A 56,794-nucleotide genomic window follows, 5' to 3' on the forward strand; every position below is an offset into this window, starting at 1 on the left:
GCGATGCCCGCGATCAGGCCGTTGGCCTCCCGCAGGCCCTCGATGAACCGGGCCACCACGATGACCTTGCCGCCGTGGCGGGTGAAGAAGCCCTCGGCCTTCGCCACGCGGCGCGGCGGCAGGAAGACGTAGCGGCCGTAGCGCGCGACCAGCCTGCGGCCGGCGGTCCGGCCGATCAGATACCCGATGTTGTCGCCCACGACGGCGGCGAGCCAGGCCACGGCCGCCACACCGAAGACGTTCAGCCGTCCCGCCCCGGCGTAGACGGCCGCGACGATCATGACCGTCTCGCCCGGCAGCGGAATGCCGAAGTCCTCCACGCCCACCAGCGCGCCGACCGCCAGGTAGCCCCAGTGGTCCAGAAGCGGTGCGAGATCGGCCAGGACACCAGGGAGGGGCGGCATCCCCGCCATGGCCATCTCCTCGAAGAAAGGGGTCAGTGCGTGCACCGGCCGGTCCGCACGGCCGTCGCCGGCCGGGCCCGGCCGAATCGGCCGGTCCGCGCACCCGCAGCCGGCGCGGCCCGCCCACGGCGGTGCCGCGCGCCAGGGCATCGCGGCCGACCTATTACGGTACCTCGCTCCGCACCGGACACCCGGTCCGGCAGACCCCGGCGCCACCCGCTGCCACTCCGAGGGGTCCAGCTCCGGGCCCCAGGTCCGGGGCCGGGCGGTCGGTCCCGCGCCGGACGCGGTTGTCGCACCAGGCGCGCCACGTGACACTGGGTCCGGGGCGGACGTCCGGTCCGCCGTCACCGCGCCGACCGGTGCCCGAGGGCGGCCGTGCCGTCCGTGGCCTCCCCGGCCGCGCGGCGGGCGTCGCGCAGGGGAGGACGACGAGATGGTGACGATCACCGACGCCAGGTCGGGCAGACGGCGCCCGGTGGGTTCGGCCCGGCACGGACTGATCCGGATCTGCGAGCACCTGGCACTGCCCGACGGTGCCCCCGGGATCGCGGACATGCGCGTCATCGTCGTCGGCGACGTGCTGCTGCGCGCCGTCGAGCGCGGCGGCAGGCAGGCCGCCCTGGTGTGGAGTGTGCCGGAGGGCGCCCCGGCCGCCGCCCCTGCGGGGTTCCACCGTCTGGTGGCCGCCCTGGGCGCCCATCCGCCCTCCGACATCGTCCCGGAGCCGGGTGTCGAGGCGGCTCTCGGCGGCGCGCCGGACGTCCGGGTGGGACCGGCCCCCCGGCCGGACGGCGCGCCGGACGCCTGGCTCAGGACCGGTCCCGTGACGGCCCCGGCCCTTGCACCGCCGGAGGAGGAGGGCAAGGACCTGCTGGCGCTGAGGCTGGCCCTGCTCGCGCTGCCGCACGCCGACCCCGCCTCGCTCCCGCCCGACTCGCTGGCGGCCGCCGACCGGCAACTGCGCCGGTGGCGGGCGCTGACGGCCCGCTGGGCGGACAGTCCGTCCCGCCCCGTCCCCGCCGGCCTCCGGCGGCAGGCGGACGCCTGCGTCGCCGACGGCCTGGACACGCCCGCGGTGCTGGACCTGATGGGCGCCGTCGCGCGCGGCGACGAGCTGCCCGACGGCGCGAAGTTCGAGGCGTTCGCCCTCCTCGACGGCGTCCTCGGGCTGGAACTGGCCCGGGACGTCGGCCGCGGGGTGCCGACCGGGGACCCGGCGGACTGAGGGGCCGCGGGAGGGGGCCGGAGGTCCGGGGAGACGGTGTCCGCGGGCCCCGGCTGACGGGCCGCGCCGTGGGCGGTGGCCGAGGGGCTCGACCTGGCAGGAGCCGGCCCGCCCCCGTCCCCGGGACGGCCGGCGCGGCACCCGGTCACAGGGCGCACTGCCGTGGAAACCGGTGGATCCCGCTTACGTATCGTGTGCCGATGTCGCATGGTGTTGTCCATGCCGCCGAGGGGCTGCCGAGGGAGTGGTGGGGCGTGGGCGAGCCGTCGGACGCGGCCGGAGGGCCGGGGGAACTGCGGCGCCGGCTCGGGGTGCCGGACGCGGTGGTGATCGGCCTCGGGTCGATGATCGGCGCGGGGATCTTCGCGGCGCTCGGCCCAGCGGCACGCGCGGCCGGCTCCGCGCTGCTGCCCGGCCTCGCCCTGGCCGCCGTCGTCGCCTACTGCAACGCCACCTCCTCGGCCCGGCTCGCCGTCCGCCATCCGGCCTCCGGCGGCACCTATGTCTACGGCGGTGAACGGCTCGGCCCGTTCTGGGGCTACCTCGCCGGGTGGGCCTTCGTGACGGGCAAGACCGCCTCCTGCGCGGCGATGGCGCTCACCGCGGGTGCCTACGTGTGGCCGGGCCAGGCGCACGCGGTCGCGGTGGCCGCGGTGGTGGCGCTCACCGCGGTGAACTACACCGGCGTCCAGAAGTCGGCGTTGCTCACCCGTGCCCTGGTGGCCGCGGTGCTGGCCGTGCTCGGCGCGGTCGTGGTCGCCGCGCTGAACTCCGGCGCCGCGGACGCCGCGCGGCTGGACATCGGTCCTGACGGCGACTTCCCCGGCGTGCTCCGAGCGGCGGCGCTGCTCTTCTTCGCGTTCGCCGGCTACGCGCGCATCGCCACCCTGGGCGAGGAGGTGCGCGATCCGGGGCGCACCATCCCCAGGGCCATCCCGCTCGCGCTCGGCATCACCCTCTTCGTCTACGCGGCCGTGGCCGTCGCCGCCCTGGCGGTGCTCGGCCCGGGGGGCCTCGCGGGCTCCGGGGCGCCGCTGTCGGACACCGTCAGGGCCGCGGGCGCCGGCGAGCTGACGCCGGTGGTGCGCGCCGGAGCCGCCGTGGCCGCGCTCGGCTCGCTGCTGGCCCTGATCCTGGGCGTCTCGCGGACCACCCTGGCCATGGCGCGGGACCGGCATCTGCCGCACGCACTGGCCGCGGTCCATCCGCGCTTCGGGGTGCCGCACCGCGCCGAGCTGGTGGTGGGGGCGGCGGTGGCGGTGCTCACCGCTGTCGCCGACGTGCGCGGGGCGATCGGCTTCTCCTCGTTCGGGGTGCTGGCCTACTACGCCATCGCGAACGCGTCCGCGTGGACCCTGCCGGCTGCCGGACGCCGAGGCGCCCGTCTCGTACCGGTGGTCGGACTGGCGGGCTGCCTGGCCCTGGCCTTCGCCCTGCCGCTTTCCTCGGTGCTCCAGGGCGCCGCGGTGCTCGCCGCGGGGGTCGCGGTCTACGCCGCGCGCCGCAGGGCAGCCGCCCGCCGGGCCCCGTAGCGGAGTACGGCGTCGCCGCTCGCGCAGAAGGGTGCGGCGCACCCGCTCACCGCGGCCCTGTGCCGTGCGCCCGCTTCCCGCAGGCCGGCCCCGCGGACGGATCAGCGGACGGAACCGCGCGGCGCCTCACGCCGAGGAGCGGCCGAGGATCTCGCGGGCCAGCTCGGCCAGTGCCCTGCGGTCCGCCGCCAAGGCGCGCCGGCCCTCCTCGGTCGCGCGGTACAGGCGCCGGATCCTGCCGTCCACCGTGCGCTGCTCGGACACCAGCAGCCCGTCGGCCTCCAGCCGGTGCAGTGTCGGATACAGCGTGCCGGGGCTGATGCGATGGCCGTGCCGGGCCAGTTCCCCGGTGATCCACGCACCGTGGATCTCCCCTTCGGCCGCGTGGTGCAGGATGTGCGACCGCACCGCACCCCGCTGGAACTCCCGCACCCCTGTACCTCCGTGCCCGGCAACCAGTGACGGAACCGATATCGGGTGCCGATCCTACGCCGCTCCGGCCGGACGCCTCCGCACACCGCTCGGGCCGCCCCGCCTCCACCGGCCCCGGCGGCCCGCCCGGAGGCAGGGCCGGCGCCTCGGTGGGAGGTGCGGCCGCCGTCCACCAACGGCGTCGTGCCGTGGTCGTCGGCCGCGCCGTCCCCAGTCAGGAACACCACCCGCCGCGGCCACCTCCGCCGGTGTGGAGGCACGGCGCGAGGGAACGGCGGGAACCAACCGCTCCACCGTGCCGCCGTTCGCCGCGACGTGCTCGGTGAGGGTCGGGCCGGGGGCGACCGGCCTGACCCGCACCCCCGCCGGACCGTCTTCGGCCGCCCAGGACCGGGTCACCGAGTGGACGGTGGGCTTCCTGGCGCCGTAGAGGACCGAGCCGGCGATGCCCACCTCCCCGTTGATCGACCCGATGTCCACTTGATCGACCCGATGTGCGCTGCCGCGCCGCCACCCGCTGCGGCCATCGCGTGCGCGCGGTTCCGCCGGCCGGGTGGGGGGACCGTCCGCGGGCGCGGTGCCGTCAGCCGAGCGCGGTGGTCCGCCGGCGCGCCCCGGCATCGTGGGCGTGTTTGGCTGAGGGGATGAGTGTTCACGTCGGCACCTCGGGATGGCAGTACAAGGACTGGCGGGGCGTCCTGTACCCCGCGGGGACGCCCCAGCGGCTCTGGCTGGAGGAGTACGCGGAACGGTTCGCCACGGTCGAGCTGAACAACGCCTTCTACCGGCTGCCTGACCACCGAACGTTCGCCGACTGGCGGGACCGTACGCCCGAGGGCTTCGTCATGGCCGTCAAGGCGAGCCGCTACCTCACCCACATCAAGCGGCTGCGCGAGCCACAGGAGCCGGTGCACAGGCTGATGAGCCGAGCCGAGGGCCTCGGTGACCGGCTCGGTCCCGTGCTCCTGCAACTCCCGCCGAACCTGACCGAGGACGCCGCACTGCTCGACGCGTGCCTGCGCTGCTTCCCGGCCACCGCCAGGGTGGCGGTCGAGACACGGCACCCGTCCTGGGACACCTCCCGTGTCCGCGCAGTCCTGGAGGCCCGCGGTGCCGCACTGTGCTGGGCCGACGCCCGTTCGCGGCCGGTCACCCCGCTGTGGCGGACCGCGGACTGGGGCTATCTGCGCCTGCACGAGGGCCGTGCCCGGACCTGGCCGCGCTACGGCCGCCAGGCGCTGGGCTCCTGGGTCCGGCGGATCGCCGACACCTGGCCGGACGGCGCCGATGTGTACGTGTACTTCAACAACGACCCGGGTGGCGCCGCGGTCCACGACGCGAGGGCCTTCGCCCGTGCCGCCGCGGCACGTGGCAGCACGGTGAGCCGCGTCCCCTGACGCCCCGTCCCCCTGCTTCGGACCCGGAGAGCCGGAGAGCCGGAGAGCCGGAGAGCCCGGGATCCCGAGAGCCCGAGTGTCGGAAAAGTCAGAAAGTCGGAAAGTCGTGGAGAGTCCCCCCGCGGAGAAACCGTGAGGACACCGGCGCCCTGACGATGCTCGCCGTCGTCGCCGCCGCACTCGGGCTGCCGCTGCACCGCATCGAACGCGGTGGCGGCACGCCGCACGTCGGCCCCCGCTCCGGGCGGCGTCGCGCCGGCGCCGCCCGCCGGGGCGGACGCGGGTGCGGCGGGCCGGTGGCGAAGGACTAGAGTGACGGCGTGTCGGTTCCTGGGTTGATTCGTATTGTCTCGCGTGATTCGCCGATGGCGTTGGCGCAGGTGGAGCGGGTGCGTGCGGAGCTCACGGCCCGCCATCCCGGTCTGGTGACGCAGGTCGTCCCGGTCAAGACGACCGGGGACAAGTGGATGGGCGCCCTGTCGCAGGTCGAGGGGAAGGGCGCCTTCACCAAGGAGGTCGACGCCGCCCTGCTGGCCGGGCAGGCGGACCTCGCCGTGCACTGCGTCAAGGACGTCCCGGCCGACCGCCCCCTGCCGGCAGGCACCGTCTTCGCCGCGTTCCTCAAGCGCGACGACATCAGGGACGCGCTCATCGACCCCGAGGGCCGCACCCTCGACCAGCTCCCGGCCGGCACCCGCATCGGCACCTCCTCGGTGCGCCGCCGCGCCCAACTGGCCGTGCTGCGGCCCGATCTGCAGTACGTGCCGATGCGGGGCAACGTCGGCCGCCGTCTGGAGCGCCTCAGGGCCGGCGACGCGGACGCCCTGATCCTGGCCGCCTGCGGCCTGGACCGCCTGGGCCACCGCGCGTTGGCCAGCGATGTGCTCTCGCCGGAGCTGATGATGCCACCGGTCGGCGCCGGTGTCCTCGCGTTGCAGTGCCGCGAGGACGACACCACGCTGATCGACACCGTCAGCGAACTCAACGACTCGGCGACCCACCGCGAGACGACGGCGGAACGCATGCTCCTGCACGTCCTGCAAGGACACTGCAACAGCCCCATCGCCGGCTACGCCCGCACCGGCCCCGACGGCAACCTCTCCCTGCGCGCGTGCGTCTTCAGCCCGGACGGCAAGACGGTCCTGCCCGCCCACGAGTGGGCCGGCCGGCTCGACCCGGCCACCCTGGGCACCTCCGTGGCCGTCGCCCTGCTGCGCCAGGGCGCCCGCGACCTGATCGACTCCATCGATCACTGACCCGCGCAGCCGGAACCCGCCCGGCGCCCCGTGCCGCCCCGTCCGGCTGAAAGCGCCGTGACCGGCCCGTTCGAGGTTTCCCGGAAGGCATCCGCCGGGGGACGGGGCACAGTGTTCTGGTCAGGGCGGGTCCCCGGCCGGTCCCGGCGGCACCGCGTCCGCCCGGGCCCGCCCGCCGAGACATCCCCGTGCGGTTCCCGGGAGGATGCCGACCGGCCCGCCGGCCGTGGTGGACCGGCTCGCGGCGGTCCGCCTTCAGCGCCCGCCGAGGGGGGCCCGCGTCTGCCCGGGTGCGCGGGACGGCCAGGCCGGCCACGGCGCTTGCCGCCCGGCCCGCGGACGGATTCCTTGCCGATTCGGCAAGGTGCTGTGTGCCGACGACTCCGGCCTGCATGATCGTTCCAGCGGGTCGTACCCGTGGCCGTGCGCGGCGCAGGGCCGTGCGGCTGCCTCGCGGCCGGACGGTTGCAGCTTGACCGTGCGCCGCGCCCCCGAACCGGACGCACTGCCCAGGGAGGACGTATGCGTCAGAACCCCGTAGCCGAGCCCGTCCACCGTCTGGTGCCCTCGCCTGCCGGGCGCCTCCACCTGGTGGAGCAGGGCGAGGGGCCGCTGGTCCTGCTCCTGCACGGGTTCCCGGAGTCCTGGTACGCGTGGCGGCACCAACTGCCGGTGCTGGCGGCGGCCGGTTACCGGGCGGCCGCCGTCGACGTGCGCGGCTACGGACGCTCGTCCAGGCCGGACGCGGTCGGCGCCTACCGGATGCTCGAACTGGTGGAGGACAACGCCGCCGTGGTGCACGCCCTCGGCGAGCGCTCCGCGGTGCTCGTCGGGCACGACTGGGGTGCCACCATCGCGGCGACCTCGGCCCTGGTCCGGCCCGAGGTCTTCCGTGCGGTGGCCCTGCTGAGCGTGCCGTACACACCGCCGGGCGGCCCGAGGCCCAGCGAGGTCTTCTCGCTGATGGGCGGCCAGGACGAGTTCTACGTCTCCTACTTCCAGTCGCCCGGCCGGGCCGAGGCGGAGATCGAGCCCGATGTGCGCGGCTGGCTGGCCGGCTTCTACGCCGCCCTGTCCGCGGACACCATGCCAGGCCCCGAGGCGCCGGACCCGCACTTCGTCAGCCCCGGCGGAAGGCTGTGCGACCGGTTCCCGGCGGGCCCGCCGCCCGCCTGGCTCGGCGAGCACGATCTCGACGTCCAGGCCGGCGAGTTCGAACGCACCGGGTTCACCGGCGCCCTGAACCGCTACCGGAACATGGACCGGGACTGGGACGACCTGGCCGGCCTCGCGGGTGCCCCGCTCACCCAGCCGTCCCTGTTCGCGGGCGGTGCCCTCGATGCCTCCACCACCTGGCTCACGGCCGCCATCGAGGCCTACGGCACCACACTGCCCGGCCTCATGGGTGCGCACCTCCTCGACGGCTGCGGCCACTGGATCCAGCAGGAGCGTCCTGAGGAGGTCAACCGTTTGCTGGTCGACTGGCTCGCCGCACTGCCCACCTGACGGCAGATCCCTCGCCTACCCCGGTCCGCGGCCCCGGCCCGGGGGCACGGCGCGGGGGCACGGCGCGTGCCGGATTCCTCTCCGCTCCGGGGGCCCGGGCCGCGTCCGCGTGCGTCCCGCGGGAATGCGCGGACGCCTGTCCGGCGCACCGCCAATGGTCTCAGCCAATGAACGGCGCATGAACCGACCCGTTTTCATTTCGCGAATTTGCTGAAGGTGAGGACGTGGTCGATTCACGGCCAGGATGTCTTGTGCATGCCAATAGCATCAAGTAACCTTCGGGACGCCTGGTACGGGAGATGGGGGCGTTCCTGCAGAGCCGTTCGTGCTCCGGGGAACGACATCGCGGGTGGTCACTGCGTTGACGGTGCAGCCGCTTTGTGTCCGTTGACAGCGAGGGGGGATCGCGATGGGGCCGACGGCGCGTGGTGAGAGCGCTCGGCGACGATAGCTCTGCACGGTTCATGACCTGAGCACCCTCTGCGCGAGCAGGGGCATCGTGCTGGGCGTACACGGGCCTTCTTCTTGTGCCGGCAGCCTCCGCTGCCCGGTCGCCCTTGCCGTGGACCCGGCCGGCACCCCTTCTTGGCAGGGCATGCCGCCCGCCCCCGTACCCGAGTGAAATGCGCTCTCGGCACACCGCGACCAAAAGCGGATCGGGAGAGGTGCCGAAGTGAGCGCCGGAATTGAAAAAAGGAGAGAAGTTGAGACGCGGTAGAGCGAGATATATCCGTGTTTCGGTTGCCGGAGCCGTCGCGTGTGCGTTGGCTCTCGGTGTCGGTACCACCCAAGCCTATTCGAAGCCATTACCTCCCGGCGCCGCCAACGGATGGTCGACCCCGAAGGCGTCCGAGAAATCCGACGGAGCGGGGTCCGAGGCCAGACCGCATTCGGTTCCCGTGAAGAAGCGCGCCGAGATACTGGGCGACGACTACCGTTCCTCGTCCGACCGGGCGTTCACCACGTCGGGCGACGGCACGGGGTTCCATCTGCTGGTGGCCGACGAGAAGGACGGCTACCGGTGGAGGACGGCCGCGTCGCTGTCCGAGCCGGGCTTCGAGACGGACACCTGGATCGGCAACGCCTGCGTGACCGAATCCGGATCGTACGCCGCCGTGGCATACGCACCGCGTACGTTCACCAACAAGCCGGACCTGATGAGTCGCGGCGCGTTCACCGCGATCGTGAACCTCACCAGCGGTGCGGTGCGCAAGCTGCCCTTCCAGGCCACGCTCGGATACTTCTCGCCGGGCTGCGGCACCGGTGACGACGCGGTCTTCTCCCAGTTCTCCGACGAGAGCACGTCGAAGCGGAGCGAGACCCGGCTGGTGACCGCCGACGCCCGCACGGGCAAGGCGACGCACGCGACCGTGCCCGGCGAGGTCACCTCGGCGGTCCCGGTGGGCGACTCTATCGTCGCGGCGCGCGGCAAGCAGCTCGTGCGCATCGACGGGTCGGCCGTGAAGACGGTGGCCCCCACCCACGCCGTACCGTTCCAGCTCCAGCCGGACAGCAACGGCGGTGTCACCTTCATCGACCGCCTGCCCGTCGGGAAGAAGAACGCCAAGACCCCCGACCAGGCCGCCGTCTCCCACGTCGACGCGGGCGCGCTGCGCACCGCCGACGGCAGGGCGAGGGCGGCCCGGCTCGCCCAGGGCGCGCTCACCCGGTTCGACCTGGCCCGCACCCCCGGGGGGTCGGTGTACGTCACCGGCCAGGCCGGCACCACAGGAAAGCTGCCGGGCACGGTCCACAACCCGGGCGGGATCGACAAGGACGCCCGGATCTCCAGCCGCGGTGCCGCCGCGGTGTCGGTGGCGTGGGCGGACGGCAAGGACTCGCGGATCTCACAAGAGGAAGCCGTCTCCGCGCGCGCCGCCCGCATCACCCTGAAGGCCCTGGACACCGGCAAGACGACCGTGCTGGACGCCGAGCCGGGCGACCGCATCGGCAGCGCCGCCGTCCAGCGGTCCGCCACCGCGCTCAGCCCGTCCCTGGCCGGGTCGGCCTCGGGTGCCACCATCATGGCCGCGTCACCGGTCGACGAGGACCGCACGTGCTCGGTGCCGCGCAACGACCCGAAGAAGCAGGCGTTCCAGCCCACCCCGCGCCAGATCGAGTGGGCCGTGGACCAGGCCGTCGTCGGTACGCTCAACAAGGGCGCGACCCGCGCGGCGAACTGGAAGAACACCGGCATGTCCGGCTACGCGCCGCAGACCCTCTTCCCGCTCCAGTCGCTGAGCGGCGGCAGCGGCGCCGACTGGCACATCCCGGCCCAGGTGATGCTCGGCGTCACCGCGCAGGAGTCGAACATGTGGCAGGCGACCCGGTACGCCGTACCTGGCGTCACGGCGAACCCGCTGATCGGCAACTTCTACGGCACCGTGTACTCCTCCGACGGCACCCAGACGGACCCGTGGGCCATCGACTGGTCCAAGTCGGACTGCGGTTACGGCGTCACGCAGGTCACCGACGGCATGCGGCTGCCCGGCAAGGGCCAGCCGACGATGTCGACGACGCAGCAGGAGGCCGTCGCGCTCGACTACGCGGCGAACATCGCGGCCGGTGTGAACATCCTCGTCGAGAAGTGGAACCAGACCCGCGCCGACGGGATCATCATCAACGACGGCAACCCCAAGTACATCGAGAACTGGTTCGCCGCCCTGTGGTCGTACAACACGGGCTACCACCTGAAGGCGGACGCGGGCAGCAACTCCGGCAAGTGGGGTCTGGGGTGGACGAACAACCCGGCGAACCCGCTGTGGAAGGAGAACCGCACCCCGTTCCTGGAGAACGCCGCCGGCGGCGACGACTACAGCCACGCCGCACACCCGCAGGACTGGCCGTACGAGGAGAAGGTCGTCGGCTGGGCGGCACGGCCCATCTCGGCGATGTTCGGGCCCGGTGACTTCCAGCCCGGCTACCGCGCCGCGTGGTGGACCACCAACCTCGACCGCACCAACGCCAAGCCGCCCATCGGCCTGTTCTGCGACAGCAGCAACGACTGCGACCCGTCGAAGATCAGCACCGATGCCACCAACAACACCGGCGGCGGCCCCTGCCTGCTGCCCGGTGACCCGGACGAGTCGAACCCCTTGTACCTGAAGTGCTGGTTCACCAAGGCGGCCACCTGGAAGAACTGCACGTCCGGCGCACAGTGCGGCAACCCGATCCACCGGTTCGACGACACCTATCCCGAGCAGCCGGACGCGAACTCCTACCCGCCGCGGTGCTCGGCGGGCCTGCCTTCCGGCACGAAGATCGTCGACGACATCACCAGCGGCGTCACACCGGCCGGGTCCGCGAGCCGCTCCTGCGGCGCGATCTCGTCCTCGGGGACGTTCGGCTTCGACTTCGGCAGCGCCTCGTCCCGGATCGACCTGCACCAGATCGGCGCTGCCTACGGCAACCACTTCTGGTTCTCGCACACCAACAAGAGCGGATCGACCGACGCGAGCCGTCTGAAGGCCACCGGCACATGGACGCTCGGCACCTCGGACCGCGGCTGGATGCGGGTCTGGGTGCACCTGCCCGACCACGGAGCACACACCCGCCAGGCCATGTACACGGTCGGCGGTACGGACTCCACCAGCCCGCAGCGCGCCAAACCGCAGCGGGTGATGGAGAACAAGTGGGTCTCGCTCGGTGCGTTCGACTTCACCGGAACACCCACCGTCGCGCTGTCGAACGTGACGCAGGACGGCAAGGGCACGGAGGACGTCGCATGGGACGCCGTCGGCTTCCAGCCGCTGGGCGGCAAGCCCGCCAATGCGATCGTGGCCATGGGCGACTCCTACTCCTCGGGTGAGGGCGCCTCGGACAACGGCGGTGAGGACTACTACCCGGAGTCGGACTACTACGACTCCACGCAGCCCGACACCGAGGACAAGTGCCACCGCTCGAAGTACGCGTGGTCGCGCCAGGCCACCCTGCCGGGCAACACATCCTCGATCGGAGCGCAGGCGGACAGCGGCAACGCCAACCTGGACTACCAGTTCATCGCCTGCTCCGGCGCCCGCCACTACAACATCCTCCGCGAGGGCCAGAGCAGCGAACTGCCGCAGATCCAGCAGGGCTACCTCGACCAGAACACCACGCTGGTCACCCTGTCCATCGGCGGCAACGACGCCCGGTTCGCGGACATCATCCAGGAGTGCATCACGGCACTGACCGTGTGCAACGACAACTCCATCGACGCCGTCGACCCGGACACCGGGCAGAAGATCGACGGCCAGACGACCGGGTCGCTGGAGGACTGGGCGCCCACCTGGCTCCACGACCAGATCAGGCCGCGGCTTGCCACCACGCTCAACGAGCTCCACAAGCGTGCGCCGAACGCCAGGATCGTCCTCATGGGCTACCCCAAGCTCCTGGAGAACGACGGCCAGTGCATCATCGGCATCGGCACCGAGGAGGCGCCGTGGCTGAACGGCATGGCGGACACGCTGGCCACCGAGATGAAGGGAGCGGTCAGCGACGCCAACGCCCAGTACAACGCCAACGCCGTCTTCTCCGACCCGCGTGACGAGTTCGCCGGCAAGGCGATCTGCGGCGACCCGGAGGACGTCAACGGCATCGTGCTGTCCGGCCACTCGCAGGCGGACAACCGTGACTGGGACTGGCTGCCGGGCAACGTGGCGCCGTCCATGAAGTCCTTCCACCCGAAGATCCCGGGTGCGCGGCTGTACGCCGACAGCCTGGAGCACACCCTCCAGGGCAACTGATCCGCACGGCGGGCCCGCCGGCGCTCCACCGGGCGAGGTGCCGACCGGTGGCCGGCGGGCCCGCCACCGTGGGCGGGGGGCATGAGTACCCGTACTCATGCCCCCCGCCCACGCACCGTGAAAGGGTGACGGCATGACGAAGAGCAGGACGCTCCGCTCGGTGAAGGGCGTGGCCGTGTCCGCGGCCGCGGCGTTCGTCTGCTACTGGATCTGGTCCTCGGCCCGGGAGTGGGCGCAGGGCGTGGCGGCGGGTTCCGACGCCTTCCTCGCCGGCTCCCTGGAGTCCCTGCTCGCGGGGATCGCCGGTGTGGTGTCGATGCCGGTGCTGCTGTGGGCGGGGATGCGGGCCACCGGCGAGCGGGGCAACCACCTGCTGGTGGTGGCCGGTGCCGTGGTGTGGCCGTTCCTCGGCGGCCATCTGGTCGAGGACGGCGTCAACGGGGCGGGCACCACCGTGTTCCTGGTCCTGTTCGCGGTCCTCTGCGGCGCCCTGTCCCTGGTGGAGGTGCCCCGGCGGTGAGCACCGCCCCGGCGGCGCAGGCGCCCGGTGGGGCGCACCCGCCGGGCACCGCCCGCCACCCGGGCCGGGGCCGGCTCCGTCAGGCGGGCACGGTGATGGTCTTCAGCTCGACGTACTCGCCGAGGCCCACCGCGCCGTACTCGCGGCCCGTACCGCTGTGCTTGAACCCGCCGAAGGGCCCGTCGAAGCTGATCGGTGCGCCGTTCACGGTGAACGTGCCGGTGCGCACCCGCCGGGCGACGGACAGGCCGCGGGCGGCGTCGGCCGTCCACACACCACCGCTGAGGCCGTACTCGGAATCGTTCGCGATCCGCACGGCGTCGTCCTCGTCGTCGTAGGGGATCACGACGAGGACCGGCCCGAAGATCTCCTCCTGGGCGATCCGCATGGAGTTGTCGACATCGGCGAACAGCGTCGGTTTGACGTAGTTGCCCTGCTCCAGCCCCTCGGGAGACTCGGGACCGCCCGTGACGAGGCGGGCGCCTTCCTCGACGCCGAGGCGGATGTACGCGCGTACCCGCTCCTGCTGGTCGGCCCGTACGAGCGGACCGATGAAGGTGTCCTCCTGCGAGGGATCGCCCACCTTCAGACCCTCCAGGAGGTCCTTGAGCGCCGTGACGACCTCCTCGTAACGACTGCGCGGGGCGAGGACGCGGGTCTGGGCGATGCACGCCTCGCCGTTGTTCGCCAGGGACGAGTACTTCAGCGCGGGCACGGCCGTTTCGAGGTCGGCGTCGGGCAGGATGATCACCGCGGACTTCCCGCCCAGTTCCAGGCTGACCCGTTTGAGCTGTCCTCCCGCGACGGATGCGATGGAGCGGCCCGCGCGGGTGGAGCCGGTGAAGGCGATCTTGTCGATGCCGGGGTGCGCGACGAGGTACTCACTCGTCTCCCGGTCGGCGGGAAGGATGCTCAGCACACCTTCGGGCAGGCCCACCTCGTCGAAGAGGTCGGCGAGCAGCATCATGCTCAACGAGTTCTCGGGCGACACCTTCAGCACGACGGTGCACCCGGCGAGGAGGGCGGGGATCACCTTGGCCAGGGCCGCGGAGAACGGTGAGTTCCAGGGGATGACGGCCGCCACGACACCGGCCGGCTCCCGCCGGAGCACGCTCTGGAACGGGACGTCTGCGACGGACGGTTCGAGGACCTCTTCCCAGCCGAACTCGCGCGCCGCCTTGAGGTAGGCGAGCGCCTGCCGCCTGAGGCCCTGCTGTCCGGCCGTGTTGAACCAGCGCGGGTTGCCGCGCTCCTGTGTGATGAGCCGGGCGATGTCGTCGGCGTGTGCCTCGCGCAGCTCGTTGAACCGTGCGATCACGTCCTGCCGCTCCTTCGGGTCCGTGCGGGGCCACGGGCCGTCGTCGAAGGCCGCGCGGGCGGCCGCCACGGCACGGTCCACGTCTGCGGGCAGTGCCTGGGCGGCGCGGCCGATCAGCCGCTGGTCATGGGGGGAGTGGAGGTCGAGCAACGCGTCGCCGCTCGGGGCGGTCCACGTGCCGCCCAGGTAGAGCCGGTCACGAACGATCATGGTCATGGTCTGGTCTTTCCGGTACGGGGCGGACACCGAGCCGGCCGGTGAGCGGACGGCCCGGGTGTCCTGTGGTCAGGGCCCCGAGCGAGGCCCGGGGGCGGGGGAGGGCGGCCGCACCAGTGCGGCCACCTCGGTGTCCGCGAAGTCGGGGAGCCCCTCGCGGTCGGTGGACAGGCTGACGTCGCGCCACGCGGCGTCCTCGGCTGCGCGCGCCTCGGCGATACGCGGGGCGAGCCACACGGCGTCCGAACCCAGGAGCAGCCGGGCCGGCGGGTGCGGTTCCCCGGTCAGCCGCAACACGGCCCGGGCGATCCCGGCGGGGTCACCGCGCTGTACGTCGGGGTTGCGCTGGTAGGTGCGGGCGAAGCGGCCCACGGTCGGCTCGTAGTCCTCGTGCCAGCCGCCGGTCGGGATCGGCTCGTCGGCGAACGGCGTTCGGATGCCGCCGGGCTCCACAACGGTCGCGTGGATGCCGAGCGGCGCGACCTCGCGGCTGAGGATCTCGGAGAAGCCGCCCAGCGCCCATGCGGCGGTCTGGTACGCGCCGAGGCCGGGCTGCGCACGGCGGCCGCCGATCGTGGAGACCTGGACGAGGTGTCCCGAGCGGCGGGGCCGCATCACGGGCAGCGCGGCACGGACCATGTTGACCGCGCCGAAGAGATTGGTCTCGACGGTGCGGCGGAAGTCGTCCTCCGGCATGTCCTCGATGGAGCCGACGTCGCGACGGCCCGCGTTGTTGACCACCACGTCGAGCCCGCCGAAGGCGTCGACGGCGTACCGCACCGCCTCGCGTGCCGCCACCGGGTCGGTGACGTCCGACGGCATGGTGCGCAGCCGGTCGTCGTCGGCCGCGGCGCCGAGGTCCGCCAGCGCGTCCTCGCGCAGGTCCGTCGCCAGGACGCGGCAGCCGGCCCCGAGCGCGGTCCGGACCAGGTGGCGGCCCAGCCCGCCGGCCGCGCCCGTGATGAGCCAGATCTTCGTCATACGGAAATGCTATTGCTCTGTGGTCATGGAGGCAAGTAAGTGTCACGTCGATGTAGCAAATAGAGGAGTGGATCCGACTCACGAGCGACATCTCCGGGTGCAAACGCCCTGGTGAGCCCTGGACGGCGGTGTCTTCCGCCACATGAATGGTGCAGGTGCCAAGTAGACTCGGGCTCCATGAGAGCTGATGCCGCGCGCAACCTCGACGCCGTACTGCACACGGGCGCGCGTCTGCTGGCCGAGGACTCCGGGACGAGCATCGCCCGGATCGCCGCCGAGGCGGGCGTCGACCGGCGTACCGTCTACCGGCGCTTCACCACGAGGGAATCCCTGCTCGCCGCGGTCTACCAGGCCAAGCTGGACGCCTCGGAGGAAGCCCTTGACCAGGCCCGCCTCACCGAGGCGCCGGTCGCCGTGGCGCTGCACCGCTATGTGGAGTCGATCATCCCGGTCAGCCGCAGGTGGCCGCTGGACATCCGGCGCCTGATGCAACAGGACCCCGAGGCCCATGAGCGGGCGGAGGCGCAGCGGGCGCGCCTGGCCGCCTTCGTCCGCCGCGCGGCCGACGAGGGCCTCGTCCGCTCCGACCTGCCGGACGGCTGGGCCATGGCCCTGCTCGGCCGCCTGGTCGACAACGCGGCCCACGACTTCCTCGACCTCGCGCCCGGCCCCGCCGCCGATCTGGTCGTGGCCACCTTCCTCGAAGGGGTCGGCGGGCCGTCGTGAGGGTGTGCCCCGCGGTGGGCGCCTGCCGGGGGAAGGACCGCCCCTTGTGTCCCGCCCCGCGGGCGGGTCGCGCCGCCGGTGCCGGCCGAGCCGCCGTGAGGGCCTGTCCGTACGCGGGAGCACCGGGTGGTGGGATGCGCAGCCCGGCCGCCTCGGCCCGCACCGCCCCGGGGCCGCCGCGCCCGGCGGGGGCATCGCTCGGCCCTGGTCACGGCCGGCAGCGCATCGGGCTCCCTGCGCGGCTGTCCACAGCGGCCGACCGCGACGTGCGGGCGGTGTGCGGAGCGGGGTGTACGCGCTGCTTGTGTGAGGGTTGGTCGCCGCCTCCGATGGGTGTGGAGGCTGTGTGAACGCTCACATGTTCGAGCATAGCCTCCGTTGCCGGGGTCACAAGATCAGTGCGTCGCGGGGACCTCTCGCGGATCGCCCAACTCCCTGCAGTAAAGGGGGAGTTGGAATGACACGATCTTTCAGGAGCAGGACATGGACTTCGGTGTCGGCGTCAGCGTTTTTGTGGCTATTGCAGCTTGCATAGGTATCTTCTGATCGGATGAGTCGCTCTGTGTGATGCGGACTGTGAGGGCCCGGCCGTCCGGCCGGGCCCTCACCGTTGTGCCGGCGAGGCCCGCAGCGGTGTCGAAGGGCGGACCGCCTCGGACCGGCTCCTGACCGGCGCCACTGCCACGAGCTGCCGACGAATGTCCCGGCACCGTGTGCGTTCTGTCCCTGGCGTGTAACACGCGCTTACCTGCGCCGGTGTGCGCCGTCTTCCTGGGTAACCGCACCACCATCCCCCCAGTGAAAGAGAGACGCCATGTTCCCCAGGACCGCTCGCCGTGGACTTCCGGCTGTCGCGCTCGTCGCCGTCGGGCTCGCGCTGACGGCCTGCGGGCCCGACGGCTCCTCCTCGTCCTCGTCCTCATCGCCCGCCTCGTCGTCCGACGGTTCCTCCGGCGGCTCGTCGAGCGGTTCCTCCGGCGGCTCGTCCGCGGCGGCCGGGGGGAGCGACTCGGCGAACGGCAAGGCCGGCGGCTCGGCGGTCTCCGGGGCGTCCGGCGCCCAGAACACCTCCGCGGCGTCGAAGTCGGTCCCGGCCTGCGCGACGAGCAAGCTGAAGACCACGGCGGAGAACTTCTCGGCCGGCGCCGGGCACACCACCTTCCAGATCGTCTTCCAGAACATCGGCACCGCGTCCTGCACCCTGAGCGGCTATCCCGGTGTCTCCTTCGTCAAGGCCCACAACGTCCAGCTCGGCAAGGCGGCCAGCCGGACCTCCACCCCGTCCGGACCCGTCACCCTGATCCCGAACGCCCATGCCTACGCCGACGTGCGCACCGTCGACGGCCCGGGCGGGTACACGGACGAGGAGTGCGACCTGACCACCGTGCCCACCCTGCGTGTCTACCCCCCGAACCAGAAGGAGTCGGCGAACATCCCCTGGAACAAGCAGGAGTGTGTCGGCTCCGGCATCCAGAACCTGATGGTCGGGCCGGTGCACGGCAACAAGTAGCGGGCCGCAGGCAACGGGCCGCACCTACAGCGGCCGCACGCACGGCGGGCCCAGCGGCCGAGCGGGGCCGCTGGGCCGGGACGACGCCCCCGCCCCGGCGCGGCCCCGCCTGTGCGTGCCCCGGGCCGCCCCACCGCGTGCCCGCCGGCATCCGTGCGGGGCCCGGCCGCCCACCCGTTCGAAGGGTGTGCGGCTCTCGCCGAGGACGGAGCCTCTTCGCGGCACATGCCGCGAAGAGGCTCCCTGCGGTCTAGGCGGCGTGACGCGCGGCGCCGCTGCGGGCGAACGACTTCGCACGTGCCCGCCGGCCGGGGTCGAAGGCGTCGGTGGCGCCCGCGCCCTCGTCGCCCGGTCCGGTGTTCCAGCCGGTGATCTTCTGTGCGACGCCCTTCACCTTGGGGTGGCCGGGCTCGTAGGCGATCTCGAAGTGCGACTCCTTCGGCGTCTTGAAGTCGCCGCCCCATGCCACGACCCCGTCCAACTCGGCGAGGATGTCCCGGACGACGACCATCTCCGGCGCGTAGAAGCCGCCCTTGGCCCCCAGCGGGTAGGCCCGGGGTCTTATCTCGATGGCCGTGCCGGACAGGTAGTTCGACTCGAAGCGCTGGTGCACGCGGCGAGAGGTGCGGTGGCCCTGGACGTCGCCGGCGCGGAGCTGGTCGATCTCGTAGTTGAAGCGGCGCGCGATGTGCAGCAGGATCGTCGCGGCGTCCCCCGCGGCGAGGCGCACGCTCTGGTTGCTGCCTTCGACGGTGAAGCCCTTCGCCTCGCCCAGCACCTCCCAGCCGTTGGCGGTGCGGTCCCCGGCCCAGTTCGTGGTCCGGTCGGCCGCTGAGGCGGGGGCCGCGCCGAGGGACCCGATGGCCACGGCTCCGGCGACGGCGGCGGTGGCGGTCACGAAGTGCCGCCTGGTCAGCTCGTTCATGCTGTGCCCTTCCTGTTTCGTCGGTGTGCAACGGCCAGCCGGACGGCTGCGCCCAGGCAGGTGAGGGCCAGCAGGGGCAGGAGCACCAGGGCCGGATTGACCCATGCCGGGACCAGATCGTCGGTGGCGTTGCACTTGTCGTGCAGGGGGAACCATCGCGAGGCCTCCCGCCAGTGGGCGGAGCGGTAGGCGCTGTCATAGGAGAAGCCGGCCGCGGTGCAGGACTCCGCCGCATCCAGGGAGGTGCCGGCCAGGGCACCGATGAACCATGTGGCGACGGTGGCGACGACGCAGAGCAGGGCCGTTGAGACGAACCAGCCGGGGGTTCTCCAGCGGCCGGTGAACAACGGCCTGCCCCACAGCCACAGCACGGGCAGGGCGGGTACGGCGAGGAAGAGGGAGTTCGCGATGGTGTCCATGCTTGAGTTGTTCGCTCGGCCTTACCGGTTGGCTCGTGCGGCTGCCCGCTGCCGGGCGGCCTTGAGGTACGTGTTGAGGTTGTTCCTGTAGGTGGCGGCCAGGCTGTTCTCCAGGCCGAGAAGGGCGAGCATGCGGTCGCTGAAGCCCAGGCAGAACGAGTCGAGCTTGTCACTGCCGCCGGGGAGATTGATCATCAGGGACGGGAGCATGGCTCCGGACGCCGCGATGAGTTTCTTGCGGGCGAGGTCGACGGTGATGTCGTCCGCGGCCGTGAGGATGTTCCAGCAGGACTGCTTGCAGTTCTCCGCGGTCTGCCAGCGGCGGTCGAAGTTGTCGCGGAAGCGGTGCAGACCGCCGCCGCCGTCGTACTGCGACGTGACCCAGTCGACGATGGTCCGGCCGCCGGCGACGGCCTTCGCCATCAGGTATCCGTCGGCGTCCTCGACCATGTCGGTGAAGCCGAAGCTGGAGACGATGGCCGGTTTGGCGAGCTTGGCGTCGCAGAACGCGTGACCGGACGCGTACTGGTCCTCGGAGTTGCGCCAGTCGGCGTAGAAGGTCATGATGTCGCCGCCCCAGCCCGCGATGTCGCCGCCGGTGGCGGACTTCTTGTCACTGGGGTCGGAGCTGACCAGGAAACCGTTGGCGGTGGCCATGAGGTGCGGGAGATCGAGGTCGTAGCCGGAGATGGGGTCCTTGAACGAGCCCATCGGCGACATGCCGCGGCTGTTGCAGTAGTCGACGAAGCCCGAGTCGAAGCTTCCGGCCAGCCACCACCACTGCAGGCCCTGGTACTTGTCGTGGCGGATGTACTCCATGACGAGCTGGCTGGGGTTCTTGCCGCCGCCGTAGGCGACCGCCATGCCGTAGAGCTTCTGCACGTAGGCGATGAGGGCGTCGGCGGGGCCCGCGGTGTCGTTGACGGATCCGGACCCGGGGTCCCCGAACCTGTCGCTGCGCCAGACGTCCCGGTCGAGGTCGAAGGCGTCGGAGCCGTTGGTGACCCGGAACTCCTTGATCTGGTTCATGGCCCAGTTGTCGGGCAGCGGGAAGCCGAGGTTCCCGGAGAAACCGTAGGACATGCCGGAGACGAAGGAGTAGCGCGCCAGCGTCCTGCGGGTGACGTTGATGCAGACGTTGCGGGAGCCGTAGACGCCGTGGAAGTACTTCTTGCCCTGGCTGGCCAGGCCCGCCACCACACCGTTGAAGTACGCGACGATGCCCTGCGGGGAGCCGTCGATCTCCTCCTGGGTGGCGTCGTAGTCGCACGCGAAGTAGATGGTGGTGCCCCGGTTGAAGCCGTAGTCGGAGGCCAGCTTGTGGGCGTTGAGGGCGTGCTGGTAGCCGTTGGAGTAGGTGAAGTCGGCCAGTTCGCGTGCGTTGTCCTGGTAGATCGGGAAGACCTTCAGGCCGGCGCCGAAGATGGTCTGGAGCTCGCCGGGCTTGATCTCCTTGTCGAGGGTGGAGCCCGGCGGGTCGTACAGGTAGCGGCCGACGATGCGGTAGCCGTTGTCGTGCAGCCACTTGGCGCGGGAGGCGGTGATCTCGTAACGGGTGTCGCTGCCGGTGGCCTCGCGGTCGGGATCGCCCATGGAGACCAGGAGCTGGGCCCAGGTCGGGTAGTCGCCCGCGCCGGAGGCGGGTAACTGCGAGAACTGCTGGAAGATCGTGACGTACTCGGTGGTCTTGTCGTCGTAGGTGTCCTTGAAGGTGGTGCGGACCTCCTCGTCGTTGCCGTCCGCGCGGTGGACGATGACCGGCTCGTTGAAGACGCAGGCGGCCGTGAAGAGCTGGACGAAGATGCCCGAGTTGCCCTCCCGGACGGGATGCGCCTTCAGACCGGCCTGGGTGCCGGTGCCGAAGTTGCCGGTGGGTTCGAGACCCAGCTCGTACTGGAGGGCGATCATGAGGGACTTCTGCACGTCGCGCGAGTAGATGCCGTCGCAGGGACCGATGCTGTAGGCGGGCCGCTGCCAGTAGCGGCCGTTCAGCCACTGCTGGATGCTGCGGATCTTGTCGGTGCCGCCGGCCACGACCACGTACGCGTCCATGTTGAGGATGCACTTGGCGATCTGGGCGTTGATGGTGCCCTCGCCCTCCGGGATGCCCATGTTGGAGCGCAGGCTCTTGACGGCCTCGCGGGTGACACCGGTGAACCACCCGTAGCTGTCGGGCTCGACGGCCCAGTAGCCCTTGCAGAACAGGCCGTGTTCGAGGATGGCGACGATGTTGCGGTTGGCGTCCCACTCGAAGCCGATCTCGCCGAGCGCGGCGAACTTGGCCAGGGTGGTCGGACCGAAGGAGGCGACGACCGGATCGATGCCCAGCTCGTGCTGGAGTCCCATCACGAGGGAGTACATGGTGGACCAGCCGGTGCGGCCGTCCTCGGGACAGCGGACGTAGCCGTTCACGTTGCCGTAGGTGGCGTTGACCCATTGCTGGGCTTCCAGAACTTTGGCATCTGCCATGGACGGAGCCTTTCTCCTCACGGGAAAACGGCATCAACCACCGCCCGCCGTACGGGAGTACGGCGGTTCGGCACGGTGACATGACGCCTCGTCACCGATCCTATGCATGTTTCTCTTCTGCCGGTCTTTTCAGGTGAAGGACGGACTTGCTCCGTTTCCGCGGGCGCGCTCGCCCGTCGGGGACCGGGCCCCGGCCGCCGGCGCCACCGTGCCGCGCCCCCTGGCCGGTCCATGTCCCACACGTTCTCGTACGCAACTCAGGTCCATGTACTTGTTGCTCATGACTGATATCGCTACGTTCTTTCTCGGTTGCGGAACATGTTCAGTCATGTGAACACTCCGGCACACGTGAGGAAGGCACTTCTCGAATGAAGAAGCCCTTGAGCCGCCGTACGTTCCACCGATTGGCCACCACGCCGCTGCTCGCCGCGCCGGCCGTGTCACTGTCGGCCCCCTCCGCCCAGGCGTCGGTGGCCCGCGCCCCGGTGCCGCCGACGCGTTCCGCCCACGTGCGCGCGATGCGCCGCGCCGCGATCCACATGGACCGGGTGGTCTCCTACCGGGGTGCCTACGTGTGGAACTACCTGCCGGACCTCTCGGTGACCTGGGGGGAGATGGAGGCCCGGCGGACCATGTGCTGGGTGCAGCCGCCCGGCACCCCCTCCATGGGCCACAGCATGCTCGACGCCTACCACGCCACGGGTGAGGAGGTCTTCCTGCGGGCGGCAGAACGCACCGGTCTCGCGCTCGTGGAGGCGCAACTCCCGGTCGGCGGGTGGAACTACATCCATGACTTCGCGGGGGAGGACTCCCTGCGCGACTGGTACGCCACCATCGGCGCCAACGGGTGGCGCCTCGAGGAGTTCCAGCACTACTACGGCAACGCGACCTTCGACGACGCGGGCACCTCGACCGCCGCGCAACTGATCCTGCGGCTCTACCTGGAGCGCCGCGACCCGCGCTTCGAGCGGTCGCTGCACAAGGCGATCGACTTCGTCCTCGCGGCGCAGTTCGCCGGCGGGGCGGCGGACGGGGGCTGGCCGCAGCGCTTTCCCGCGTACGCTGGTTCCGTGAGCCGGATGCCGTGGCCGCGGGCGCGCCCGCCGTGGCTGCCCAAGGACGCGCAGCACGGCATGGAGGACGGCGACTACACCCACCACGTGACGTTCAACGACGACGTGCTGGGCGAGAACATCAAGTTCCTCATCATGTGCGTCTCCGCACTGGGGCGGCGTGACCTCGTGGCCCCGGTGCGGCGCGCGATGGAGTGCCTGCGCCGTATGCAGCAGCCGGCACCGCAGGCCGGCTGGGGCCTGCAACACCTCTCCCGTGCGCAGGGCGGCAGGCCGGCCGGGGCGCCGGCGGGGGCCAGGTCGTACGAGCCGCGGGCGCTCGCCACGCACACCACGCAGACCAACGTCCAGCAGTTGTTCCACTACTTCCGGCTGACGGGAGACCGCGCCTTCCTCGAGCGGGTCCCCGAGGCACTCGACTGGCTGGAGACCTGCCGGCTGACGGACGAGCAGATCGCCGAGAACCCGCTGCTCGCCGGCCACACCCACCCCACCTTCGTGGAGCTGGGCACCAACCGTGCGAAGTTCACCCACCGCTTCGGCTCCAACATCCGCAACGGCTCCTACTACTACGACCACGACCACCACGACACGCTCAGCCACTACTCGTCGGGTCGCTCCGTGGACGTCGACGGCATGCGCGCCACCCATGCGGAGCTGGCCGCGATGAGCGACGCGGAGGTCGCGGCGCTGCGCGCCCGCTCCCCGCTCACGCCGGGCGTGAGCGCCCCGCTGCCGCGGTACTACTCGGTGCGGGACATCCAACTCTCCGACCTCCTGCGCGACAGTCCCTTCGACCTGCCGCCGGTGAGCGACGCCCAGGCCGCGGACCTGGTGGCGCAGCTCGGCACCCGCGACTACTGGCTCACCCCGCTCGAAGCCGTCACCAACCCCTACCGCGGCCCCGGCTCGACCGAGCCGTACGACGGCAGGGCGTACATGAGCAGGAACGTCGGCGATCTGCGCGACACCTCTCCCTACGATCCGCAGAAGCCGCCGGAGGAGCCTCCGTACGAGCCGCGTGACAGGCCGCTCGGGATCAGCACGTCCGCGTACGCGTCGAACATGGCCAAACTGATCGCCTATGTGGACGGGCACTAGGGTCCGCGTGCGGCGGTGACCCCCGCTCCTGCGCGCTCCCGTGTCCCCGGACCCGGTGCGGACGGGGGAGTGGGGGGATCGACGAGCGGCCACCGGACCGGGCCTGAGCCCCTGGCACCGCCTGGCGCCAGGGGCTCAGGCAGGCGCGTGCCCCGCGGCGGTTGCCACGACCGTGGCGACCGCGCGGCACGTCCGGGCCCTGGACGTATCAGCCGAGGACGAACGGCAATCTCGCGGCCAGTTCGCCGAGTTCGGCCCTCTCCGCGTCGGTCGGCGCCCGGCGCCCGGTGCCGACCAGAAGCGCGTCCTTGTCGGTGAACGACGCGGGGAACGCGGCGTCGGCGATGTCCTCCAGCATCGCGCGGGACCGCGCCAGGCACTCGGCGGGCGGTTGGGCCGCGTCCGGGAGGTGCGCGATCAGATCGAGGTGGTGCAGGGTCCACTCCAGGACGTACACGGTGAGGTAGTCGCCCACGGTGAGGACCTCGTCGCGGGTGCTCACCCGGCCGCCGGGGTCGGCGAGCCCGGCGGCGCGTCCGGCGGCGGAGCCGAGGTCGTCGAAATGGAATGTGAGCAGGCGCGGTTCCTGGTACGCGGCGGCCAGCCGGACGATCAGCGCGTCGAGCGGGTCCTCGCCGGTCGGCGGGTGGTCCTCGACACTCCAGTAGGTCACCGCGTCGACGGTCGGTTCCGTGTCCGCGGGGGTGACGAGGGTGATCAGGACGTCCTGCGCGTCGATGATCAGGTGGCACACGAGGTCGCGCACGAGCCAGCCCGCGCAGCCGGACGGCTGCGCGAAGTCGCGGTCCGGCAGTTCGGCGACCGCCGTGCGCAGCGCTGTCCAGGAGCATGAGAAGAGGTCCACGTCGGCAAGGTAGTGCGCTGCGGGAACGGCGGACAAGCGCATTCGCGGGGGCGGGTCGTGCACCTGGCGGACCGGGCGTCCGGCGGCCCCGGACGGGACCGCAGCACCGGCTCCGCCGCCGGGGCGTGGCTCAGTCGGCCGGCAGGTGGTAGCGCAGTTTCTCCCTCGCCCGGGCCCCCAGCCGGTCGTAGAACCTGATGGCGTCCGTGTTCCTGGCCGGCGTGCGCCACTGGACCTGCCCGAGGCGAAGCTCCCGGGCGGTGTCCACCACGGCCTCCATCAGCAGGGGGCCGACTCCGAGGCCACGATGGCCGTCGCGCAGGAAGAGGCGGTCCATGTGGAGGTACTCCGACCCGTCCCATGTGGACACCTCCGGCGCGCACGAGGCGTACCCGATGATCTCACCGCCGTCCGCCTCGGCGACGAAGCACCGCAGCCGCACCGGCCCGGCACCGAACAGCAGCGCCTCCAGCCGGCGGGCCAGGTCCTCCGGCGGTGGCGCCGCCCTCTCGTAGGCCGCGTGCTCGGCGGCCAGCCGGGCGACCTGTGCCAGGTCCTCGGCGCGTGCGCGGCGCACCCGGGCCACTTCGGCACAGGTCACCGGACCTCGCCCTCCAGCACGTCCCCGCGCCAGGTCGCGAGCCGCTCGTCGAGTGCGCCGCCGCCGTCCAGGACACGGCGGGTGAACGCGTCCCGTTCGTGTCCCAGCACCGCCGCCTCCCACACGCACGGGGCGAGGCCCGTCCGTCCCGGCCTGAGCCGGTCGGCATCGCCTGCCGGACCGGTGAAGATGGCGAGGTCGGACATGTACCCCTCGATCCAGGTGTGGACCAGGACGTAGTCACCGTCCCCGCCGGCGTGCACGAGCAGCACGGCGAGCCCGAGGGAACCCCGCAGGTGGGCCGACGCCAGGTGATCAGCGGCGATCCGCAGCGCGGTCCGCAGGTCCTCGTCCGCCACGGTCCGCCCCGGTGCCTCGATCGCGTACGGCTTCACCACGTGCCCGGCAACCGTGCAACTCCCCAGCGGGCGGACCGTGCGGGCGTGGTAACCCTCGGCGAGCGCCGACAGGGCACCCGAACCGGCGGCGGTCGACGACTGGTTGGGCGGTTCCCCGAGAACGGTCACGGGACCATCATGCACGCCCGCGCTACGCCGAAACGGTGTTGCGGTCCGCCGGCCGCGCTCCCCGGCGCCCATGGTCCCGAGGGCGCTCCGGGCGCCCCCGTCCGCCCGCACCGCCCCCTCCGTTCCCCGTCCGCCGTTCCCCCGTCCGCGCCGTCCGCGCTGTCCGAGTGGCCGTACGGCATGTGGACCCGGGATGCGGGCGGCTTGCCCCGGCCCGGGCGGGAGCCCCCGTGGTAGCTTCCGTATACAAGGTGTATGCGATCTCAGGGGGTAGCAGTGGCGTCCGGTCGGGAGAAGGCCTACGGGTACCTCAAGGACACGGTGCTGACCGACCCCGGGATGCAGGGGGCCTTCCTGTCGGAGCAGGAGATCGCCGACCGGATGGGGGTGTCGCGCACCCCCGTCCGCGAGGCGCTGCTGCTGCTCGCGGCCGAGGGACTGGTGGAACTGGTGCCCAAGAGGGGAGCGCGGGTGTCGCCCCTGACCGGCCGTGAGATCGCCGAGCTGATGGAGCTGCGCGGGATCGTCGAGCGCTACGCCGCCCGGCAACTGGTGGCCACGGGCCGGGCCCCGGTGGACCACATGGCCGAGCTGCTGGCCCGCCAGCGCGGCCTGACCGGCCCGGACCAGGCACGGGAGTTCATCGCGGTGGACCACCAGTTCCACTCGACACTGGTGTCGACGGTGGGCAACACCCTGCTGGACCGGCACTACGAGGGCCTGCGCAGCCGCCAGGTCAGAGCCGGTGTGGTGGCGCTGTACAACCGGCGGGGGCGCCAGGAGTCGGTGCTGGAGGAGCACGAGGCGATCCTGGACGCCCTCGCCGCGGGAGACGCCGGGGCCGCGTGCGCGGCGATCGACGAGCACCTTGACTCGACGCTCAAGGTACTGCTCGCGGGCTAGCTAGGACGGGCCGCCCCCGGCGGGCGGGGGCGGCCCGACCGCCGGAGCGCTGGGATAGGTGAGCACCAGCATCGTCACCCCGTCCTCGGAGGTCCACGGCCCGTGCGGCATGCCGGGCGGGCGGCAGGCGTACATGCCGGCGGTGAAGGCCGTGCCCAGGGACAGGTCGTGCAGCCCGCCCTCCAGGAGGTAGACCTCCTCCCAGAAGCCGTGGCGCGAGACCCCCTGCGCCGAGGTGTCCGTGCCGGGGGCCCAGCGGACGAGCACCGTACGGCTGCCGTTCGCCGGGTCCTCGGCCAGCACCTGCTCCGACACTCCGGGGACGGCACCGGCGGGCGCGGTCCACGGGCCGTCGGGCAGCCGGAACTCCCGCTCGGGCTTGCTCATCGCCACATCTGCGGCCGCCGGTTGGCCAGCACGGACGTCTTCTCGCGGACCGCCGCCACCTCGTCCACGTCCAGCTCCGCAACGAGCAGTCCCGGCCCGGCACCCAACCGGTGCCGCACGCCCCCGTCGGGGCCGACGATCCGGCTGTGCCCGATGCCGGTCGGTGCGGGGCCGGCCGGGGCCTCGGGCTCTGCCTGGTCCACGGCGGCGACCCAGAGGGTGGCGTCGAGGGCCCGTGCGCGGACCAGCAGCTCCCACTGGTCCAGCTTGCCGGGGCCGGCGCCCCAGGAGGCCGGGAGCAGCGTCCCGACGGCGCCGGCGTCGGCGTGCGCGCGGAACAGCTCGGGAAAGCGCACGTCGTAGCAGGTGGCGAGGCCCAGCCGTACGCCCTCGACGTCGATGGTGACGACGCGGGCGCCGGGAGCGACGGTGCGGGACTCCCGGAAGCCGAACGCGTCGTACAGGTGGATCTTGTCGTAGGAGGTCTCGACGCCCGGTCCCGTGGCGAGCAGGGTGTTGGCCACGCGTCCGTCCGGGGCCGGGGTGAACATGCCCGCCACGACGACGGTGCCGTTCGCCCGGGCGACGGCGCGCACCCGCTCGGCCCAGGGCCCGTCGAGGGGTTCGGCGAGTGGTGCGAGCGGGGTGCCGAAGCACGCCATCGCCGCCTCGGGGAAGACGACGACGCGGGCCTGCGCGGCGGCGGCGCGTGCCGTCCACTCCTCGATCAGCCGCAGGTTCTCCTCGGGGTCGGGACCGGTGGTGAGCTGGCACAGGGCGATGCGCACGGCGTTCTTGCTCCTTTACTGGTTCAGATGGCGTCTGCCGCTGGTTCAGAGGGCGTCTGCGGGCCTGTGGGTGGTCGTCGCGGCGAGCCGCGCGTCCTCGTCGACGGCCCTGTCGGGATTGCGGCCCAGATACACCCCGGCGACGGTCACGGCCGCGGTCGCGGCGATGTACACGGCCAGCGGCACCCAACTGTCGTACTCGCTGAGCAGGGCGGTGAACAGCAGCGGGGCGACGGCACCGCCGATGACACCCGCCAGGGTGTACGCGAGCGAGGACCCGGTGTAGCGCAGCCGGGGCGAGAACTGCTCCGCGATGAAGGCCGCCTGCGGCCCGTAGAGGAAGGAGTGGATGGCCAGCCCCACGATCACGCCCGCCGCGAGCGGCACCCATCCGCCGCCCGCCATGGGGAAGAACACGAACGGCCACACTCCGGCGGCGACGGCGGAGCAGCCGTAGAGCAGGCGCCGGTTGACCCGGTCGGAGACGGCGCCGGCCAGTGGGATCAGGAAGATCTGGAGCGAGGACCCGACGAGGACGGCGGCCAGGGCGGGGCCGCGCGACATGCCCAGTTCCTCGGTGGCGTACGTCAGCACGAACACGGTGAACATCGCGTACAGCACGTCGGGGGCGACGCGGCTGAGCACGGCGGCGGTCAGGGCGCGGGGCTGGGTGGTGAAGACCTCGCGGACGGGCGCTTCGGGACGCGAGTGCTCGGCCTCCATCGCGCGGAAGACGGGTGTCTCCTCCAGCTTGGCGCGGATCCACAGACCGAAGCCGACCAGGACCCCGGAGAGCAGGAAGGCCACGCGCCAGCCCCAGGACTCGAACTGGGACTCGGAGAGCAGCGCCCCGAGAGCGGCCAGCACGCCGTTGGCGAGGAGATTGCCGGCGGGCGGGCCCACCTGGGCGGCGGAGGCGTAGAAGCCGCGCCGGTGCGGATCGCCGAACTCGCTGGACAGCAGCACGGCCCCGCCCCACTCGCCGCCCACGCCGACGCCCTGCGCGAACCGCAGCAGCACCAGGGCGATCGGCGCGGCGACACCGGCGGTCGAGTACGCGGGCAGCACGCCGATCAGGAACGTGGCCGCGCCGATGAGGACCAGGGTGGCCATCAGCACCTTCTTGCGGCCGATCACGTCGCCGAGACGGCCGAAGACGATCCCGCCGAGGGGACGCGAGACGTACCCGACGGCGTAGGTGGAGAACGCCAGGAGGGTACCGGTGAGCGGATCGTCCGACGGGAAGAACTGGTCGCCGAAGACCAGGGCCGCCGCGGCGGAGTAGACGGCGAAGTCGTACCACTCCAGGGCGGTGCCGGTCAGGCTCGCGGCGAAGGCCCGGCGGACACCGGAGCGCTGCCCGGGCGCCGTCGGACCGTCCTGCGGAGTGTCGTGCATGGTTCCCATCCTTGCGTCGAGGAGACGTCGAGCTTCTGGCCCTCACCGCATACTTCTTGTATACAGGTCGTATGCGCAACCCCCGCGCGCGAAGTCGACCGCGTGGGAACCGGTTGCCGCGGAACCGAAACAGACCTCTGGAGTGCCCGCATGGCCCAGTTGACCTTCGAACTGCCCGATGGAACGACGCGCGAGGTCGACGTCACCCAGGTCCTGAACGCCGGGTACGCCGGGCGCAACCAGGAGGACGTCGCCGCGCACGTCGCGGAGCTCGCCGAGCTCGGGGTGCCGGCACCGTCCGTGACGCCGGCCCTCTACCCCGTGGCGCCCTACCTCGCCCAGCAGACGGGGCACGTCGCGGCCCAGCACGGGCGCACCTCCGGCGAGGCGGAGTGGGCCCTGATCGTGGCGGACGGCGGGGAACTGCTGCTCACCGCGGCCTGCGACCACACCGACCGGGACCTGGAGGTGCACGGCGTGGCGTGGAGCAAGAACGCCGGGCCGGACGTCCTCGGACGCCGTGCCTGGCGCCTCGCCGACGTCGAGGACCGGCTGGACGACCTGACCCTGCGCGCATGGGTCACGCGCGACGGCGAGGTGAGCGAGATCCAGCACGGCACGCTCGCCGAGTTGCTCGCCCCCGCGTACTGGGTGGAGGCGCTGCGCGCCCGCGACGCACTGACGCCCGGCACCGTCCTCCTCTCCGGGACGATCCCGATGCTGCCGGGTGTCGACCAGTTCGCCGACGCCTGGCGCGTGGCGCTCGGCGACCCGGTGACCGGTGACACCATCACCCTGTCCTACGATGTGCGGCCGATGCCGGCGCCGATCGGCTGAGCCGGCCGGTCCCGGGTGCCGCCGGGCGTGCGCCCGTGTCCGCGCCGGCCGGGTACCGGCACGGGCAGTGCCCGACGGGCGCCCAGGGCCCTGTCGTTCGGATCATGCCGCGAGCGGGGTCCGGCCTGATCCGGACGGAGGGCCTAGAAGACCTTGACGCCGTAGGCGCTCAGCGGTTCGACCACGGGCTGGAAGAACGTGGTGCCGCCCACGGTGCAGTCACCGCTGCCGCCCGAGGTGAGGCCGAGCGCGGACTGGGAGGAGTACAGCGGGCCGCCGCTGTCGCCGGGTTCCGCGCAGACGGTGGTCTGGATGAGGCCCGACACGATGTCGCCGCCGCCGTAGTTCACCGTGGCGTTGAGTGCGGTCACCCTGCCGCAGTGCACCCCCGTGGTGCTGCCCGAGCGGCACACGCTCTCACCGACGGACGGCGTCCGGGCGTCGACGATGTCGATCAGGGTCCCGCCGGGCCCGCGCACACCGCCCTCCGCCCGGCTCGGATCGGTGTATCTGATGAGGGCGTAGTCGTTGCCGGGGAAGCTGCCGGCCACCACGGGCCCGATGGACCAGGCGCCGCCGAACGCGGACACGCAGTGGCCGGCGGTCAGGGCGTACTTGACGCCGCTGCCGTCCTGGACGTTGAAGCCCACCGTGCAGCGCACTCCGCCCGGGCCGCTGATGGCGTCCCCGCCGGCCACCCGCTCGGCGAAGTGGCCCGGAGCGCGGCGGACCTCCAGTCTGCCGCCCCCGGCCCGTGCCGCCGCCTCGATCCGGGCGACCTCCGCCGTGCCGACCGTGCCGTCCGCGGTCACCACGAGGGTGCCCGTCGACGGGTCGGTGTACCAGGCCGTTCCCGGGACGTCGGCCCCCCGGACGGCGGCGTCGGCCGCCGCGGCCCGTGCGTGGCGGGCCGCGGCCCCGCCCGCGTCCCCCGCCGCGGCGTGCGGAGCGGCGGTGACGGCGGCGGCCAGCAGGCCCCAGACGGCGGCGATCGTGCGTACGGCCCTCGCGCGAGTGCTGCTCACTGCGTCCTCCGTTGATCGGATCGAGACGGTGGCGAGGGTGTACTGAATGTCATGATCACATCAGGTCCCTCACTGTATGGTCCACCGCGGGACGCCGGCCGGACAAGGTGCCGCACTCCGCCAGGATGTGGCGCGAACCGGTCGTGGCAGAGCCCCCGTCGCTGGGACGGGGGCTCTGTGGCGCGCCGGTGCGTTCGTGAGGAGGGATTAGCTGGCGTTGAAGACCGGGTAGTAGCCGCCGGAGTGGCCGGCGGCGGTGGGGTGGTAGGACTCCCAGCTCGGCGAGACGACGAGGGAGTGCAGCCAGTCGTCGCCGGAGCACAGCTCATGTCCGTTGAAGGCCCTGCTCACATCGCCGAAGACGAAGCCGTGGGCGATGGCGCGGGCCTTGATGACGTTGTTGAGCGTGTCCGCCGCCTCGTCGATCTTGCGGTGCTTGGTGTCCGAGAGGCCGACGCAGAAGACGCCGAGGGTGTATATCCGCGGGTAACCGAGGACGACCACCTTGGCGTTGGGCGCCTTGGCGTGGATCGCGTTGTAGGTGGCGTCCAGACGGGCGGGCAGGGTGTTCTGGGCGTAGCTCTCTGCTTGGCTGACCCGGTTGACGCAGGTGGAGTCGGAGCCGGTCACGCAGGTGGTCATCACGTCGGCGAAGCCCGCGTCGTTGCCGCCGATGGTGAGGGAGACCAGCCCGGTGGACGCGTTGAGCGGGCCGAGCTGGCTGTTCGTCACGTCCGTGGTGACCGCGCCCGAGCAGGCGGTGTCGGCGAACGAGGAGGGGGCGTGCGCGTTCTTCCACAGATAGGGGTACGAGCTCAGGCTGCGGTGGCAGTCGCCGCTCGAACTGTCGTAGTTGCCCGCACCGTTGCCGGACGAGTACGAGTCCCCCAGTGCCACATAAGCGGGTCCGGCAGCTTGTGCCGGACCCGTCAGTACGAGGCTGATGCCCATCGCCAGAGCAAGGGTGGCGAGGACGGACAGCACCGATCTGAGTCTCACGGAGCCTCCTTGGGCGCAGGAAAGATAGCTACCCATTGGTAGCAAGTGATCGCGCTCAATGGAAGTGTTCATGTCAATTTTCTCTGCCGTCGCAGGAGTGGCCGCGCGACCGGAGGGGAGCCGTGCGGTGCGTCGACCTCGACGCGCGCCGGATGGGCGGGTCGGGTCCCGGTAGGACTTCCCCGTCGCGGTGCGGCCGGTGGGGGCGTGGACCCCGGCGGATGCGGTACGGCAGGCTGTGCCCGTGTGTGGGGCGCTCGCTCTTTTCTAACCGGTCAAGTAGGAGAAGAAGGTACAATCAGCGACATGGTGACGAGGCCGCTGACCGGAGAGCCCCTGGCCCTCGATCTGCTCAACACCCGGTGGGTCGATCGAGGCCGGCGCCTTGACGCGCTCGACGAACCGGGCGGGGTCGGCGCATGGCTGGCCGAGCACGGGTTCACGACCCCGGCCGCCGAGGCGGAAGAGCCGCTCCGCCGTGTCCGCGACGCACTGCTCGCGGTCCTCCAGACACCCGGCGGGGAGTCGGAGCGCGCGCTCAACGACATCCTGAGCCGGGGCAGCGTGCGCTACACGCTGCAGGACGCGACCCCGGGCGAGGAGGTCCAGGCGGCCCCCGGGTGGCTGCCCGCCTGGCGCGCGGCCGTCAGCTATCTGAAGCTGGCCGGCGACCACCCCGAGCGGATCCGCCGCTGCGGGAACCCCGACTGCACGCTCTACTTCTACGACACCTCGCGCAACGGCGCCCGGCGCTGGTGCGCGATGAACCTCTGCGGCAACCGCCTGAAGGCCTCGCGCCACTACGAGCGCGCCCGCACCAGGAGCTGAGGCGGCGCACGTCCGCGCCGCCGCGCCGCCCGGGCCGGGGTGCTAGGGTCCAAGACGATCGGCCGTATTGATGGGGAGGGCGTCCGGCATGGGACGGCACAGTCTGCGTGAGCAACTGATCGAGGCGGCCGTCGCGCAGTTCCACACGCACGGCTTCAACGGCGCGGGGGTCAAGGACATCACCGATGCCGCCGGTGCGCCCAAGGGGTCCTTCTACAACCACTTCCCGTCCAAGGAGGCCCTCGCGGTCGTCGCGCTGGAGCGCTACGGTGCCGGCCGCCGCATCGGTGAGCTCACCGCAGGCCCGGGCGACCCCCTCGGGCGCCTGCGCGAGCACTTCGAGTTCCTCCGTGACGAGCAGATCGAGTTCGGCTACTCCCGCGGCTGCCTGATCGGCACGTTCGCGACGGACATCGGCGACCACAGCGAGGCGATCCGCACCGCCGTGCGGGAGAGCCTGGGGCGCTGGAGCGCGGCCCTCGCCGCCGTGCTCGGGCAGGCGCAGGAGGCGGGTCAGGTGAACCGCGGGCTCGATCCCGAGGTCATGGCCCGGTTCGTGCTGAACGCCTGGGAGGGCACCCTGATCTCGTCGCGCACCGACCGCTCGGCCGCCGCCTTCGAACCGTTCTTCGACATGGTCTTCGGCAGGCTGCTGACCTGAGCGGCCTCGTGCCGCGTCCGTCGCGCACCGCGTCCCGTGCGGCCCGCCGGGAACGCGGCGGCGGTCGAGAGGCGGCGTTCGGCCGGTTCAGCGGCCCCGCCTCCCCTCGGGCCGGGCCCCTGCCGCCGGTTGGCCGCCGGTCGTCGTGCCGCGCAGTGCGGCGTTCTCCTCGCGGAGCCGGTGGATCTCGGCGCGCAGCGGCGCGAGGGCCGGCTCCAGTTCGGCCCGTGACCAGCGCGGCGTGATGTGCTGGGGGCAGTTCCAGTCGTAGCTGTGCATCTCGACGAGCACCACGCGCTCCGTCCGCGCGTCGTACCCGCGCGGCGCCAGCCGCTCGGCGAGCTGCGCCCCCTCCCGGCCGGCGCGGGCGTCCAGTACCCGGGCCGTGCCCAGGACCTTCATGCGCCGCCGGGTCGCGTAGTCCATCAGGAACAGCGAGACGCGGGGCGAGGCGCCGAGGTGCCCGACGGACACGTACTGCCGGTTGCCCCGGAAGTCCGCCCAGCCCAGCACGCTGCCCGGCCCCTGGTCGTCGAGCACGTGCAGGAACCCGGGCGGACCGCCGCGGTGCTGGACGTACGGCCAGCCGCTCTCGCCGACCGTGCCCAGATAGAAGCCGTCGCGTGCGCGGATGAACTCGATCTCCTGCGGGCCGAGCGTGCTCGGTGCCTCGTAGCCGGCGATCAGCCGCTCCATGCCGTCGCGGCTGCCGTAGTGCTCCTGCGCCGCCCGCACCGACGGGGCCATCAGCTCGGACAGATAGCGGTAGGGCATGGCACAACCTCCGGGGGCGTCGGCACCGGCGATGATTTAACCGTCTAGATGCATCTTAACGGTTAGAAAATAGGGTCCCTCGGCACCGCTCGTCAAACGGCTTCGGTCGCCGCCCGCCCACCGAGCCCGCGGACCGGTGGCTGCCGGTGCCGACCGAAGCCGACCGGGCCGCGCTCCGGCGTCAGGCCGCCGTGTCGAGGACCACGCGGAACCGGGCCTGACCCGACATCATGTGTGCGTATGCCTTCGGGGCCTCGGACAGGGCCATGACCTCCGTCAGGGGGCGGACGCCCCGGGCGGCGGCGAACCGCAGGTTGTCCTCGTTGTCGATCGAACTGCCGGTCAGGCTGCCGCTGATGGACCGGGTCCCGAAGATGAGGTCGGAGGTCAGCACCGAGAGGGGGTCCGGTGCCGCGCCCACCACCATCAGCCTCCCGCGCGGCTTGAGTCCGGGGACGAGCGGTGACATGGAGGCCCCGCTCGCCGCCGTGGCGACGACGCCGACCGCGCCGCCGAGTGCCCGCAGCGCCTCGCCGGGGTCCTCGGCCGTGCTGTCGATGTAGTGGTCGGCGCCGAGCTTTCCGGCCAGTTCGGCCTTTTCGCCGCCGCGCGCGATCGCCGCGACCCGGAAGCCGAGCTGTACGGCGTACTGCACGGCCAAGTGGCCCAGGCCGCCGATGCCCTGCACGGCGACCAGGCTGCCCGGCGCACCGTCGATGCCCCGCAGTGCCGTGAAGGTGGTCAGCCCGGCGCAGAGCAGGGGTGCCGCCTCCGTGGCCGGCAGACCCTCCGGGATCCGCACCAGACCGCTTCCGCGGGCGAGGACGTACTCGGCGTACCCGCCGTCCAGGCCGCCGCCCATCCAGGGCTGGTCCTCGCAGTTGACGAAGTCGCCGCGGCGGCAGTACTCGCACTCGCCGCAGTGTCCGCCGAGGAAGCCGACGCCGACCCGGTCGCCCACCCGCCAGGAGCCGACCCCGGGCCCCACGGCGTCGACGACACCCACGATCTCGTGGCCGGGCACGGCCGGGGTCGAGGGATCCGGGCGCATGCCCTCGACGGCCAGCACGTCGCTGTGGCAGACACCGCACGCCAGCACCTTCAGCCGTACGTGCCCGGGGCCCGGCTCGCCGAGCTCCCTTTCGACCCAGGAGAAGTTGCGCGTCCCGGTTACTTCGATGGCGCGGTACGTCGGCATGGTCATCCTCTGCTTCGTGGTGCGGCTCGGTCATCGCCGCCGGCTGCCGGTCCACGGCCCGGACCGGCACGGACCGCCCGCGGGACCAGGTCCGATTCCCCCGGGCGGGGAAGTTGCCCCGCAAATATGACCGGTCGTCTTAGATGGTGTCAAGAAAGCGTGGGCCCGCCGCCCCTCGGCGAAGCGGCGAGGGGCGGCGGGCCGGTGGGCGCGCGGGTGGAAGGTGTGCGGTCGGGCGCGGCCGGTGCCGTGTCGGTCCGGTGTCAGTCCGCGAGGAGTTCGGCGAACCGCTGGGCGCTGATGTTGCCGCCGGAGACGATGACCCCGACCCGGGGCGGGACCGGGCTGATCCGGCCGGTCACGAGCGCGGCCAGGGCGGCCGCGCCGCTGGGCTCGACGACGATCTTCAACCGCTCGAAGACCAGTCGCATCGCCGCACGGATCTCGTCGTCGCCGACCGTCGCGATCTCGTCCACCAGCCGCTGGTTGATCGAGAAGGTGAGCTCGCCGGGGATGTTCGCGGCCAGGCCGTCCGCGATGGTGCGGGGCACCGGGACCGCGACCCGGCTGCCGGCCGCCAGAGACCGCTGCGTGTCGTTGCCCGCCTCGGGCTCGACCCCGATCAGGCGCGCCCCGGGCACCAGGCCCTTCACGGCCGTGGCGGAGCCGGCCATCAGTCCACCGCCCCCGACGGGGGCCACGAGCGCGTCGAGGGCGCCGACCTCGTCGATCAGTTCGAGGGCCGCGGTGCCCTGACCGGCGATCACGTCGGGATGCTCGTAGGGCGGGATGAGCGCGAGGCCCCGTTCGGCGGCCAGTGCCTCGCCGATCGCCACCCGGTCCCCGGTGTAGCGGTCGTACGTGACGATCTCCGCCCCGTACCCCGCGGTGGCGTCCTTCTTGGAGCGCGGGGTGTCCTCCGGCATGAGGATCACGGCGCTCGTGCCCAGCTCCCGGGCGGCCAGCGCGATCGCCTGGGCGTGGTTGCCCGAGGAGTAGGCGGCGATGCCGGCGGCCCTCGCCTGTGGCGACAGGCGTGCCGCCGCGTTGTAGGCGCCACGGAACTTGAACGCCCCGATGCGCTGGAAGTTCTCGCACTTGAGGAAGACCTCCGCACCGACCAGTGCGTCCAGCGTCCGTGAGCGGAGCACGGGGGTGCGGTGCGCCACGCCCTCGATGCGGGCGGCCGCCTCGCGGATGTCTTCCAGGGTGACCTGCGCGGTGTCCGTCATGACTCCGGTTCCGATGTCGGGCTGCGGGATCGAAAATCTAGCACCCGGCACCCGGCGGCCCCTTCTGCGCCCCCGCGGTTCCGCGCCCGCCCGCGCGTCCGGCCCGGATGCTGCGGCTTCTCCACCGCCACGCCCCAGCAGCACCGCCGGGTGCACCTTGACCCGAGGGACGGCCACCTCGCCGCCGAACAGCTCCGGGTCGTACGGGCCACCCGCCGACCCGCGGCCGGGACGTCGGCCGGCCGCCTGCTCCCGTACCGCTCCCGTCAGGTGGCGCCTGGCCCTGCGGCGGCTCTCACGGCTCCCGGCGACCACCGCCGACGGCGGGTCGTCGAAGGACCTCGTGCCTCAGCTCCTACAGCTCCCGCCGTCACCCCGGCCGACGAGGGCCTCGTCCGCGCCATCCGGGTCCTGCAACCTTTCGCCCCCAGCCGCAAGCGCTGGGCGAAAGCCGCATCCGCCGCGTCGATCCTCCCGCGCCCGCGCGGCGTACGGCGTACGGCGTACGCCGTACGGCCAGGGTCATACCACTCGTAACCAGGCGGTCCATGCCATGGGACCCCGCCGTGTGGGAGCGGCCGACCAACTGGTCGGGGCGGGCTGACGTGGTTCCGGGTCCACCGGTCGGGCTGTTGCCTGGTCGGCGCTCGGCGCCGCCGACCTCATGTCCGCGCTCCCCGCCTGGCCGAAGCCGTGCGAGAGCAGGGCCGTTCATGCCGGACCGTCCAGGACCTTCCACACCCGGGTGGCGACGTGCAGGTTCAGCCTGCTGTCGACGTCGCCGAGGTCGCTGCCGCTGATCTCGCGGATGCGCTGGAGCCGGTACCGCAGTGTGCTGCGGTGGATGGCGAGGGCGGCCGCCGTGGCGTCGTAGCCGCCCCCGCACTCGAAGTACTGGAAGAGGGTCTGCACCAGCTCCGAGTGGTGCGCCCCGTCGTAGTCCAGCAGCGGGCCCAGCCACTCCCTGACGAACCGGTCGACCTCGTGGTCGCCGGCGCCCGGTCCGAGGATGCGGTAGAGGCCCAGCTCGTCGAAGGCCGTCGTCCCGTCGGGCGACCGGGAGGACCGCCGGACCTCCAGGGCCCGCAGTGCCTCCTGGAAGGACCGCGGGATCTCGGCAGGCGTGTCGCAGCGGCCGCCCACGCCGACGGCCCCGGCCGTCGAGCCCAGCTCGCGGGCCACCGCCTCGTGGAGGGCCCGCCCGGGCGGGCCACCGCGCAGCACCAGGACGGCCGTGTCCGCCCGCCCGGCCAGCAGTGGCCGCATCCGCAGGCCCGCCGCGGCCCTGCCGACCGCCTGGAGGAACCCCTCGTCCGCGCCCCGGCCCGACCATCGCACGGCCGCCAGGTGGTGCGGGCCGTGCAGGTCGTGGCCGATCGCCGCGGCGCGGGCGTAGGCACTGTCGGCGTCGGTGCCGTCGATCAGGTCGTCCACCAGGTTCCGGCGCAGGCGCAGCTCCACCTCGGCCAGGTCGCGCTGGTGCGCCAGCTCCAGGGCGAGGGCCGCGCACGCCCGGTCGAGCGTGAACTCCTCGCGGGCCCCGGCCCGCGCCCCTGCGTCCGTCAGCGCCACCGCACCGAGCACCTCACCCCGGTGCCTGGCCAGCGCGACGAGCCGCCCACCGTCCCGCACCGGCCGCAGCTCGCGCGCCACCGCCTGAAGGAACTCCTCGTGCTGCGCGGGCTCGGGCTTGGGGTACGGCTCGGGCCGGCCGGGGCCCGCCCAGGCCCGCAGATTGCCGAACCGGTCCTCGACGGCGACGGCGCGGCCGGTGAGCCGGTGCACGGCCTCGGCGATGCCCGCGACCGCCGCACCGTTCGCGGTGGCCGCGCCCAGCGCCTCGTGGACTGCGCGCTCGTGCTCCAGGTCCGCGACCGACGCGGCCAGCCGGGCGTTGGCCGCCGCACGGCGCTCGCCGAGACGGGCCAGCTCCACGGCGTGACCGTGTGCCCGGCGCCTGGCGGCCACGTTCGCCAGGGCCGCGGCGGTCTGCTGCGCGAGGATGCGCAGGACGTAGCGGTCGTCGTCGCCCGGCGGCACCGGCGCGCTGCACACCAGGTAGCCGACCGTGCCGTCGCCGGTGCCCAGTACGAAGGCCCAGCCCCAGTCGCTGCCCGGCACCGAGATCGGCCCCTCCCGGCCGCGCAGCCGCCTGACCTGCCCGTCGAGGCCGGGAGCGGTAGGCCGCGGGGTCCCTGGCGTGCGGACCGGGAGCCGGCCGTCCATCAGGAAAGCGGCCTCCGCCCTGCACGGGCCGAGGGCGGCCACCGAGGCCAGGGCGCGCTCCAGAACAGCGTTCTCGTCCGGCTCGTCGTTCATGATCGTCGAGAGCACGAACAGGCTGTGGAGGTTGGCGAGGTGTCCGCGGTCCCCGGCGTGCGCCTGGGGCCCGCCGGCCGTGCCCGAGGTCGCGGTCATGGTGCGCTCCGTGCCGTCGTCGCTCTTCGCGGCCCTCGCGGGGCAGTCCCCCTGGGGCCATCATCCACACTAGCCCTGTGTATGGGTATAGCACCGTTCTCCTGTTTTCTTCCCTGGTGCCGGCAGGTCGAGAACGCGCCTGGATTTGGTCCCCGCAGGCGCAGGATGGGCGGCGCCCCCCGTCGCGATGCTGAACCTGTCCCTGCGTCCGGCGGGCGGGCGCCGGTGCCGGTGCGGCCGTGTTCGGTGCCGGCCGGTCCTGGCCGGTTCCGTCCGGCCCTGGCCGGTCCGTCCGGTCCTGCCGGGGCCCCGCGGCCGTGGGTCCGGGGAGGCGGGGCGAGTCGTCGCGGAATGCGGTGCGGCAGACGGAGGAGGACACCGATGACCATGCAGGACGACCCGCACCTCTCGATGGTGCGCCCCGTGACCCCAGGCACCCCGCAGGGCTGCGAGGAGTGCCTGGCCGAGGGCTCGGGGTGGGTGCATCTGAGGATGTGCCTCACCTGCGGACACGTGGGATGCTGCGACTCCTCGGTGGGCAGGCACGCCCGGGTGCACGCCGCACGGACCGACCACCCCATCGTCCGGTCCTACGAACCCGGTGAGGACTGGCGGTGGTGCTTCGTCGACGAGGCCATGGTGTGACGGGCGCCGGTGGCGGCACCCGGCCCGTCGGGGGCCCCCTCGCGGAGACGCCCGACCGGCGCGGTGCCTACCCGCGACTGACCCCCGAACAACTCGACGTCCTGGCCGGGTACGGCGAGCGCAGGCAGGTGGGGCAGGGCGCGGTGCTGTTCCGCGAGGGAGCGCCCTGCGAGGAGCTCTACGCCGTCCTCGGCGGGCTCGTCGAGGTGGTGCACGACTTCGACGGCCCGCAGGAGCGCACCGTGGCGGTGCACGGGCCGGGCCGGTTCCTCGGCGAGCTGGGCCTGCTCGAAGGCCGGGCGGCGTTCGACACCGCGGTCGTGCGCGAGCCCGGCGAGGTCCTCGCCGTCCCGGTCGCGCGCCAGCGGTCCCTGGTCGCCCGGGACCCGGTCATCGGCGATCTGGTGCTCCGCGCCCATCTGGCCCGGCGGTCGCTGCTCATCGGACTCGGCGCGGGCTTCAGGATCTTCGGATCGAGCTACTCGCCCGAAACCGGGCGGCTGCGCGAGTTCGCCGTGCGCAACCGGCTGCCGCACCGGTGGATCGACCTGGAGGAGGACCAGGAGTTCGAGGCGCTGCTGCGCAGGTTCTCCATCGGGCCGGACGAGACCCCCCTCGTCATCTGGAAGGGCCGTGACGTGCTGCGCAACCCCAGCCCCGCGGACCTCGCCCGACTCATCGGCCTGCCCGCGCCCGCACCCGGCGCCGCCCGCCGCGACCTGCTGGTGGTCGGCGCGGGGCCGGCCGGCCTCGCGAGCGCCGTGTACGGCGCCTCCGACGGCCTCGACACGCTGATCGTGGACGCCGTCTCCACCGGGGGCCAGGCCGCCGCCTCCTCGCGCATCGAGGACTACCTGGGCTTCCCCTCCGGGATCCCCGGCGGCGAACTCGTGGAGCGGGCCGCGAGCCAGGCCCGCGTGTCGGGTGCACGGATCACCGTGCCGCTGGAGGCCGAGGCCCTCGAACGCCGCGAGCAGCACTACGCCGTCCGCTTCACCGACGGCAGCACGATCGAGGCGCTAAGCGTCGTCCTGGCCCCGGGGGTGCGCTACCGCAGGCTCGACGCACCCGGTATCGAACACTTCGAGGGCAGCAGTGTGTTCTACACCGCCACACTGCACGAGGCGCGCCGCTGCCATCTGGACCCGGTGGCCGTGGTCGGCGGCGGGGACGCGGCCGGGCAGGCCGCGCTGCTGCTCGCCGAGTACGCGCCCGAGGTGTGCCTGATCGTGCGCGGTGGCAGCCTGGGCAAGGGCATGTCGCGGTACCTGGTGGACCGGGTCGAGCGCCATCCGAAGATCCTGGTGCTGCTCCACCACGAGGTGCACGAGGCCCTCGGCGACGACGTCCTGCGGTCGGTGGCCGTCAGGGACGGCACCGCCGACCGGGTCCGCGAGGTGCCGGCCGGGGCGCTGTTCGTCCTCGTCGGGTCCCACCCGCACACCGACTGGCTCGCGGGTGCGCTCCCGCTGGACCAGCGGGGCTTCGTGCTCACGGGCACCGACGCGCAGGCCGGGGCCGACCCGGACACCTGGGCGGCGCTGGGACGCGCGCCGATGCTGCTGGAGACCGCGCTGCCGGGCGTCTTCGCCGCGGGCGACGCCAGGAGCGGATCGGTCAAACGGGTGGCCTCGGCCGCCGGCGAGGGAGCCATGGCCGTCCGGCTCCTGCACGAGCACCGGGCGCGGCTGGGCACCCTCGTCAGCTCTCCCGGCGCGGGCGGGGGCGCGGACCCCGGCTACGGCGACCCGCCGCGGGGCACCGGCCCACGGGAGGCGGCCGTGCGCGGCGCGGGCGCGGGGTGAGGGCGGGCAAACGCGGCACCGTGTCACCGTGCGGCCGGTGGCCCTGCGGCCGGTGGCCCTGCGGGATGGGGGCTTCCGTGCGGTCAGTGCCTCGGTGCGGCCGGTGAAGCAGGGCGCCGAGTGACCGCGTGCGTCCAGTGGCCCTGTCCGGGACCGCCCGTCTCCCCGGGGGCGGGCGTGCCGGACGTGCACGCAGCCCGCGCCGTCGCACCCGCGGCCCGGGCATGCCGAAGGTGACAGCGGCCCGCGCGAGGACAGGGCAAGCTGCCGCTTTTGCTCCCGCCCGGCCGCCGGCATCTGCCACCACCGCGGTGCCGAGGGTGACGAACAGCGCCCTTGCGCGGGTTCCCGGCTCCCCCGGAGGGCGCCGCGGTCGATGAGGCACGCCGGACCGGGCGACACGCCGGACCCGGGCGGTATGCCGGAACCCGGCGGTATGCCGGAACCCGGCAGGAGGCCGGAACCGGCTGGGGCGCCGGGACCGGGCGGGGCCGCCGGAACCGGGAGGCACGCAGGAGCCCGCCGCCGCGGAGGCGAGGCAGCAGGCGTGGCCCACCCGCGCCAAGGGCCGCCGCCCGGGGTGACGTCCCCCTCGGCACCGCCGTGCTGACGGACTGACGTACCGGGCGCTTCCCGCACCGCGCCCGCATTCGTCTACAGTGCTGTAGACGAAAGCGGGTGTCCCCCGATCGGCCCCGGGGCGCGGGGGAGAGGGCTCCCGCCCGCGAGCTGCGTCCCCCGTGCCTCGTCTCCCTGTTCGCAACCGTACGAGAAGAGAACCGATGAGCGTGATCAGCATCGGCCAGGCCGTGACCCTCGGTGCCGTGGAAGGGGTGACCGAGTTCCTGCCGGTCTCGTCCACCGGCCATCTGAAGATCGCCGAGGGTCTGATGCACATACCGGTCGAGAACGACGCCGTGGTCGGCTTCTCCGCCGTGATCCAGGTCGGTGCGATCGCCGCCGTGCTGGTCTACTTCCGCGGCGACATCGTGCGGATCGCCGGTGCCTGGTTGCGCGGCCTGGTCCACGGGGAGGAGCGCCACCACCATGACTACCGGTTCGCCTGGTGGGTGATCTGCGCCACGATCCCCATCGTCGCCGTGGGCCTGGCGGCCAAACCGCTGATCGAGGGGCCCCTCGCGTCGCTGTGGGTGGTCGCGGGATCGCTGGTCGTCGGCAGTGGCGTGATGTGGGCCGCGGACCAGATGGGCCGGCACAGGCGAGGCGAGGACGACGTCACCTTCAAGGACGCGATGCTCGTGGGGTGCTCGCAGATCCTCGCGCTGCTCTTCCCGGGGTTCTCGCGCTCGGGGGCGACCATGTCGACGGCCCTGGTGCGTGACCTGGACCGGGTGGCGGCCACCCGGCTGTCGTTCTTCCTCGGCATACCCGCGCTCACCGGAGCGGGGCTCTACGAGCTCAAGGACGCGCTCGGCACCGGCGTGGGGGCCGCGCCGCTGGCGGCGGGCACCGTCGTGTCGTTCGTGGTCGCCTACGCGTCGATCGCCTGGCTGCTGCGGTTCGTGGCGAAACACTCCTTCAACGCCTTCGTGGTCTACCGCATCGTCGTCGGCGTGCTCCTCCTCGGGCTGCTGGGCACGGGCGTACTCGGCTGACCGGCGTACTCGGCGTACACGGCTGACCGGCGCGGTCGGCGGGCCCCTGTGCTCGGCGTGCGCCGCTCGGTCGGAGGGGTGCTCGGCCGAGGGGCCGAGGGGCCGAGGGGCGTGCGCCGGAGGCCGAGGCGGGCGCTGCGCGGTGTGCAGGCGCCCGTGTGCGACCGGTTCCACGGTGGCGGTGACGGCGGTGGACCGAACGGCCGCCGGCGCGTCGCCGCGAACCACCGGGCCGCTCCGGTCGCGGCCGACCCGCAGTCCTACCGTCCCGTGGCGGTGATGCGCGATCCGGCCGCCATCGTCGTTCGCCACGGCCGCCCCGGGCCGCTTCCGCAAAGGCGCGCCGCGCGCGGCTGCGGCGGACCGGCGGCTTCCCGGCCCCGGTGGTCTCCCGGTCATGGCCGCCGACTAACGGCCTGCCCGCCATTCCCCCTGCGCCACCTCCACGCCCCGGTGCAGCACGAGGGCGCCGGCCGCGGCCGTCCCCGACGAGATGCCGGCACACAGGAGCAGCAGCACGGCGAGCGCCGGCACCAGCCGCCTGCGGCCCGCGGGGCGGCGCAGCAGGGCCGACACCCGCTGGGGCACGGGACCGGTGGTGGCCGACGGCAGGAAGGCCGGCCGGGTGTCGGGAGCCATCCGGGCGGCGAGCGCGGCCCGGCCGATGGCCCGCGCGGTCAGCCGCCGGTCACCGGTGGCCAGGGCCGCGGCCTCGTCCGCCGCGCGCTCGGCGGCCAGCGCGATGGCGCCGCGCAGTGGGCGCAGTCCCGGGTGGCAGCGCGCACAGAGCTCGGCCGCTGCGAGGAAGAGGTGGTGGCGGCCCGACAGGTGAGCACGCTCGTGGGCGAAGAGAGCGGCGTGCTCCTGCGGGGTGAGGCACCGCAGCATGCCGCTGGTGACCACGATCCTGCCCGGCCGCCCCGGCAGCGCGTACGCGTCGGGCCGGACGTCGTCGACGATGCTCAGGTCACCGGCGGCCTGCCGCCCGTCGGCAGCCGAACGCGCCCGGCGGTACAGACGCCACTGCCGCACGAGCGAGCGCCAGGTGGCCCACACCCAGCCCGCCAGGGCCGCCGCCGAGAACAGCGTCGCCGGGTACAGCAGCGCCTCGGGCCCGACCGCGAGCGGATGGACCAGTTCGCCCAGCTCGGCGGCCACAGGCAGTCTGAGCACCCCGGGCAGCAGCAGCCCGCCCAGCGCGACCAGGGTGCTCACCGCGAGGACGACCGCGGCCAGGGTGAGCGACCACAGTGCGGCCACCGGATGGCGCGCCCCGGCGAGGCGCCCCGCGAGGAGCGGGGCGGCGAACGGCACGAGCAGCGGCACGACCAGCAGGACGATCACTGGTCACCGGCCTCGAGCAGCTCCCTCAGCACCCGCTCGTCGTCCGGGCTGAGCTGGGAGACGAAGCGGGCCAGCACCACCTCGCGGTCGCTGTCCTTGTCGAGTTCGTGGTGCATGCGGCGGGCGGTCAGGCCGTGCGCGTCCTGCGCGGGGGAGTAGGCGTAACCGCGTCCCGCGCGCTGCCGGACGACCGCGCCCTTCTCGTGCAGGCGCGCGAGGATCGTGGCGACCGTGGTCCTGGCCAGCGGCATCGGCAGGCCCTGCTGCACCTGGAGGGCGGTACGGGGGCCGTCGGCCGCCCAGAGCGCGGCCAGTACGCTGGCCTCCAGCTCACCCGCCGGTCGTCGCTCCGCACTCGTGTCGGACACGGTGAGCCTCCTCTCGGGCGCCGTATCTTTGTCTACACTGATGTAGACAACGGATCGACGCAAGCCGTCCGGGGCATGTCGTCCTCCTGCCCCGGTCCACCCATTATGAGAGGGCCTGCGACCATGGCCGCACCCCTGTTCACCGCGGGTCCGCTCGCCGTGAACGTCCTGGACGCCCAGTCCCTGCTGTCCGCCTTCGGTGTGCTGGGCATCGCCCTGGTGATGTTCGCCGAGACCGGGTTGCTGATCGGTTTCTTCCTGCCCGGTGACTCCCTGCTGTTCACCGCCGGCCTGCTGTGCACCGCGCACGCGGGGCGCGGCACCGTCCTGTCGCTTCCCCAGGTCCTGGTCGCGTCCGTGGCCGGCGCCCTGGTCGGGGCCCAGTGCGGTTACCTCATCGGGCGGCGTGCCGGCGGCGCGCTCCTCGAACGCAGCCGCTCCCGCCGGCTGCACGAGGGGGCCCGGCGCGCCGAGGAGCTGCTCGCGCAGTACGGGCACGCCAAGGCCATCGTGCTGGCCCGCTTCGTGCCCGTCGTCAGGACCGTGCTCAACCCCCTCGCCGGGGTGCTGCGGGTGCCGGCGAGGACCTTCGCCCTGTGGCAGGTCGTGGGCGGCCTGGTGTGGTCGGTGGGGCTGGTGCTGGCCGGATACGCACTGGGTTCCTCGGTGCCGAACGTGGACCGCTACCTGCTGCCGGTCGTCGCCCTGATCGTCGTGGTCTCGCTGCTGCCGCTGGCGGCCGAGGTACTGCGGTCCCGCAGGCGTGCCCAGGGCAGCGGTCGGGCCCGATGACGTCCGATGGCACCTCGGGGGCCCGCCCGGGCGGCGGACCGCCTCGACCCGCCGCCCCGGCCCCGCCGTCTCGACCCGCCGCCCCGGTACCGCCCGGGCCCGCGGACCCGGAGGCCCGGTCCGCCGATCCCGGCACCCCGTCGGCGCCGGCGGGTCCGCCCGCACCGCTCGTGCCCGGTGCCGGCCTCCCGCTGTGGTTCGGCCTCGCGGCCGCGCTCGCCTTCGCGGCGCTGAGCACGGTGGTCGCGCTCTCCTCCGGGCGGCCCCTGCCGTGGGACGGGTCCACCCATGCGTGGGGTGTGCAGCACCGCGCGCCGGTCGCCGTCGCCGTGGCAAGGGCCGTCACCCGCACGGGCACCGGAGTGCTCCCGTACGCCCTGGTGGTACTGGCCGGGCTGCTCACGGGCCGTGGCGCGCGCGGCCGGTTGCTGGCCGCGGCGGGCTGCCTCGCCTGCCTCGTCGCGGGCCAGGCCGTGCGCGTCACCGTGCTGGTCCTGATCGCGCGCCCCCGCCCGCCCGCGGCCGACTGGGCCACCCATGCGTCGAGCTGGTCCTTCCCGTCCGGTCACGCGAGCACCTCCGCGATCACCGCCGGAGTGCTGGTCTCCGCGCTCCTGCTGCGCTCGCCGCCGGGCAGGGGCCCCCTGGTCGCCGTCGTCGGATGCTGGGGCGCGGCCGTCGCGCTGACCCGTGTCTACCTCGGGGTGCACTGGCTCACCGACATCGTCGGCGGCTGGCTCTTCGCCCTCGCCTGGCTGTGTCTGTGCGGCCGTGCGCTGCGCCCGCCGGTCCCGTCCCGGCGGGCGGGGCCCGGCTGATCGCCCGCTCGGGTCAGGGAGTGTCCGCTGCGGGGCCGGGAGTGTGCGGCCGGTGGCCCGGCTCCTGGTGCGGCAGCGACTGGACGGCCGGCACGGTGGGCGAGGGCAGCGTGGCCACCTCCTGCACCTCGCGCTCGTAGAGGGGTGCCGGGTCGGGCAGCCGGGGGAACGAGGGATTGCGGTGGCCGAGGCGCAGTGCCGAGGTCAGGTCGCCGACCGTCCTGCGGCGCCAGGCACTGATGTGCGGCTCGTGGACGCCGAAGCGCCGCTCCAGGAGCCTGAGCATCGACGTGTGGTCGAAGACGTCGCTGCACACCCAGCCGCCCCGGCTGAACGGCGAGATCACCAGCGCGGGCACCCGGAAGCCGAGGCCGACCGGGCCTGCGATCCCCGCGGCGTCGGCGGGCAGCGCAGCCGTGATCCACTCGCCGGGCGTGCCGGGCGGCGCGGTGGGCGGGAGGACGTGGTCGAAGAACCCGTCGTTCTCGTCGTAGGTGAGGACGAAGACGGACTTCGCCCAGACGTCCGGCCGTGAGGCCAGCGCCTCCAGTGCGTTGTAGATGTACTCCGCGCCCGCGGCCGGCAGGGCGGGGGCGTGTTCGTTGGCCTCCGGCAGCCCGAACACCGCGGGCAGGTACTGCGAGTCCAGCCACACCACCGACGGCAGCCGGTCGTGGACCACGTCGTCGGCGAAGTCCGACGGATGGTGCGGTGTCATCGCGTTGACGTACAGGTCGGAGCCGGGCCTGGCGTCGCGGAACTGCCGGAACCAGCCGAGGTCGGTGTCGAGCGGGTTCGCCGTGTAGTACTTCCAACTGACGCCGGCCGCCTGGAGCCGTTCCGGGTAGGTGGTCCAGTTGAACGGTGCCTCGGCCGAGAAGGCGTTGCTCACGACCGGCCCGCCGTGCCCGCCGTCCGGATCGATCGTTCCGCTGATCGACATCACCCGGTTCGGGTGCGTCGGCCCGAACACCGAGCAGAAGTACCGGTCGCAGACGGTGAAGGCGTCGGCGAGGGCGTAGTGGAAGGGCAGGTCCTCGCGGGTGTAGTAGCCCATCGCCAGCGGCCCGACGACATCGCCGTCGGCGGCCCGGTGCGCGGGCATCCAGTTGTCCATTCGCCCGCCGTTCCACGACCGGTGCTGCGGCCCCCATGCGTGTGTCGTCGTCGGTACGGCGGCGGAGCTGGTCGTCGTGGTGTCCAGGCGGAAGGGCAGGACGTAGCCGTCCGGGTGGACGGTGTCCGGCTGGTGGAACACGGAACGGCCGTTCGGCAGGGTCATCGCGTGCGGGTCGTCGAAGCCGGCGACGCCGGGCAGCGTGCCGAAGTAGTGGTCGAAGGATCTGTTCTCCTGCATCAGGAAGATGATGTGCTCGATCTGGTCGAGCGACCGCAGCGGCTCGGCCTCCGCCGCCAGGGCCTTGCGCACGGAGCCGGGCAGCAGCGCGAGGCTCGCGGCACCGGCCGCCGTGCCCGCAGTGCCGAGGAACCTGCGCCGGGTGACGCCGTCGGACGTCTCGTGTCGCATACCTGTACCTCCCGCAGGGTGTCTGACCGACACGAGAGGATCCCAGGGCGGCACGGCCGACTGCCAGCACGCGTCCGCCCGCGCTGTGGACGGCGGTTGACGCCTTGACACACACGTCCGGTGCGGGTGCGGGTGCCGCTGCGGAGGCGAGCGGGGAAGCCGGTGCCCGGATCGGGAGGAAGGCCCCGTCAGGCAGGCGCGGGAAGCGGCGGCCCGGCCTCGGTCCTGCGCGCCTGGAGCGGGCGGACGCGTCCCGTCGGGCTGCCTGCCGCGACTGCGACTGATTCCCAAAGGGTATTGGATCCGCCATTTCGGTCAGGCCCACTCTGAAGGAGAAGGCGGGTCTTCAACGCCGCAACCGGCCAAGGGCCCGATCGAACTGCCCGGACCTCCGGGCGGGGCCTTGGGCCGTGTCCACCGCAGTCGAAGGAGTCCTCATGCGTGCTGCCGTACTGCCCGGTCCCGACAGGGAACTGGAACTCGTGGAACGCGACGTGCCCAGCCCCGGCCCCGGGGAGATCCTGGTCAAGACGGTCGCCTGCGGAATGTGTGCCTCCGAGGTCACGCTGGTCAAGGGCGAGTACCCGTTCGCGAAGTTCCCGATCATTCCCGGTCACGAGGTGAGCGGGACCGTCGCGGAACTCGGGGAGGGTGTGACCTGGCCGCAGAGGGGCACGCCGGTGGGGGCGCAGTTCCTCTACGACTCGGACATGCGCTGCGACTACTGCGTCCGCGGCGAGCAGATCCTCTGCCCGAACAAGCGCATCACCGGCGTGGTCACCGACGGCGGTTATGCCGAGTACGGGCTGTTCCGCGAAGGCTTCGTCACACCCATGCCCGCGGGTCTCGACCCGATCGCCGGGGCCCCGCTGATGTGCGCGGGCCTGACCGCCTACAACGGCCTGCGCAGGGCCGGGGTCGGGCCGGGCGCCAGGGTGGCGGTGATCGGTGCCGGCGCGATCGGGGGCATGGCGGTCAGGTTCGCCCTCGCCATGGGCGCGCGGGTGGCCGTACTGGGCCGTTCGCACCGCAACGAGGAGCGGGCGAAGGAGCTGGGCGCCGAGCGCTTCGTCGCGACGGGGGACCAGGACCCGGCCGACGCACTCAGGTCCTGGGGCCACGGGGCCGACTTCGTGGTCAACAGCACGCCGTCCACCGCGGCGGCCGCGGCGGCCCTGGGCGGTCTGGCACCGGAGGGCACACTCGTGCTGCTGGGCTACGGACCGGAGCGGCTGGAGCTGTCGACCCAGATGATGATCTTCAGCCGGCTGCACGTCATGGCCTCTCCTTCCGGCTCGCCGCAGGACACCCGCGCCACCCTCGACTTCGCCACCCAGCACAACCTGATGCCGGACGTCGTACCCGTCCGCCTCGACGACGCGCCGCAGACGCTCTCCCGGATGGTCGAGGGCGCATGGTCCGGCGGTCGCGCCGTGATCACCTTCTGAGCCCTCGGGACGGCGGGGCCACACCCGCTGCGGGACCGCACCGGGAGCGGGCGCCCCCGGACCCGGGGCACACCTGCACACCGTGGACGTATCGGCACACGGGACCGGGGCACGTGACGGCCGGGGGCGGCCGGGCTTCCCCGCCCGCCTCCCGCAGGCTCCGGCGGGGGACCCTAGGACTCCTGGGCGGCGTCCTCCCCGTCCGGGGAGGTGTTGTCGCCGAACGGCCAGCGGCGTCCGATGGCCACGTGCAGGATGATCGACACGCCGATCGCGTTGAGCGCCGCGTGTCCCACCCACTCCTGGCTGGTGGGCCTCGTCCAGTCGAGGGTGTCGGCGTAGGCCGTCAGCGACGCGTACAGGGCCGCCGCCAGGATCAGGGTGCACAGGAGCGTGGCGAGGCGCTCGGGCACGGGGTGCGTACGGCGCCGGAATATCCCTTCGAAGAGCATGCCGATGGTCAGGCCCGCGGCGACGAAGCATCCGGCGGCTGCGTTGAGGACGGCCGGGCTGACGCCTCCCGGGCCGTGGATCAGCGCGTAGGTCGGCAGCGCCCCGCCGATCACCACGACGTTCCCCGCGAGGAGCCGCGCCCAGCGGTGCCGGAGGCCCCGGAAGGGCCATCCCCTCCAGACCACGAAGAACCAGACCTGCCAGGCGCCGATCAGGACCAGGACGGCGCCGAGTTCCTCGCCGGGCACCGGACCGCTCTCGCTGGTGAGACCGGAGCCCGGGGGCGCGCGGAAGTCCACGGCCACGAAGTACAGGACGATCGCGGCACCCCAGGAGGCCACCAGGGCGGCGCTCCCCGCGGCGAAGCGGGTAAGGCGTCGCAGCGGCCAGCCTTCGCACACGAGCGTCAGCTCCAGCATGGCCACGAAGGCGCCGCCGGCGAGCGGCAGGGACGCGGGGAACAGCGCGGCGTGACCGGGCCCGGGGTTCGGGTCGAAGATGCCGACGACATCGAGATGGCCGACGATGACCTGCCCGACGATGGCCAAAACGATCGCCACGGCGGCGATGAGAGCGGTGTTGAGCAGCCCTGACCAGCCGGGATGCAGGCGTGAGCCCGGCCAGTCCTCCCACCAGAAGGCCACCATGGCCACGGCGGGCAGGGCGAAGGTGACCAGGGGCGCGAACAGGGCCACCGAGTCCGCGGTGCCGCCGCCGCCGAACGCGAGCAGCGCGGCGACGGGGACGACGAGCAGCAGGCCGGCCAGTCCGAGGCCCGGTTGGCGCGCCAGGCGCTGTCGCTCGGCCCTGCGGAACTCCGGTCCCGACAGATGGGTCGGGGTGCTGATGAGCGGCCTGTCCGGCAGCGGGGCGGCCGGGTCCCGGTCCACCGGCGGCCGCTCCTCGCTCATGCCGGCGTGTCCGGCGGGTCCATCACCAGCTCGGGGGTCATCGGGAGTTTCTCGATGCGGCGTCCGGTGGCGTGGAAGACGGCGTTCATGACCGCCGCGGCCGTGGCGACCTGGCCGACCTCGCCGACGCCCTTGACGCCGAGCGGGTTGACGACGGTGTCGGTGACGTCCACGAACTCGACGGTGACGTCGGGCACGTCGGCGTTGACCGGCACCAGGTACTCGCCCAGGTTCCTGGCGCCCCAGCGCCCGAGGCGGGGGTCCATCTGGTTGCCTTCGAGCAGGGCCTGACTCATTCCCCAGAGCATGCCGCCCATGAGCTGGCTGCGGGCGAGCTTGGGGTTGAGCACGCGCCCGGGAGCGAAGACGCCGACCATCCGGCGCACCCGTACGAGCCCCAGCTCCGGGTCGACGGCCACCTCGACGAAGTGCGCCCCGAAGGTCAGCAGCCCGTGGGGGGTGTCCATGGGCGGGGGCGTCCAGCTACCGAGGGCCTCCGTCATGGTCAGGTGGTTGCGCCGCATCAACTCGGCATAGCTCTCCCCGGCGCCCGCCGTGTCGTCGAGGGACATGCGGCTGCCGTGGACCACCACGGCGGAGGGGTCCGCGCCGTGCAGCGGGGAGCCGGTGTCCGCCACGGCCATGGCGACCAGTTGGCGCCGCAGTTCGACCGCCGCGTTGTGCACCGCGGCACTGACCATGGAGGCCCCCATGGAGCCCACCGACGCGCTGGCGTTGGGCAGGTCGGTGTCGCCGGACTCGAACGTGACGTCGCGGATGTCCATGCCCAGCCCATCGGCGGCGACCTGCGTCATCACCGTGGTGCTGCCGGTGCCGAACTCCTGGGTGCCGCTCTGCATGACGGCGCTGCCGTCGGAGTAGATCCGCACGCGCGCCTGCTGGACGGGCATGAAGAAGGCCACGGGGTAGGCGGCCACGGACATGCCGGAGCCGATGAGCCAGTCACCCTCGCGCCGGGAGCGGGGCTCGGGATCGCGCTGCGCCCAGCCGAAGCGCCGCGCACCGGTGCGCAGGCATTCCTCGAGGCCGTCGCTGGACCAGGCGTTGCCCCGGTCGTCCACGGACGCGTGGTTGCGCAGGCGCAGTTCGACGGGGTCCACGCCGGTGGCGTAGGCGAGTTTGTCCATCGCCACTTCCAGGGTGGACACGCCCAGCGACTCCCCCGGGCAGCGCGTGAACGTGGGCGTCATGGTGTTGCCGCGGATCAGACGGTGGAAGCCGAGGTAGTTCTCGCACGCGTAGAGCTGGGTGGTGACACCGGTGGCGGGTTCGGCCCAGTCGTCGAAGGGCGAGGTGACCGACAGCTTCTCGTGGCGCACCGCGGTGAGGAGTCCGTCCTTCGTCGCGCCGAGCGAGACCCACTGCTCCTGCTCCTCCCGGTGGCCGTTGGAGGTGTAGGTCTGCGGCCGGGTCAGCGAGAGCCGGACCGGCCGCCGGACGTGCCGGGCCGCCATGGCGGCGAGTGTGACGTGGGGCCAGGTCAGCGCCTTGCCGCCGAAGCCGCCGCCGACGAACTCGGTGATGACCCTGACGTGGGAGATCGGGACGCCCAGGAGGCTCGCGACGGTGAGCTGGCTGGCGCGGATGCCCATGGTCGAGTCGTACAGCGTCAGGTGCTCCCCGTACCAGACTGCCGTGGTGGCGGACGGTTCGAGGGCGTTGTGGTGGTTCGCCGCGTAGTGGTGCGCCACGTCCACCCGTACCGGCGCCCGTGCCAGTGCGGTTACGACGTCGCCCCGTTCGTTGCGCGCGGGCAGCAGACGCCCGAACAGCGTCTCCGCCTCGTAGGCCGCGGCCCGCCCCTCGTCGATCGTCGTCGTGGAGTCGGTGCGCTCGTAGGTGACGTCCAGCAGCGACGCGGCGTACTGGGCGCGTTCGTGGCTGTCGGCGATGACGATGGCGACGGGCTGCCCGGCGTAGTGGACGACGTCGTCCTGCATGGGGAAGAAGGTCTCGCCGGGGGCCGCGGTGCCAAGGAGCGAGGGGAGCAGGGGTGGTTGCGTCGCGATCCTGGACAGGTTCTCGTGGGTGAGGACGGAGAGCACCCCGTCCGCCGCACGTGTCCGCTCCTCGCCGATCGCGGTGACCCGCCCGCTGGGGATGTCCGCGCCGACGACGGCGGCGTGCACGAGGCCCGGTAGTACGATCTCGGCGGTGTAGCGGGCCGCTCCTGTGACCTTACACCGGCCGTCGACCCGGTTGACGGGTCTGCCCACGGCAGTGCTCATCACGCGCCTCCGTTCATGGCCCGGGTCAGGGCACGCACCATCGCCCGCTGCGCCATCGGCACTTTGAACGCGTTGTACCTGCGGGGGCTCGCGGGTTCCAGCTCGTGCGCGGCGGCGTTCGCGAACGCCTGCGGGGTCGCCGGACCGCCCGTCAGTGCGACCTCGGCACGGCGGGCCCGCCACGGTTTCGTCCCCACCCCGCCGAGGGCCAGGCGCACATCGGCGACCCGTCCCTCGCGTACCTCGATCGCGGCCGCGACCGAGACCAGGGCGAACTCGTAGGACTGGCGGTCGCGGAACTTCAGATAGAGCGAGCGCCGGGCCGACGGCGCCGGCGGTACCTCGATCCCCACGATGAGCTCCCCGTGTTCCAGGGGGTGCTCCACGTCGGGCGAGGCCCCCGGAAGGAGGTAGAAGTCGTCGATGGGGATGCTCCGCGCGCCGGACGGCCCGACGGTGTGCACGATCGCGTCGAACGCGACCATCGCGACTCCCGCGTCGGAGGGGTGGGTGGCGATGCACTGCTCGCTGGTGCCCAGCACCGCATGGCCGCGGTTGAGGCCGTCCAGGGCCGAGCAGCCCGTCCCCGGCTCGCGTTTGTTGCACGGGGAGACGGCGTCGCGGAAGTAGGCGCAGCGCGTGCGCTGGCAGAGGTTGCCTCCCATCGAGGCCATGTTGCGCAGTTGCTCCGAGGCGCCCAGGAGCAGTGACTGGGAGAGCGCCGGGAAGTTGTACGTGACCTCGGGGCTGCGCGCGACGTCGGACATCCTCGCCAGCGCCCCGATCCGCAGACCGCCGTCGTTCGTGTACGCGATCTCCTTCAGCGGCAGGGAGTTGATGTCCACCAGTACGTCGGGCCGGCTCACACCGAGCCGGATGAGGTCGACCTCCGTGGTGCCGCCGGCGAGGAACGTGCTCGTGGCATCGGCACCGACCGCGGCGACGGCGGTGTCGACGGTGCTCACACGTGTGTAGCCGAGAGGTCGCATATCAGGCCCGCCCACTCGTTTCGAGATCCGCGTCACGGACTTCACGGATTGCCGCCCGGATATTCGGATACGCCGCGCAGCGGCAGATGTTGCCGCTCATGTATTCGGCGATTTCATCGTCCGTTTCCGCGCCGCCGTCCCTGAGCAGAGCCACTGCGGACATGATCTGCCCCGATGTGCAGTAGCCGCACTGGAAGGCATCGTGCTCGATGAACGCACGCTGCACCGGGTGCAGGCCGTCGGCGGGAGCGATCCCCTCGATCGTGGTGATCTCCCGGTCCTCGCACGCCACCGCCAGCGTCAAGCACGCCAGTACCGGACGGCCCTGGACCCATACCGTGCAGGCACCGCAGGTTCCCTGGTCACACCCCTTCTTGGAGCCGGTGAGGCCCAGGTGGTCGCGCAGGGCGTCCAGGAGGCTGACGCGGGGTTCCAGGCCGATCTCGTGGAGATCACCGTTGACCCTCATGGACACCGGGGCACATCCTGGTCCGCTCACGGCTGACTACTTTCCCTGTGTGGTGGTAAGGACCCCTACTGGATTGCCCGAGGTCGGCCGCCCGCCCCGAATGCGGCCGACCAGGAGGGCTTTCGCGGTATGAATTCTCCACCCCGAAAGTACGGTCGCACGTTCCGACACCCGCGACACGGAAGAATACCGATCGGTGGACAGCCGCTCTGTGCGGGCTCGGAACCACTGACCGCAACCGCCGTGGAATTCCGTCCGACGGCCGAAGGGGACACCGCCCGGAGCCGCCCACAAGGTGGAGCGGCGACCCGGGCGGCGCCGGTCCGGCGCACGGCCCCGGTGAGCCGGAGGGGTGATGCCGGTGGGGATCGATCCGATGGCCCGCGGGGACGACCCCGCGGACGGAGGGGCGCGGCCCCGGTCAGCCGCAGGGGGCGGGGCCGGAGCCGGGCCGGCGCCCGGTCCGGGGCATCGGATCGGGCGGGGCAGGGCGGCCGGGTCCGACGGCCACCCGGCGCGGGGCCCGAAGGCCCGGTCCGAGGGCCGCCGTGAGCCCCGGGGATCAGGTGTTCTTGAACTCCTCGATGGCCCCGCGCATCGTCTCCTGCAGCGCTTCGCTCCCGTAGTGCCCGCTGTCCTCGATGATGTGGAGCCGCGCCTTCGGCCACACCTTCGCCAGCTCCCACACCGTCTGCACCGGGCAGCCCATGTCGTGCCGTCCGTGCACGAGCACCGCGGGGATCCCGGCCAGCCTGTGGGCGTTCCGCAGCAACTGGTTCTCCTCCAGCCAGGCGCCGTTGCCGAAGACATGGGCGCAGATCCGTACGAACGCGATCCGCGCGTCGACCTCGCGAGCGCTGTACATGCCCGGCACGCCGTTGGGCTCGCCCGAGACGACCGCGTCCTCCCAGGCGAGCCAGTCGGCGGCGGCCTTCTCGCGGACCGCCCGGTCGGGGTTCTCCATCAGGCGCGCGTACGCCGCCAACAGGTCCCCGTCCCGCTCGTGCTCGGGCACACCGTCGCGGAACCGGTCCCACGCCTCGGGGTGGAACCGCCCGGCGCCCCGGTAGAGCCAGTCGAGCTCGGCGCGGGTGCTCGTCATCACCGACTGGATGACGATCTCGCTGACCCGGTCGGGGTGCTGTTGCGCGTAGGCCAGGATGAGTGTCGTGCCCCAGGAGGCGCCGTTCAGCAGCCACTTCTCGACGCCGAGGTGCTCGCGCAGCCGCTCCATGTCAGCTATCAGATGCTGTGTGGTGTTCAGGCTCATGTCCGCCGCCGGGTCGCAGGCGTGCGGGGTGCTGCGACCGCAGTTGCGCTGGTCGAAGCGGATGACGCGGTAGCGCTCGGGGTCCCAGGCCCGCGTCGGCCGCCGCGGTGCGCCGCTCCCCGGCCCTCCGTGTACGTGCAGGGCGGGCTTGCCCCCGGGGTTGCCGAGCTGTTCGTAGTAGATGCGGTTGCCGTCTCCGGCGTCGAGCCATCCGTGGTCGTAGGGGCTGGTCGGGGGGTAGAGATCCACCATGACGGGCGATCCTACGGCGTGACGGCGGTCGGGCTCCGGGATTTCCCTTCCCCGCCGAAGCGCCGCGGCGGCATGGTGGTTGAGCCGTGGCGGGCGAGCGGATCCACGGCCCGCCGGGGCCGCCCGCCCCCGCTCGGCCGGGGCCGGGCGGCGAGCAGGGCCGTCCGGCCCCGGCCGCGTCCGGTGTCGAAGGCGCGCGGGCGGAGGGGCGCGGGCCCGCACCCCGGGCCCGGTGTCGCGGCGGACGGGGTTCAGCTCGCGGGCCGCACCCGGTAGCTCACCGCGGGGTAGGGGAAGTCGTCCGCGTGCAGGCTGCCCAGGACGTAGTACAGGTCACTGGAGGTACCGGGCGCACCGGTACGGCAGTCGGAGTTGAAGTACACGTTGACGTAGTCGACGGCGTAGTCGAGGCCGGACAGGGCGGGCTCCGCAAGGTTGTGGCAGGTGCCGGGGTCGTCCAGGGACGCGGGGGTCCGGCTGCCCGACTGGCCGGTGCCCGAGTAGAAGAAGACATCGCCGACGTCGGCCGCCGTGGCGGACCCCGCCCCGCCCGCGAGGGCGAGCAGCGCGGCGGCCGTGGCGGCGGTGGCGAGCTTCCTGGTGCGTCTGGTCATGGGGGTCCTCACGCGGTAGACGGACGGGCAGGGTGCCCGCGTCCT

Annotated in this window: 49 protein-coding genes (1 of these 49 running past the window's edge); 20 read left to right on the plus strand and 29 right to left on the minus strand. The window is 72.8% G+C overall.

Features of this window, described 5'->3' with window-relative positions:
• A protein-coding gene (locus tag IE313_RS22420) for a DedA family protein (protein WP_229924857.1) crosses the window boundary here: on the minus strand, positions 1-449 show its 5' end (the start). The gene continues 481 nt to the left of window position 1, outside the view; the window shows 449 of its 930 coding nt (coding positions 1-449); it begins with the start codon at positions 447-449; the stop codon falls past the left edge of the window.
• A 391-nt stretch (positions 450-840) separates the two neighbouring features.
• On the opposite strand from IE313_RS22420, the gene IE313_RS22425 reads away from it, so the two are divergent.
• Together IE313_RS22425 and IE313_RS22430 are read left to right on the plus strand one after the other, a co-directional pair.
• Positions 841-1,632 carry a hypothetical protein gene (locus tag IE313_RS22425; RefSeq protein WP_189935040.1) on the plus strand — a complete coding sequence of 264 codons (792 nt, stop codon included), beginning with the start codon at positions 841-843 and terminating at the stop codon, positions 1,630-1,632.
• A gap of 200 nt (positions 1,633-1,832) precedes the next feature.
• Positions 1,833-3,164, plus strand: coding sequence for an APC family permease (locus IE313_RS22430; RefSeq protein WP_373317038.1), 1,332 nt, complete (start codon positions 1,833-1,835; stop codon positions 3,162-3,164).
• Between the two features lie 126 nt (positions 3,165-3,290).
• On the opposite strand, the gene IE313_RS22435 is transcribed toward IE313_RS22430, so the two are convergent.
• Both IE313_RS22435 and IE313_RS22440 read right to left on the minus strand, forming a co-directional pair.
• Positions 3,291-3,596, minus strand: coding sequence for an Rv3488 family transcriptional regulator (locus IE313_RS22435; protein WP_189935042.1), 306 nt, complete (start codon positions 3,594-3,596; stop codon positions 3,291-3,293).
• A gap of 54 nt (positions 3,597-3,650) precedes the next feature.
• Positions 3,651-4,217: an SDR family oxidoreductase gene (locus tag IE313_RS22440; protein ID WP_229924858.1), complete on the minus strand. Its 567-nt coding sequence runs from the start codon at positions 4,215-4,217 to the stop codon at positions 3,651-3,653.
• 23 nt (positions 4,218-4,240) lie between these two features.
• On the opposite strand from IE313_RS22440, the gene IE313_RS22445 reads away from it, so the two are divergent.
• The 5 genes from IE313_RS22445 to IE313_RS22465 all read left to right on the plus strand — a co-directional run bounded on the left by IE313_RS22445 (position 4,241) and on the right by IE313_RS22465 (position 12,999).
• On the plus strand, positions 4,241-4,993 hold the full coding sequence (locus IE313_RS22445) for a DUF72 domain-containing protein (RefSeq protein WP_189935046.1): 753 nt from the start codon (positions 4,241-4,243) through the stop codon (positions 4,991-4,993).
• 320 nt (positions 4,994-5,313) lie between these two features.
• Positions 5,314-6,249 carry a hydroxymethylbilane synthase gene (gene hemC / locus IE313_RS22450; protein WP_189935048.1) on the plus strand — a complete coding sequence of 312 codons (936 nt, stop codon included), beginning with the start codon at positions 5,314-5,316 and terminating at the stop codon, positions 6,247-6,249.
• A 522-nt stretch (positions 6,250-6,771) separates the two neighbouring features.
• A complete protein-coding gene (locus tag IE313_RS22455; protein WP_189935050.1) occupies positions 6,772-7,755 on the plus strand; it encodes an alpha/beta fold hydrolase in 984 nt (327 codons plus the stop codon).
• An 899-nt stretch (positions 7,756-8,654) separates the two neighbouring features.
• Positions 8,655-12,479 (plus strand): SGNH/GDSL hydrolase family protein, encoded by a 3,825-nt coding sequence (locus IE313_RS22460; RefSeq protein WP_229924859.1) that lies wholly within the window; start codon positions 8,655-8,657, stop codon positions 12,477-12,479.
• Positions 12,480-12,612: 133 nt separating this feature from the next.
• Entirely contained in the window at positions 12,613-12,999 is a 387-nt protein-coding gene (locus tag IE313_RS22465) for a hypothetical protein (RefSeq protein ID WP_189935052.1), read from the plus strand.
• Positions 13,000-13,078: 79 nt separating this feature from the next.
• Here the strand turns inward: IE313_RS22465 and IE313_RS22470 are convergent, their stop codons facing one another.
• Both IE313_RS22470 and IE313_RS22475 read right to left on the minus strand, forming a co-directional pair.
• A complete protein-coding gene (locus IE313_RS22470; protein ID WP_189935264.1) occupies positions 13,079-14,527 on the minus strand; it encodes an aldehyde dehydrogenase in 1,449 nt (482 codons plus the stop codon).
• A 75-nt stretch (positions 14,528-14,602) separates the two neighbouring features.
• A complete protein-coding gene (locus IE313_RS22475; RefSeq protein ID WP_189935054.1) occupies positions 14,603-15,514 on the minus strand; it encodes an SDR family NAD(P)-dependent oxidoreductase in 912 nt (303 codons plus the stop codon).
• A 177-nt stretch (positions 15,515-15,691) separates the two neighbouring features.
• Between IE313_RS22475 and IE313_RS22480 the strand changes: the two genes are divergently transcribed.
• Together IE313_RS22480 and IE313_RS22485 are read left to right on the plus strand one after the other, a co-directional pair.
• A complete protein-coding gene (locus IE313_RS22480; protein ID WP_189935057.1) occupies positions 15,692-16,240 on the plus strand; it encodes a TetR/AcrR family transcriptional regulator in 549 nt (182 codons plus the stop codon).
• Between the two features lie 814 nt (positions 16,241-17,054).
• A complete protein-coding gene (locus IE313_RS22485) occupies positions 17,055-17,750 on the plus strand; it encodes a DUF4232 domain-containing protein (protein ID WP_189935059.1) in 696 nt (231 codons plus the stop codon).
• Positions 17,751-18,000: 250 nt separating this feature from the next.
• On the opposite strand, the gene IE313_RS22490 is transcribed toward IE313_RS22485, so the two are convergent.
• From IE313_RS22490 to IE313_RS22500, 3 genes are read right to left on the minus strand one after another with little or no spacing between them, the layout of a single operon-like run.
• On the minus strand, positions 18,001-18,675 hold the full coding sequence (locus IE313_RS22490) for a hypothetical protein (protein WP_189935061.1): 675 nt from the start codon (positions 18,673-18,675) through the stop codon (positions 18,001-18,003).
• Complete coding sequence (locus tag IE313_RS22495; protein ID WP_189935063.1) at positions 18,672-19,094, minus strand: hypothetical protein; 423 nt, start codon at positions 19,092-19,094, stop codon at positions 18,672-18,674. The genes IE313_RS22490 and IE313_RS22495 overlap by 4 nt, the downstream gene beginning before the upstream one ends.
• A gap of 21 nt (positions 19,095-19,115) precedes the next feature.
• Entirely contained in the window at positions 19,116-21,563 is a 2,448-nt protein-coding gene (locus IE313_RS22500) for a glycoside hydrolase domain-containing protein (RefSeq protein ID WP_189935065.1), read from the minus strand.
• 368 nt (positions 21,564-21,931) lie between these two features.
• Here IE313_RS22500 and IE313_RS22505 point away from each other — a divergent pair, with 368 nt between their 5' ends.
• On the plus strand, positions 21,932-23,737 hold the full coding sequence (locus IE313_RS22505) for a pectate lyase (RefSeq protein ID WP_189935067.1): 1,806 nt from the start codon (positions 21,932-21,934) through the stop codon (positions 23,735-23,737).
• A 208-nt stretch (positions 23,738-23,945) separates the two neighbouring features.
• On the opposite strand, the gene IE313_RS22510 is transcribed toward IE313_RS22505, so the two are convergent.
• The 3 genes from IE313_RS22510 to IE313_RS22520 form a co-directional block, all read right to left on the minus strand.
• Complete coding sequence (locus tag IE313_RS22510; RefSeq protein WP_189935069.1) at positions 23,946-24,602, minus strand: maleylpyruvate isomerase N-terminal domain-containing protein; 657 nt, start codon at positions 24,600-24,602, stop codon at positions 23,946-23,948.
• A 130-nt stretch (positions 24,603-24,732) separates the two neighbouring features.
• The gene (locus tag IE313_RS22515) at positions 24,733-25,203 is read right to left on the minus strand and encodes a GNAT family N-acetyltransferase (RefSeq protein WP_189935071.1); all 471 of its coding nucleotides are present in this window, start codon (positions 25,201-25,203) and stop codon (positions 24,733-24,735) included.
• On the minus strand, positions 25,200-25,730 hold the full coding sequence (locus tag IE313_RS22520; RefSeq protein ID WP_189935073.1) for a hypothetical protein: 531 nt from the start codon (positions 25,728-25,730) through the stop codon (positions 25,200-25,202). The genes IE313_RS22515 and IE313_RS22520 overlap by 4 nt, the downstream gene beginning before the upstream one ends.
• A gap of 255 nt (positions 25,731-25,985) precedes the next feature.
• Between IE313_RS22520 and IE313_RS22525 the strand changes: the two genes are divergently transcribed.
• The gene (locus tag IE313_RS22525) at positions 25,986-26,633 is read left to right on the plus strand and encodes a GntR family transcriptional regulator (RefSeq protein WP_373317039.1); all 648 of its coding nucleotides are present in this window, start codon (positions 25,986-25,988) and stop codon (positions 26,631-26,633) included.
• On the opposite strand, the gene IE313_RS22530 is transcribed toward IE313_RS22525, so the two are convergent.
• From IE313_RS22530 to IE313_RS22540, 3 genes are read right to left on the minus strand one after another with little or no spacing between them, the layout of a single operon-like run.
• Positions 26,634-27,020 (minus strand): cupin domain-containing protein, encoded by a 387-nt coding sequence (locus IE313_RS22530; RefSeq protein WP_189935075.1) that lies wholly within the window; start codon positions 27,018-27,020, stop codon positions 26,634-26,636. It abuts the gene before it with no gap.
• Complete coding sequence (locus IE313_RS22535; RefSeq protein ID WP_189935077.1) at positions 27,017-27,808, minus strand: carbon-nitrogen hydrolase family protein; 792 nt, start codon at positions 27,806-27,808, stop codon at positions 27,017-27,019. The genes IE313_RS22530 and IE313_RS22535 overlap by 4 nt, the downstream gene beginning before the upstream one ends.
• A gap of 45 nt (positions 27,809-27,853) precedes the next feature.
• Positions 27,854-29,206, minus strand: coding sequence for an MFS transporter (locus tag IE313_RS22540; protein WP_189935079.1), 1,353 nt, complete (start codon positions 29,204-29,206; stop codon positions 27,854-27,856).
• A gap of 150 nt (positions 29,207-29,356) precedes the next feature.
• Between IE313_RS22540 and IE313_RS22545 the strand changes: the two genes are divergently transcribed.
• A complete protein-coding gene (locus IE313_RS22545) occupies positions 29,357-30,043 on the plus strand; it encodes a DUF2848 domain-containing protein (RefSeq protein WP_189935081.1) in 687 nt (228 codons plus the stop codon).
• A 143-nt stretch (positions 30,044-30,186) separates the two neighbouring features.
• On the opposite strand, the gene IE313_RS22550 is transcribed toward IE313_RS22545, so the two are convergent.
• Positions 30,187-31,089, minus strand: a complete 903-nt coding sequence (locus IE313_RS22550) for a S1 family peptidase (protein ID WP_373317040.1) — start codon at positions 31,087-31,089, stop codon at positions 30,187-30,189.
• A gap of 186 nt (positions 31,090-31,275) precedes the next feature.
• A complete protein-coding gene (locus tag IE313_RS22555) occupies positions 31,276-32,067 on the minus strand; it encodes an SGNH/GDSL hydrolase family protein (RefSeq protein WP_189935085.1) in 792 nt (263 codons plus the stop codon).
• 306 nt (positions 32,068-32,373) lie between these two features.
• Here IE313_RS22555 and IE313_RS22560 point away from each other — a divergent pair, with 306 nt between their 5' ends.
• Both IE313_RS22560 and IE313_RS22565 read left to right on the plus strand, forming a co-directional pair.
• Complete coding sequence (locus IE313_RS22560; protein ID WP_189935087.1) at positions 32,374-32,895, plus strand: CGNR zinc finger domain-containing protein; 522 nt, start codon at positions 32,374-32,376, stop codon at positions 32,893-32,895.
• Between the two features lie 88 nt (positions 32,896-32,983).
• Complete coding sequence (locus IE313_RS22565) at positions 32,984-33,556, plus strand: TetR/AcrR family transcriptional regulator (protein WP_189935089.1); 573 nt, start codon at positions 32,984-32,986, stop codon at positions 33,554-33,556.
• A gap of 87 nt (positions 33,557-33,643) precedes the next feature.
• On the opposite strand, the gene IE313_RS22570 is transcribed toward IE313_RS22565, so the two are convergent.
• The 4 genes from IE313_RS22570 to IE313_RS22585 form a co-directional block, all read right to left on the minus strand.
• A complete protein-coding gene (locus IE313_RS22570; RefSeq protein WP_189935091.1) occupies positions 33,644-34,330 on the minus strand; it encodes a pyridoxamine 5'-phosphate oxidase family protein in 687 nt (228 codons plus the stop codon).
• Positions 34,331-34,511: 181 nt separating this feature from the next.
• Positions 34,512-35,534 carry an alcohol dehydrogenase catalytic domain-containing protein gene (locus IE313_RS22575; protein WP_308439203.1) on the minus strand — a complete coding sequence of 341 codons (1,023 nt, stop codon included), beginning with the start codon at positions 35,532-35,534 and terminating at the stop codon, positions 34,512-34,514.
• Between the two features lie 257 nt (positions 35,535-35,791).
• The gene (locus IE313_RS22580; protein WP_189935093.1) at positions 35,792-36,760 is read right to left on the minus strand and encodes a pyridoxal-phosphate dependent enzyme; all 969 of its coding nucleotides are present in this window, start codon (positions 36,758-36,760) and stop codon (positions 35,792-35,794) included.
• A 711-nt stretch (positions 36,761-37,471) separates the two neighbouring features.
• Positions 37,472-39,178, minus strand: a complete 1,707-nt coding sequence (locus IE313_RS22585; protein WP_189935095.1) for a PucR family transcriptional regulator — start codon at positions 39,176-39,178, stop codon at positions 37,472-37,474.
• Between the two features lie 381 nt (positions 39,179-39,559).
• On the opposite strand from IE313_RS22585, the gene IE313_RS22590 reads away from it, so the two are divergent.
• The 3 genes from IE313_RS22590 to IE313_RS22600 all read left to right on the plus strand — a co-directional run bounded on the left by IE313_RS22590 (position 39,560) and on the right by IE313_RS22600 (position 43,244).
• Positions 39,560-39,823 (plus strand): UBP-type zinc finger domain-containing protein, encoded by a 264-nt coding sequence (locus tag IE313_RS22590; protein WP_189935097.1) that lies wholly within the window; start codon positions 39,560-39,562, stop codon positions 39,821-39,823.
• Entirely contained in the window at positions 39,820-41,628 is a 1,809-nt protein-coding gene (locus tag IE313_RS22595) for an FAD-dependent oxidoreductase (protein ID WP_229924860.1), read from the plus strand. The genes IE313_RS22590 and IE313_RS22595 overlap by 4 nt, the downstream gene beginning before the upstream one ends.
• A 782-nt stretch (positions 41,629-42,410) precedes the next feature.
• A complete protein-coding gene (locus IE313_RS22600; RefSeq protein WP_189935099.1) occupies positions 42,411-43,244 on the plus strand; it encodes an undecaprenyl-diphosphate phosphatase in 834 nt (277 codons plus the stop codon).
• A gap of 408 nt (positions 43,245-43,652) precedes the next feature.
• Here IE313_RS22600 and IE313_RS22605 read toward each other — a convergent pair whose 3' ends face one another.
• Both IE313_RS22605 and IE313_RS22610 read right to left on the minus strand, forming a co-directional pair.
• Complete coding sequence (locus tag IE313_RS22605) at positions 43,653-44,588, minus strand: M48 family metalloprotease (protein WP_189935101.1); 936 nt, start codon at positions 44,586-44,588, stop codon at positions 43,653-43,655.
• Entirely contained in the window at positions 44,585-44,956 is a 372-nt protein-coding gene (locus IE313_RS22610) for a BlaI/MecI/CopY family transcriptional regulator (protein WP_189935103.1), read from the minus strand. The genes IE313_RS22605 and IE313_RS22610 overlap by 4 nt, the downstream gene beginning before the upstream one ends.
• Positions 44,957-45,079: 123 nt before the next feature.
• On the opposite strand from IE313_RS22610, the gene IE313_RS22615 reads away from it, so the two are divergent.
• Together IE313_RS22615 and IE313_RS22620 are read left to right on the plus strand one after the other, a co-directional pair.
• Positions 45,080-45,748 carry a DedA family protein gene (locus tag IE313_RS22615; protein WP_189935105.1) on the plus strand — a complete coding sequence of 223 codons (669 nt, stop codon included), beginning with the start codon at positions 45,080-45,082 and terminating at the stop codon, positions 45,746-45,748.
• 170 nt (positions 45,749-45,918) lie between these two features.
• Positions 45,919-46,566 carry a phosphatase PAP2 family protein gene (locus tag IE313_RS22620; protein ID WP_189935107.1) on the plus strand — a complete coding sequence of 216 codons (648 nt, stop codon included), beginning with the start codon at positions 45,919-45,921 and terminating at the stop codon, positions 46,564-46,566.
• Between the two features lie 13 nt (positions 46,567-46,579).
• Here the strand turns inward: IE313_RS22620 and IE313_RS22625 are convergent, their stop codons facing one another.
• Positions 46,580-48,094 carry an alkaline phosphatase family protein gene (locus IE313_RS22625; RefSeq protein ID WP_189935109.1) on the minus strand — a complete coding sequence of 505 codons (1,515 nt, stop codon included), beginning with the start codon at positions 48,092-48,094 and terminating at the stop codon, positions 46,580-46,582.
• Between the two features lie 437 nt (positions 48,095-48,531).
• Between IE313_RS22625 and IE313_RS22630 the strand changes: the two genes are divergently transcribed.
• On the plus strand, positions 48,532-49,542 hold the full coding sequence (locus IE313_RS22630) for an alcohol dehydrogenase catalytic domain-containing protein (RefSeq protein ID WP_189935111.1): 1,011 nt from the start codon (positions 48,532-48,534) through the stop codon (positions 49,540-49,542).
• 173 nt (positions 49,543-49,715) lie between these two features.
• Here the strand turns inward: IE313_RS22630 and IE313_RS22635 are convergent, their stop codons facing one another.
• From IE313_RS22635 to IE313_RS22660, 6 genes are all read right to left on the minus strand, one after another.
• Positions 49,716-50,906, minus strand: a complete 1,191-nt coding sequence (locus IE313_RS22635; protein WP_189935113.1) for a hypothetical protein — start codon at positions 50,904-50,906, stop codon at positions 49,716-49,718.
• Entirely contained in the window at positions 50,903-53,155 is a 2,253-nt protein-coding gene (locus tag IE313_RS22640; RefSeq protein WP_189935115.1) for a xanthine dehydrogenase family protein molybdopterin-binding subunit, read from the minus strand. The genes IE313_RS22635 and IE313_RS22640 overlap by 4 nt, the downstream gene beginning before the upstream one ends.
• Positions 53,155-54,144 (minus strand): FAD binding domain-containing protein, encoded by a 990-nt coding sequence (locus IE313_RS22645; protein WP_189935117.1) that lies wholly within the window; start codon positions 54,142-54,144, stop codon positions 53,155-53,157. The genes IE313_RS22640 and IE313_RS22645 overlap by 1 nt, the downstream gene beginning before the upstream one ends.
• Before the next feature lies 1 nt (position 54,145).
• Entirely contained in the window at positions 54,146-54,613 is a 468-nt protein-coding gene (locus IE313_RS22650; RefSeq protein WP_189935119.1) for a (2Fe-2S)-binding protein, read from the minus strand.
• Between the two features lie 562 nt (positions 54,614-55,175).
• Positions 55,176-56,135 carry a prolyl aminopeptidase gene (gene pip, locus IE313_RS22655; RefSeq protein ID WP_189935121.1) on the minus strand — a complete coding sequence of 320 codons (960 nt, stop codon included), beginning with the start codon at positions 56,133-56,135 and terminating at the stop codon, positions 55,176-55,178.
• A 251-nt stretch (positions 56,136-56,386) separates the two neighbouring features.
• Positions 56,387-56,749 carry a hypothetical protein gene (locus tag IE313_RS22660; protein ID WP_189935123.1) on the minus strand — a complete coding sequence of 121 codons (363 nt, stop codon included), beginning with the start codon at positions 56,747-56,749 and terminating at the stop codon, positions 56,387-56,389.
• Positions 56,750-56,794 lie beyond the last annotated feature (45 nt).

Source organism: Streptomyces sulfonofaciens (assembly GCF_014656295.1).
Taxonomy (GTDB): Bacteria; Actinomycetota; Actinomycetes; order Streptomycetales; family Streptomycetaceae; genus Streptomyces; species Streptomyces sulfonofaciens.

Bases quoted from the DNA above. Each gene is read 5' to 3' on its own strand.
- IE313_RS22500 (WP_189935065.1), bottom strand. From the start codon at position 21,563: ATGGCAGATGCCAAAGTTCTGGAAGCCCAGCAATGGGTCAACGCCACC.
- IE313_RS22580 (WP_189935093.1), bottom strand. From the start codon at position 36,760: ATGACGGACACCGCGCAGGTCACCCTGGAAGACATCCGCGAGGCGGCC.
- IE313_RS22445 (WP_189935046.1), top strand. From the start codon at position 4,241: ATGAGTGTTCACGTCGGCACCTCGGGATGGCAGTACAAGGACTGGCGG.
- IE313_RS22465 (WP_189935052.1), top strand. From the start codon at position 12,613: ATGACGAAGAGCAGGACGCTCCGCTCGGTGAAGGGCGTGGCCGTGTCC.
- IE313_RS22650 (WP_189935119.1), bottom strand. From the start codon at position 54,613: ATGAGGGTCAACGGTGATCTCCACGAGATCGGCCTGGAACCCCGCGTC.
- IE313_RS22480 (WP_189935057.1), top strand. From the start codon at position 15,692: ATGAGAGCTGATGCCGCGCGCAACCTCGACGCCGTACTGCACACGGGC.
- IE313_RS22455 (WP_189935050.1), top strand. From the start codon at position 6,772: ATGCGTCAGAACCCCGTAGCCGAGCCCGTCCACCGTCTGGTGCCCTCG.
- IE313_RS22495 (WP_189935063.1), bottom strand. From the start codon at position 19,094: ATGGACACCATCGCGAACTCCCTCTTCCTCGCCGTACCCGCCCTGCCC.
- IE313_RS22490 (WP_189935061.1), bottom strand. From the start codon at position 18,675: ATGAACGAGCTGACCAGGCGGCACTTCGTGACCGCCACCGCCGCCGTC.
- IE313_RS22475 (WP_189935054.1), bottom strand. From the start codon at position 15,514: ATGACGAAGATCTGGCTCATCACGGGCGCGGCCGGCGGGCTGGGCCGC.
- pip (WP_189935121.1), bottom strand. From the start codon at position 56,135: ATGGTGGATCTCTACCCCCCGACCAGCCCCTACGACCACGGATGGCTC.
- IE313_RS22430 (WP_373317038.1), top strand. From the start codon at position 1,833: ATGTCGCATGGTGTTGTCCATGCCGCCGAGGGGCTGCCGAGGGAGTGG.
- IE313_RS22615 (WP_189935105.1), top strand. From the start codon at position 45,080: ATGGCCGCACCCCTGTTCACCGCGGGTCCGCTCGCCGTGAACGTCCTG.
- IE313_RS22585 (WP_189935095.1), bottom strand. From the start codon at position 39,178: ATGACCGCGACCTCGGGCACGGCCGGCGGGCCCCAGGCGCACGCCGGG.
- IE313_RS22545 (WP_189935081.1), top strand. From the start codon at position 29,357: ATGGCCCAGTTGACCTTCGAACTGCCCGATGGAACGACGCGCGAGGTC.
- IE313_RS22565 (WP_189935089.1), top strand. From the start codon at position 32,984: ATGGGACGGCACAGTCTGCGTGAGCAACTGATCGAGGCGGCCGTCGCG.
- IE313_RS22590 (WP_189935097.1), top strand. From the start codon at position 39,560: ATGACCATGCAGGACGACCCGCACCTCTCGATGGTGCGCCCCGTGACC.
- IE313_RS22660 (WP_189935123.1), bottom strand. From the start codon at position 56,749: ATGACCAGACGCACCAGGAAGCTCGCCACCGCCGCCACGGCCGCCGCG.
- IE313_RS22630 (WP_189935111.1), top strand. From the start codon at position 48,532: ATGCGTGCTGCCGTACTGCCCGGTCCCGACAGGGAACTGGAACTCGTG.
- IE313_RS22540 (WP_189935079.1), bottom strand. From the start codon at position 29,206: ATGCACGACACTCCGCAGGACGGTCCGACGGCGCCCGGGCAGCGCTCC.
- IE313_RS22640 (WP_189935115.1), bottom strand. From the start codon at position 53,155: ATGAGCACTGCCGTGGGCAGACCCGTCAACCGGGTCGACGGCCGGTGT.
- IE313_RS22575 (WP_308439203.1), bottom strand. From the start codon at position 35,534: ATGACCATGCCGACGTACCGCGCCATCGAAGTAACCGGGACGCGCAAC.
- IE313_RS22645 (WP_189935117.1), bottom strand. From the start codon at position 54,144: ATGCGACCTCTCGGCTACACACGTGTGAGCACCGTCGACACCGCCGTC.
- IE313_RS22425 (WP_189935040.1), top strand. From the start codon at position 841: ATGGTGACGATCACCGACGCCAGGTCGGGCAGACGGCGCCCGGTGGGT.
- IE313_RS22530 (WP_189935075.1), bottom strand. From the start codon at position 27,020: ATGAGCAAGCCCGAGCGGGAGTTCCGGCTGCCCGACGGCCCGTGGACC.
- IE313_RS22560 (WP_189935087.1), top strand. From the start codon at position 32,374: ATGGTGACGAGGCCGCTGACCGGAGAGCCCCTGGCCCTCGATCTGCTC.
- IE313_RS22570 (WP_189935091.1), bottom strand. From the start codon at position 34,330: ATGCCCTACCGCTATCTGTCCGAGCTGATGGCCCCGTCGGTGCGGGCG.
- IE313_RS22470 (WP_189935264.1), bottom strand. From the start codon at position 14,527: ATGATCGTTCGTGACCGGCTCTACCTGGGCGGCACGTGGACCGCCCCG.
- IE313_RS22440 (WP_229924858.1), bottom strand. From the start codon at position 4,217: ATGCCGGGGCGCGCCGGCGGACCACCGCGCTCGGCTGACGGCACCGCG.
- IE313_RS22625 (WP_189935109.1), bottom strand. From the start codon at position 48,094: ATGCGACACGAGACGTCCGACGGCGTCACCCGGCGCAGGTTCCTCGGC.
- IE313_RS22635 (WP_189935113.1), bottom strand. From the start codon at position 50,906: ATGAGCGAGGAGCGGCCGCCGGTGGACCGGGACCCGGCCGCCCCGCTG.
- IE313_RS22525 (WP_373317039.1), top strand. From the start codon at position 25,986: ATGCGATCTCAGGGGGTAGCAGTGGCGTCCGGTCGGGAGAAGGCCTAC.
- IE313_RS22485 (WP_189935059.1), top strand. From the start codon at position 17,055: ATGTTCCCCAGGACCGCTCGCCGTGGACTTCCGGCTGTCGCGCTCGTC.
- IE313_RS22600 (WP_189935099.1), top strand. From the start codon at position 42,411: ATGAGCGTGATCAGCATCGGCCAGGCCGTGACCCTCGGTGCCGTGGAA.
- IE313_RS22505 (WP_189935067.1), top strand. From the start codon at position 21,932: ATGAAGAAGCCCTTGAGCCGCCGTACGTTCCACCGATTGGCCACCACG.